Genomic DNA, 57,671 nt, shown 5'->3' with positions numbered 1-57,671 from the left:
ATTCGGAGTTTGACTGAATTCGGTAACCCGGTAGGGGCCCCTAGTCCAATCAGTGCTCTACCTCCAAGACTCTTACCTTGAGGCTAGCCCTAAAGCTATTTCGGAGAGAACCAGCTATCTCCAGGTTCGATTGGCATTTCACCCCTACCCACACCTCATCCCCGCACTTTTCAACGTGCGTGGGTTCGGGCCTCCATTCAGTGTTACCTGAACTTCACCCTGGACATGGGTAGATCACCTGGTTTCGGGTCTACGACCACGTACTCATGCGCCCTATTCAGACTCGCTTTCGCTGCGGCTCCGCATCTTCTGCTTAACCTTGCACGGGATCGTAACTCGCCGGTTCATTCTACAAAAGGCACGCCATCACCCGTTAACGGGCTCTGACTACTTGTAGGCACACGGTTTCAGGATCTCTTTCACTCCCCTTCCGGGGTGCTTTTCACCTTTCCCTCACGGTACTGGTTCACTATCGGTCACTAGGGAGTATTTAGCCTTGGGAGATGGTCCTCCCGGATTCCGACGGAATTTCACGTGTTCCGCCGTACTCAGGATCCACTCAGGAGAGAACGAAGTTTTGACTACAGGGCTGTTACCTCCTATGGCGGGCCTTTCCAGACCTCTTCATCTACCTCGTTCTTTTGTAACTCCGTACAGAGTGTCCTACAACCCCAAGAGGCAAGCCTCTTGGTTTGGGCTAATCCCGTTTCGCTCGCCGCTACTCAGGGAATCGCATTTGCTTTCTCTTCCTCCGGGTACTTAGATGTTTCAGTTCCCCGGGTCTGCCTTCTCATATCCTATGAATTCAGATATGGATACCACTCCATTACGAGTGGTGGGTTTCCCCATTCGGAAATCTCCGGATCAAAGCTTGCTTACAGCTCCCCGAAGCATATCGGTGTTCGTCCCGTCCTTCATCGGCTCCTAGTGCCAAGGCATCCACCGTGCGCCCTTTCTAACTTAACCGTTAAAAAGAATCACTATGTGATATCTTGTGTTACTAATTGAATGTGATGTCTACTGTTATCTAGTTTTCAAAGAACACGTTTCGAAGGAATGATCCTTCAAAACTAAACAAGACAGGGAACGTTCTGTTTATAAGACCCAAGGTCTTATATTCCGTATAATATCCTTAGAAAGGAGGTGATCCAGCCGCACCTTCCGATACGGCTACCTTGTTACGACTTCACCCCAATCATCTGTCCCACCTTCGGCGGCTGGCTCCTAAAAGGTTACCTCACCGACTTCGGGTGTTACAAACTCTCGTGGTGTGACGGGCGGTGTGTACAAGGCCCGGGAACGTATTCACCGCGGCATGCTGATCCGCGATTACTAGCGATTCCAGCTTCACGCAGTCGAGTTGCAGACTGCGATCCGAACTGAGAACAGATTTGTGGGATTGGCTTAACCTCGCGGTTTCGCTGCCCTTTGTTCTGTCCATTGTAGCACGTGTGTAGCCCAGGTCATAAGGGGCATGATGATTTGACGTCATCCCCACCTTCCTCCGGTTTGTCACCGGCAGTCACCTTAGAGTGCCCAACTGAATGCTGGCAACTAAGATCAAGGGTTGCGCTCGTTGCGGGACTTAACCCAACATCTCACGACACGAGCTGACGACAACCATGCACCACCTGTCACTCTGCCCCCGAAGGGGACGTCCTATCTCTAGGATTGTCAGAGGATGTCAAGACCTGGTAAGGTTCTTCGCGTTGCTTCGAATTAAACCACATGCTCCACCGCTTGTGCGGGCCCCCGTCAATTCCTTTGAGTTTCAGTCTTGCGACCGTACTCCCCAGGCGGAGTGCTTAATGCGTTAGCTGCAGCACTAAGGGGCGGAAACCCCCTAACACTTAGCACTCATCGTTTACGGCGTGGACTACCAGGGTATCTAATCCTGTTCGCTCCCCACGCTTTCGCTCCTCAGCGTCAGTTACAGACCAGAGAGTCGCCTTCGCCACTGGTGTTCCTCCACATCTCTACGCATTTCACCGCTACACGTGGAATTCCACTCTCCTCTTCTGCACTCAAGTTCCCCAGTTTCCAATGACCCTCCCCGGTTGAGCCGGGGGCTTTCACATCAGACTTAAGAAACCGCCTGCGAGCCCTTTACGCCCAATAATTCCGGACAACGCTTGCCACCTACGTATTACCGCGGCTGCTGGCACGTAGTTAGCCGTGGCTTTCTGGTTAGGTACCGTCAAGGTACCGCCCTATTCGAACGGTACTTGTTCTTCCCTAACAACAGAGCTTTACGATCCGAAAACCTTCATCACTCACGCGGCGTTGCTCCGTCAGACTTTCGTCCATTGCGGAAGATTCCCTACTGCTGCCTCCCGTAGGAGTCTGGGCCGTGTCTCAGTCCCAGTGTGGCCGATCACCCTCTCAGGTCGGCTACGCATCGTTGCCTTGGTGAGCCATTACCTCACCAACTAGCTAATGCGCCGCGGGTCCATCTGTAAGTGGTAGCCGAAGCCACCTTTTATGTTTGAACCATGCGGTTCAAACAACCATCCGGTATTAGCCCCGGTTTCCCGGAGTTATCCCAGTCTTACAGGCAGGTTACCCACGTGTTACTCACCCGTCCGCCGCTGACATCAGGGAGCAAGCTCCCATCTGTCCGCTCGACTTGCATGTATTAGGCACGCCGCCAGCGTTCGTCCTGAGCCAGGATCAAACTCTCCGATAAAGTAGTTTGACTGACTACGCACATCGCTGTGCGATTTTTAAAAACTGAATTAACAGGTACGTTTTGTCTTGTTTAGTTTTCAAAGATCATTCTGTCCACTTCGTTCAAGCGACTTTATTATTATAACTCGTTGACTCAGTGAAGTCAATAACTTTTTTTAAGTTATTTTTTCGTTATCGCCTTGTTTAGCGGCAACGAATAATAATATACCACCTAGTAAATAATAGTGCAATAGTTTTTTTGAAGAAATACTAAGGAATTTAAAAAGAGCGGCATCCTTTCTCTATGGAGGATACCGCTCTTCTTTATTAGCGTTGTCTCATTTGCGGGAATAACAGCACATCGCGAATAGAAGGGGCATTCGTCAGCAGCATAACCAGACGGTCGATACCGATGCCTAAACCTCCTGTTGGCGGCATACCGTATTCCAGAGCTTCAACAAAGTCTTCATCCATTAGATGAGCTTCATCATTACCGGCTTCACGCTCTTTTAATTGCGCTTCAAAGCGTTCTCTTTGATCAATAGGATCATTCAGCTCTGTAAACGCGTTGGCATGTTCACGGCCAACGATAAACAGCTCAAAACGGTCTGTAAAACGCGGGTCCTCAGGGTTTTTCTTAGCAAGAGGAGAAATTTCTACAGGATGCCCGTAAATAAACGTTGGCTGAATAAGCGTTTCTTCAATTTTTTGTTCGAAGAATTCGTTGATGATATGCCCTACTGTCATAGAATCTTTAATTTCTACACCATGTTCTTTTGCATATTCACGCGCCTGCTCAACAGTAACCTCTTCCCAGAAATCAACGCCGGTCGCTTCTTTGACTGCGTCAACCATATGGATTCTTTTCCACTCCGGTTTAAGGTCGATTTGCTCTTCCCCGTATTGAATCGTAGTTGTGCCAAGCACTTCTTGGGCGATATGAGCGACAAGGTTTTCAGTTAAGCTCATGATATCTTTATAGTCCGCATATGCTTCATATAACTCAATCATTGTAAATTCAGGGTTATGGCGTGTAGAGACTCCTTCGTTACGGAAAACACGGCCGATTTCATATACTTTTTCTAAACCGCCGACAATTAGACGTTTTAGGTGCAGTTCGATAGCAATACGCATATAGAGTGGAATGTCTAACGCGTTGTGGTGAGTGATAAACGGACGTGCAGAAGCTCCCCCAGGAATGCTGTGCATTGTAGGTGTTTCTACTTCTAAGTATCCATGATCATCAAGGTATCTTCTCATAGCTTGAATGATCTTGCTTCGTGTAATGAATGTATGTTTGCTGTCTGGGTTTACGATAAGATCCAGGTAACGCTGACGGTAGCGCTGCTCAACGTCTTTTAAACCATGGTATTTGTCAGGAAGCGGACGAAGCGCTTTTGTCAGCAATTCAAAGGAAGTTGCTTTAACAGACAATTCGCCTACATTTGTTTTGAAGACTTTTCCGGTTACACCGATAAGATCACCGAGGTCAGAAGACTTGAAGATTTCATATTGGTCGTCACCGACACTGTCTTTTCTTACGTAGATTTGGATTTGGCCTTCTAAATCCTGAAGATGGGCAAAGCCGGCTTTTCCTTTGCCGCGTTTTGTCATCATGCGGCCTGCGATTGTAACTTCAATCGCTTTTTCTTCTAACTCTTCTTTGGTTAGATCTTGATATGCCGAAATAACTTCTTGAGACTGATGAGTTCTTTCAAAACGTGCGCCGAATGGATCGATGCCGTTATCTCTCAGCTGATTCATTTTATCGCGTCTGACTTGCAGCTGATCATTCAATTCTTCATGGTTATGCTCTTCTTGACTCATTGTTATCACTCCATTACAGATATTGTTTCATGAAAAAAGCAGAAAAACTGCCAGCGTAAAACTAGCAGTGAGCAGCAAATAGAGGTAAGTATTATCCTACTTTTGCATTTTGAAGCTCTTTTGCCTCAACTTCAACCGTAAATGCATCTAAAAGCTGTACAAACTCTTCTCTCGTCTCGCAATGATTGATTTCATTACGAACGTTCGCATTGCCTTTTACGCCTTTCAGATACCATGCAGCGTGCTTTCTCATTTCTCTTACCGCTACGTTTTCACCTTTTAAGTCAATCAGACGGTCAAGATGCAGTTTGCATACGGCCATTTTTTCGCGTACTTGCGGCTCTTCTTTTAATTCACCTGTTTCAAGATACTGAACCGTACGGTAAATCATCCACGGGTTGCCCAATGCAGCGCGTCCGATCATCACCCCGTCTACTCCTGTCTCATCGAGCATACGCTTAGCATCCTGCGGTGTCTTAACATCGCCGTTTCCGATAACCGGAATCGATACTGATTGTTTTACTTCTTTGATGATATCCCAGTTTGCCGTTCCTTCGTACATCTGCACTCTCGTACGGCCGTGAAGTGCCACTGCTTTACCGCCCGCACGTTCTACAGCCTGTGCATTTTTCACTGCGAAAATGTGGTCTTCATCCCAGCCCATTCTCATTTTCACTGTAACTGGTTTATTAACAGCATCCACTACTGCAGAAACCATTTCGTAAATCTTATCAGGGTCGAGAAGCCATTTGGCTCCCGCATCGCATTTTGTAATCTTCGGCACGGGACATCCCATGTTAATATCAATGATATCAGCAGTTGTGTTTTGGTCTACAAACTTCGCCGCTTCCACAAGGGTTTCCTTTTTTCCTCCGAAAATTTGAAGGCTGAGTGGTTTCTCACGTTCATCGATATAAAGCATACCCATTGTTCTTGCATTGTTGTAAAGGATCGCTTTGTCACTGACCATTTCAGCGCATACCAATCCGGCTCCGAATTCCTTTACAGTCAATCTGAACGCAGAGTTGCAGACACCAGCCATAGGTGCGAGCACAACCCGGTTTTTCAATTGAATATCTCCGATTTTGAACAATTTTTCTCCTCCTTTCATTTGTTCTATTTTTCTGGCGGCGCCAATTCGTCCGCACTTATATTTAAAACATCTGCTGCATCTTGAATGATGGCAGCTGACGGCAATCGGTTTCCGCGTTCAATTTCGCCGAGAATAGAAACTGATATACCTAATGCTTTTGCAAATCCTTCTTGAGTATAACCTTTCAGCTTTCTGAATGCACGAATTCGTCTACCCCAGATTTCTGCTTCCATACTCTTACACCTTCTTGGTCTGTTTCGGCGTTTGTAGCCTCTTTTTCAACCTGCTGGCAAATTTCCGCAAGAGGCGCAAGGACAAACAAACGCTCATACATTCTCGGATGCGGAACAATTAGTTGCTCTGTTTCAATATTTTCACGATTAAATAACAAAATGTCAAGGTCTGCCGTCCGCGGCCCCCATCTTACTTCCCTTGTTCTGCCTAATTCATTTTCTATCTGCTGCGTCAGTTCAAGGAGTTCAAAAGGGTTCAGTGATGTCTTGATTTCAACAGCCATATTCAAAAATTCAGCTTGGTCTTCGTATCCGACCGGGTCAGTTTCGTAAATAGACGACACTTTAGTGACTGTCACCGCAGCATGCTGAAGCAGTAAAGCCACTGCTTGCCTTAAATACGTTTCTCTATCTCCAATATTAGATCCAAGTGCAATATAAGCTATGTTGTTCATGACTTTTTTCTCGTAATTTCAATTGCTACTGATTTATAGTGTCCGGGAATTGGCGGGTCTGGCTTAATCACTTTCACCGTACATTGCTGAACAGGCTGAAATTTTTCGAGAACAGTGCCAGCAATACGTTCCGCCAGCGTTTCTACCAATTTTACAGGCTCCCCTTCCACGATATCTTTACATACGTGATAGAGCTCAGCATAGTTGATCGTTTGCTCAAGGTCGTCTGTTTGTCCAGCTTTGCTCAAATCCAGCTCAGCAGTTAAATCGACTTTAAACCGCTGGCCAAGCTTGTTTTCTTCTTTGAACACACCGTGATATCCGTAAAACTCCATACCTTCTACATAAACTTTATCCATGGTGCACCCCTCCCTTATTCAGCATCGCGTCCATCATTTTCGCCATTCTGGCAATTTGCTTTACATCATGGACCCTGACAATGTCACAGCCTTTTTGAATGCCGAGACACACAGTCGCGCCTGTGCCCTCAGCCCGCTCCTCAGGCGGAAGATCCAGAACACGTCCGATGAATCTTTTTCGGGAGGTTGCCAGAAGAACCGGATATCCCAACCCGCTGAAAATCTCTAGTTTGTTCATCACTGCCAGGTTATCGTGATAGGTTTTCGCGAAACCGATACCGGGATCAAGAATAATGTTCTTCTCGTCTACTCCGGCCTCAACAGCAATTTTTACACTCTCCATTAAGTCCGACAGCATATCCGGCAATAAGTCATTGTAGTTTCTTTCAAGGCGGTTATGCATGAGAACAATTGGAACATTATGTTCAGCTGCAACGGAAGCCATCTTCGGATCATGTTTGGCACCCCAAATATCATTGATAATGGATGCGCCGGCTTTCACTGCTTCATCTGCGACAGAAGCCTTGTACGTGTCTACAGAAATAGGAACACCAAGCTCTTTCGCAATCCGCTCAATCACCGGAATGACTCTGGACATCTCCTCATCCTCAGATACGCACTCAGCGCCAGGCCTTGTCGATTCCCCTCCGATATCAATGATATGGGCACCATCATCGATCATCTCTTTCGCGTGCAGCAGCGCCTTGTCCAAGCTGTCATATTTTCCGCCGTCCGAGAAAGAGTCAGGCGTTACGTTTAAAATTCCCATCACCAGCGTCTTCTCTTTATATGATAAAGCACTGGGCTTAGTGTGGATTACTTGTGTTTGATCTATTGTTTGCTGCGCCATGCTCTTCCTCCCTTTTCATGAATCATGTTCTTTATTTCTTTTTTGTATAACAATTGAAGAGCGGAGGTTGCTTCTCCGCTTTTGCTTCCATAGTTTACTTCTTCTATTTTAGTAAACGGGATGATTTCAAGAACCGAGTTCGTCATCCACGCTTCGTCAGCTGTCAAGAGAGCTTCTAGCTCATATCGGCCCGTTTTGAGCTCCAGGCCGATATTCTTTGCATTTTCTATGATAAAACGTCTCGTGACGCCGTCCAGAATACCGGTATCAAGCGATGGCGTATAGATACAGCGACCTTTTCTCCAGAAGACATTAGATATGATACCCTCTGCAACAGCTCCATCCTCCGTTAGGAAAATTCCCTCGACACGCGGATCATTTCCAATTTCCCGTTTCGCATACATATTATTTAAATAATGATGAGATTTTAACCGGAACGACCCCTCAGGAGTGTTTCTCCGTATCGATAAAATCTTCCCTTCTTTTTGCAAAGGAAGACTTTCTGGTTTAAGCTGATTCACAAAGCATAAAACGGTCGGCTTATCGTACGTCTGGGCGACAAAGCCTTTATCGCTGATCCCCGCAGATATGTTCAGTCTGACGCGGACATTGCCATCCTTGATATCATTTAGCTTAAGCAGCTTGTCCAGCATCTCAAGGATCTCATGCTTTGAAACAGTATATTCGATTTGCAGATCCTTAAGTGCGCGTTCAAGCCGTTCTATATGCCAATCAAGCAGAAACGGGCAGCCTTCGTAGAGCCTGAAGGTTTCGAAAACACCGATCCCATATAAAAACCCATGGTCAAAAGGAGAAAGAACTGCATCTTTCTCCTCCATATACCGGCCGTTTACATATATCATCACGCAATAACTTCCTTGCGGTATGTCTCAATAAAATTTCTGAGCATTTCTTTCCCAAAGGAGGTCATAATAGACTCTGGGTGAAATTGCACGCCCTCTATCGGGAGGTCATTGTGGCGAATAGCCATGATTTCTCCTTCTTTCGTTTGTGCTGTTACTGTAAAACAGCTTGGCAGCGTCTCAGGTTTTACGATCAGCGAGTGGTATCGCGTCGCAACAAGGGGATTTTTCAACCCTTCAAAAATGGTCTTGCCGTCATGCTCGATATCCGAGGTTTTCCCGTGCATAAGCCGTTCTGCCCTAACAACATCACCACCGAACACTTGTGCGATGGACTGATGTCCGAGACATACACCGAAAATAGGAATTTTCCCTGCGAAATGTTTAATTGCTTCGAGGCTGATTCCCGCCTCATCAGGGCTGCACGGTCCGGGAGATATCATCAGAAAGTCCGGAGACAGTTCTTCAATTTCTTCGATTGTGATGCTGTCATTGCGTTTCACAACCAGCTCTTCCCCAAGCTCGCCCAAATACTGTACCAAGTTGTACGTGAATGAATCGTAGTTATCAATCATTAAAATCATTTCTCCGCTCACCTCATCTAATTTTTGTCTCTTCTTTGCTCAGCTCTAATGCTCTTTGCATCGCAAAAGCTTTTTTGAATGATTCCTTGTATTCGTGCTTCGGAACAGAATCAATCACAACTCCTGCGCCGGACTGCATAAATGCCTGCCCTCCGGTTGCATAAATGGTTCGAATGACGATATTAAACTGCAGATCGTGATTATATCCAAACCATCCTATAGATCCAGTATAAAGCCCTCGGCGTGTCGGCTCAAGTTCTTCTATAATTTCCATCGTTCTTACTTTCGGTGCACCAGTAATGGTTCCTCCGGGAAACACAGCATGAATAATATCTACAGCATCATACCCATCCTGCAGTTCACCTTGGACATTAGACACAATGTGCATCACATGCGAGTATTTTTCAATTGCCATGAATTCATTTACGCGCACAGACCCGTAACGTGATACTCTTCCCAGGTCATTTCGCTCAAGATCAACCAGCATGACATGTTCCGCGCGTTCTTTTTCATTGTGTATCAATTCGTTTGCAAGCGCCTCGTCTTCTTCATTTGTTTTCCCTCTGGAACGTGTGCCCGCAATCGGTCTCGTCTCTAATAGCTTGCCCTTTTTGCTGACAAGCAGTTCAGGCGATCCGCAAATGATTTGGAAATCAGGTGTTTCTAAATACGCCATATAAGGAGAAGGATTTACTTCTCTCAAGGTTTTGTAAATTTGATATGGGTGGGCAGACAGTGACTGTGACTGCCTTATTGATAGATTGACTTGAAACACATCTCCGCTGGCAATGTATTGTTTGATTTTCTCTACAGCTTGTGAGAACCCATCCTCGGTAAATGGCGCCGCAAAGGAACCATCTGTTTCAGGTTTCATCTCTCGCGAAGAGACAGCGGGAAGCTCAGTCAGCCACATCTGCTCTAACTCAGATAGCTTGACATCTGCTGTTTCCTGATCAGAACCATTAACATGAGTAATCAGCCATAGAGACTCTTCTTGATGGTCATAAACTGCTATATCATCAAAAACAAGAAAATAAATATCTGGTGTTTCTAGATCATCTAACGAGAGCATTTTAAAATTTTCAATGTACCGTGCGTAATCATAGCTGAGAAACCCGATTGCCCCGCCTTGAAAGTCAGGGAACTCATGATTCGTTTCTGTTTCCAGCGTTTTAAACCAGCTGTGGAAGGCCCTTAATGGATCACCTTCTTTAAACAGCATCTCATCACCATGCTTAATTGTAGTTATTCCGTCTTTTCCTTTTACAGTCGCAATTGGATCAAGACCGGCTATACTATATCTGCCGCCTCTTGCACTTTCGAGAAGTACATGATGTTTTCGGGATTGCGCAAGTTTCTCAAATTGTTGTAAGAATGAGTCTTTTTGAAAAGGTACTTTTTTGCCTGCCGGTCTGCGTTGTGCCATTTGTATCATTCCTCTATTTTCTTTTTTACTTGGTTTAATTGTAAAGCAATGTTGTGAGTGAAAAAAGTGAATTTCTCTTCCAAGAATAACATTCGTCGCAGACATGGCATATTTGATGCACGAAATATAAAAAAACTCCCGGCTGACCGGGAGTTTTGGCTTTTTTTAATCGAATTGATACAGCGGCGTGCTTAGATAACGTTCGCCGTTACTTGGAATGATGGCCAATACTTTTTTGCCTTTTCCGAGTTTTTTTGCTACTTGAAGAGCAGCATAAATTGCCGCACCTGATGAGATGCCTCCGAGAATTCCTTCTTCACGTGCAGCTCTGCGGGCATATTCGAATGCTTCTTCATTCTTCACAGGGAAGATTTCATCATATACTTCAGTGTTTAAGATGTCCGGCACGAATCCAGCTCCGATTCCCTGAATTTTGTGGGGGCCTGGTTTTCCTCCTGAAAGCACTGGGGAATCTGACGGTTCAACAGCATAAATCTTGATGGAAGGGTATGCTTCCTTCAGCACTTCACCCGCTCCCGTAATCGTTCCGCCCGTTCCGATTCCGGCTACAAATGCGTCAAGCTGATCATCACCGAATTGCTCAACGATTTCTTTACCCGTTGTTTGGCGGTGAATTTCTGGGTTAGAAGGGTTGTTAAACTGCTGCGGCACAAAGTATCCGTGCTTTTCAGCAAGCTCTTCAGCTTTCTTAATGGCGCCTTTCATGCCTTCCGCACCAGGAGTCAGCACAAGCTCAGCACCGTATGCGCGAAGAAGGTTGCGGCGCTCCATGCTCATTGTATCAGGCATAACCAAAATGGCTTTTAATCCTTTAGCAGCAGCAACCATTGCAAGCCCGATTCCTGTATTTCCGCTTGTCGGTTCAATGATTGTATCACCGGCTTTTAATTTTCCTTCTTTTTCAGCCGCTTCAATCATGGCTAAACCGATACGGTCTTTTACACTGCTTCCAGGGTTCATGTATTCAAGTTTTAGATATACATCCGCACTGTTTTCATCTGCAAGGCGATTTAATTTAACGATTGGCGTATTCCCAATTAATTCAGTAATGGAGTTTGCTACACGTACCATTCTCGACACCTCAATTTCCGACTATTTGTATTGGTATTATGTATATAATCTATCAATTTCAAAATTTTTTGTCAATCACTTAGTACTTTTTTCCCCATAAAACCAAGATACATCGGCTTCTTTCCAAAGTGTCTTAACTGTCGCTTTATCACCTAGCTGATCCATTGCGATTTGCCGTCTGATCTGGCCCTTTACTTCATCAAATGAGAACGTTCTTGCCTTTAGTTTTTCTTTCAGCTGGATAATGGCATATCCGTTGCTGACCTTTATTGGTTCCTGAGACCATTCATCCTCTTTGAGTGTTTTCGCCTCTTCAATGTATGCTGATGGAATGTTGTCTGATGCCTCTGTGACAAAACCTAAATCTCCGCCGTATGGTGATGTATATCTGTCTGTAGATCTTTCGGCAGCGACAGCTTCAAAGCTTGATCCGCCTTTCAGTTCTTTCAGGACTTCTCTCGCTTCTTCTTCATCTTTTACAACAATGTGCCGAATTCGATACGAATCATCAAACTGATATAGTTCCTTATTTTTATTATAGAATGATTCCAATTCTTTGTTTGAGATATCGATATCCCTTGTTAACAAATCCTCAAGGAGGATATTATAACGAATTTGGTCTTTCCACTCTTTCTCCGTCGTATGTTCATCTTCGTAAAAGGAATTATTGACCGCTTTAATCAGCAAAAACTCACGATCAACTTCGCTTTTGGATATTTTAAGTTTGTTCTTTTTAGCCAGCTGCTCAACAACTCGGACATTGATCATATCTTCAAGCGTTGACTTACCATACTGATCTTCCATTTCTTTCAGCCATTCTTCTCTTGTCACACTCTTGCCTCCAATAGTCGCAATAGACTCACCGGATGACGATGCGCCGGCTTGGGATTTCGTCAGCGTATATGCAACAGCAATACAGCAAACCAACAGCGCCCCTAAAATAATGGTCCAGATTGTTCTTGATTTCAAACCTGCTTTCAGCCCCTTTTCTCAAATTAAAAACCCGCTAAAGAGCTTAGCGGGTAGTTTGGTCACGAAGCCCTTCCAGCTCTTCTTTTGTAAATAAGTACTTTTCATTACAAAAATGGCATACTGCTTCGGCTTGTCCATCTTCTTCTATCATATCTTGAATTTCTTTTTTGCCTAGTCCTAAAATGGCTGTTTCGAACCGTTCTTTTGAACAAGGGCAATGGAATCTGACAGGCATCGTTTCCAAAATCTCAGGTTTCTCGCCTAGGACTTCTTCTAAAATTTCTTCTGGTGTCAGCCCTTTTTGGATGAGCTTAGAAATCGGCTCTACTTGAGATAGACGCTGTTCAATTTTTGTGATTGTTTCATCATCTGTTCCCGGCATCAGCTGAATAATAAAGCCCCCTGCCGCAAGAATGGTATTGTCAGGATTTACGAGCACACCTACGCCCACTGATGAAGGAACCTGCTCAGATGATACAAGATAGTAAGTGAAATCATCTCCTAATTCTCCTGAAACAATTTCTACTTGTCCTGTGAAGAACTCGCGCAAACCTAAATCTTTTACGACACTTAACGTTCCGTTTGTTCCAACCGCACGTCTGACATCAAGCTTGCCTTGTTCATTTAAATCAAAATGAACTTGCGGGTTAGAGACATAGGCTCTGACTTCTCCTTTGGCATTGGCATCAGCTACAATAGCTCCGATCGGACCTCCGCCCTCGATTTTCACGGTCAGCTTATCATCGCCCTTCAGCATAGCGCCGAGCATAAGTGAAGCTGTCATTGTGCGGCCCAATGCAGCGGATGCTGTCGGCCACGTACCATGGCGTCTCTGTCCCTCATTTACCATATCAGTCGTTCTCGCAGCATAAGCCCGAACTTTTCCGTCATACGCAAGTGCTTTTACTAAATAATCCATTACTAAACCTCCTATACACTTCCTACGCGGTTTCTTTCATAAATCAATTCCAGCCCTTTTAGGGTTAAGAATGGATCAACGATGTCTATACAATCTGATTCGTTCGCAATGAGCGGCGCCAGGCCTCCTGTCGCAATGACCTTTGGTTCCTGTTTTGCCTGCCATTTCATTCGCTTAACGATTCCTTCCACTTGGCCGACATAGCCAAATAAAATCCCAGATTGCATCGCGCTAACAGTGTTTTTTCCGATAATATTGTCGGGCCGGGTGATTTCGATACGCGGAAGCTTTGCTGCACGCGAGTAAAGCGCCTCTGTCGAAATTGTAATCCCAGGGGCAATCGCCCCGCCCATGTATTGTTTGTTTTCATCAATATAGCAGTACGTTGTGGCGGTTCCGAAATCGACAACAATTAATGGATTGCCGTATAAGTGTATCGCAGCGACAGCATTTACGATTCTGTCTGCCCCTACTTCTTTCGGATTGTCATATTTTATATTTAAACCGGTTTTCATACCTGGACCAACAATTTGCGGCTCGATATGAAAGTATTTTGTGCACATTCTTTCTAACGCAAACATGATTGGCGGCACTACTGACGAAATAATAATGCCATCTATCTGTTCAAACATAAGCCCGGAGTGATCAAATAAGGAGCGCAAAATCATCCCAAACTCATCTTCTGTTTTATGCCTGCTTGTTTCTATACGCCAGTGATATTCTAATTTTCCATCATGATATACACCAAGTACAGTATTGGTGTTCCCCACATCGATAACCAGTAACAACCTCTATCACCACTTTTGAATAGTTTCTCTACTTTACTTTTTACAAACATTCTACAATACCATACACGATCAGCGGCTCATTTGTAAACAAATCGATACCAGAATTGGATGATTGTAAAAGCCGCTGCTGAGCCCATCATTTACATAAAAAAACTGCCAGCGTCAGCCGGCAGTTTTTTTAGAAAGAAAGCGAATTACTCTTTCGTATCGTCTTTCTTTTCTTCTGTTTTTGTCAGAATGTTTACTTTCACATCATCGTTCTTTTCATCATCTGAGAAATTACGCTCAGGTAATGTTCCATGATCGATAAGGTGTTTGATCTGTTCAGCGTCAAGCGTTTCAACTTTCAGAAGCGTTTGCGCAATCAATTCAAGCTTGTCACGATTTTCAGTCAGGATTTGTTTCGCACGCTCATAACATTCTTTGATGATGCGCTGAATTTCCTGATCAATTTCGTAAGCGATTTGATCACTGTAATTCTGTTCGTTGTTGAAATCACGGCCTAAGAATACCTGGCCACCCTGAGACTGTCCAAATTGCAACGGTCCCAGTTTTTCTGACATACCGAATTCCGTAACCATTCGTCTTGCAATGTTCGTCGCACGCTGGAAGTCATTGTGCGCCCCTGTGCTGACTTCACCGAAGATAATCTCTTCAGCAACACGTCCGCCCAAGAGACCGACAATTTTATCAAGCAGCTCCGGCTTTGTTTGGAAATAACGGTCTTCTCTTGGCAGCATAACAGCATAACCGCCAGCCTGGCCCCGAGGAACAATCGTTACTTTATGAACCATATCTGCCTCATCTAAAACGAGACCGATAACGGTGTGTCCGCCTTCGTGATAAGCCACGATATTGCGTTCTTTCTTGGAGATAACGCGGCTCTTCTTAGCAGGTCCGGCAATTACACGGTCCGTCGCTTCGTCAATATCACGCGCATCGATTTTTTTCTTGTTTTGACGAGCCGCTACAAGCGCAGCTTCATTCAAGAGGTTTTCTAAGTCAGCGCCCGAGAAGCCTGGTGTTCTCATGGCAATTGATTTTAGGTTAACCGTTTCATCCAGCGGTTTGTTTCTCGCATGGACTTTCAATACAGCTTCACGGCCAATGACATCTGGGCGGTCCACTGTGATTTGACGGTCAAAACGTCCCGGACGAAGTAAGGCTGGGTCCAAGATGTCCGCACGGTTCGTCGCAGCAATGATGATAATTCCTTCATTAGCGCTGAATCCGTCCATTTCAACAAGCAATTGGTTTAGCGTCTGTTCACGTTCATCGTGTCCACCGCCGAGACCAGCGCCACGCTGGCGTCCGACTGCGTCAATTTCATCAATGAAAATCAAACAAGGCGCATTCTTTTTCGCATTTTCAAACAAGTCACGCACACGGGAAGCACCGACCCCTACAAACATTTCAACGAAATCAGATCCGCTGATGCTGAAGAAAGGTACGCCGGCTTCACCTGCACAAGCCTTGGCAAGCAATGTTTTACCGGTACCCGGAGGTCCGACTAAAAGCACGCCTTTCGGTATTCTGGCGCCAAGCTCGGCAAACTTGCGGGGATCTTTCAGAAACTCAACAACTTCAACAAGTTCTTGCTTTTCTTCGTCAGCCCCTGCAACGTCTTTAAATTTGACGCGTTTCTTTTCCTCTGTATACAGCTTCGCTTTACTCTTGCCAAAGTTCATGACACGGCTGCCGCCGCCTTGAGCCTGATTGAGCAGGAAGAAAAACAGAATAAAGATAATGACAAATGGGATGATGGTCGTCAGGAACGTCACCCATCCGCTTGTTTCTTGAGCGGGCTCAACCTTTACGTCTGTCTTTTTCAAAGCGTTAAATATCTGGTCTGCTCCCTTTCCTTCAGGAACATGAGTCAAAAAGTATTGATCTTTGTCGTAGTTTTTCAGCTGCCCTTTTACCTCATAAACACCTCTGACAGGCTGAACCGATACGCTATCAACTTTCCCGTCATCCAGGTTTTTGATGAACGTACTGTACGACATATTTTCTGTTTTCGGATTTGAGGTCTGGAAGTAGCTCACAACCCCGATTACTACTAATAAAATAAGTAAATAAAAAATGGTATTACGGAAGACCCGATTCATTCCTTACCTCCTCCCACAGTAAGCACAACTATGTTCAATAGTACCATAGAAAATCATTCCAATACAAACAATAACCATCTCGGAAGCAGGCTGCCGATCAGCTTTCATAAACTGCCGGTTTTAACACTCCGATATAAGGCAGATTGCGATAGCGCTCAGCATAATCAAGTCCGTAACCCACTACAAACGCGTCAGGAACTTCAAAACCGACAAAGTCTGCTTTGATGTCCGCTTTTCTTCCGCTCGGTTTATCCAAAAGGGTAACAATCTTAATTGATTTTGCTTTACGGTATCGGAAGAGCTCTACGAGATAACTTAAGGTTAACCCACTGTCGATGATATCTTCAATAATTAAGATGTCCCGGCCCTCTACAGATGTATCCAAATCTTTAATGATTTTTACTTCTCCAGAAGAAACCGTAGAATTTCCGTAGCTTGATACATCCATGAAATCCATTTCCAAATATGTATCAATATGCTTGATAAGATCCGCCATAAAAGGAAGTGCTCCTTTTAACACACCGATTGCCAACGGAAATGTATCTTGATACTCGCTCGTTAATTCTGCACCTAACTCTTTTACTTTCTTTTGTATCTCTTCCTCTGAGATCAGTACTTTCTCGATATCATGTTTCATCATGATTTTGCTTGCCCCCTACACTTTTCATGCTGTCTATATTGTAATACAATGCGGTCGCTGTTTGGAATCACAAGATCTTCAAAAATTGATTTTTTCAAGCCAGGTATCCAGATAATTTCACCGCTTGCGTCCGTCACAATCGGCCAGTTGTCTCTTTCTTGGAGAGGCAGTTTCTTATCAATAAATATATCCTTTACCTTTTTTGAGCCGTTCATCCCTTTTAGTTTGATCCGGTCTCCAGCTTTTCTCGTCCGGATTGTTAAGGGAAACCGCACCTTTTTTTCACTTGTGATAAAAACAGCATTCCCATGTTCTTCAGGCGAGTCCGCATAATGCTTTGCCTCTATCAGATATCCATTGGGGAGCACTGCCGTTTCATCAGCAGCTCCGCTAATTTGGTATTCAAAGGGAACATTTTTGCACTGCCATTGTTCAAATGTAAACAAACATGTCTGATATGATTTGACCACCTTCAGCCCTTTCGGAAAGTCCAATACTCCTGAAGGACTGCCATTTTCCGCCCACTCGAGAAACTGCTGAATGTGATGGGCTGAAAAGGATGATGGAACGTTTTCATAAAGATAGTTTAATATTAGTTGAACTCCTCTTCTTTGTAAAGGCATCGGGAGGGCAAGCAATTGAGAGGAATTGATTTCAACTGATGTATTAGACTGGCTTGTGATTACTTTATTCATTTCATCTTTCGTTAATGACTGTAAGAATTGCTCATCTTCCGTCAGTGCTTCACTCACTTTCTGAAACCTTTTATGCACATCAGGAGATTCCTGCTTCAAAAACGGGAGCACTGTTTTTCTGAATCTGTTTCTTGTGTAGTCATCTTTGGCGTTGCTTTCATCCGTCCGGTAGCTCAAGCCATTTTCACGGCAATAGTGAAGGATCTCTTCTTTTGTAATGGTTAAGAACGGCCTGATGATCCGCCCCGTCCCAAAACGTCTAACCGGCTGCATTCCCGCAAGTCCCGTTCCAAGCGTACCCTTAGCCAGTTTCATAAGCATTGTTTCAACCTGGTCATCACCATGATGCGCAAGCGCCAGATAGTCCGCTTGGTGCTTCGACATGATTTCCTCAAAAAACCGGTAGCGGCAATCGCGTGCTGCAGCCTGCTTATTGAGTCCTTTTTCCTGTGCATATGCGGTTACATTGATTTGAGCCGTTTCGCACACGAGCTGTTCAGCTTTACAATAAGCTTGGACAAAACGCATGTCCTCCTCGGATTCCGCACCTCTGAACCGATGATCAACGTGAGCTGCAATAACATTCGCTGAACGGCCGCATAATGTATGCAACGCGTGAAGAAGAGCCATTGAGTCCGGACCGCCGGAAACGCCTACAATGATTGTCGCCCCTTTTAACGTAAGATTGTGTTTGTTTAAAAAATCTTTGACACTTTTCACAATGTCCTCCTCACAATGAGCAGGTATTTTAAAGATATTCATATCCTAACACTTTCAACCCCTCCAAGCAAAGAAGAAGCATAGGCTCTGCAGTTTGCACCATTCAGATTAAGAAAAAGACAATATAGGCGAAATAAAGCGCTAAAACACTGATCACGATAAGCGTTGTTTCAAATAACCCCCCCGACTTAGCCGGTTTCTGTTTTGGGGTATATCGCGTCTTCGTTATTTTTCCTTGGCGCGGTTTTTGCTGTCTTTGTCGTGTGGCAGGTTGCGGTGATGCTTTTATAGGCTGTTTTCTTTGTGCTGCTTTTTGCCCCGCGTCTAGCATATCCTTCTTCATTTCATCTGCGGATTGATAATCTCCGTTCAAGGCTGAAAAAAGCACTTTTTTATACTTTTGAAGCAGCGGGTTTCCTTCGATGAGAGACCTAAGCTGTTCTTTGGGCTGGTTCGTTTTCTTAAATTCTTTTTTATGCACACTGTTGATCATAATCATGGCAACTGCGAACAGATCATAGGATGGCTCTGCCTTTCTTGTTCCATACCCCCAATAGCCTCTGTCATAAAACTCCGTATACTCTTTTATCGCCCGGCCTTCCTTTGTCGTGCCGCCCACATCAATGCAGCGGATCCTTGCGGGCGGACCAGTTACGATCAGATTATCAGGTTTAAGATCGCCGAATATCCATCCTTGCTGGTGAAGCACCGATAAGCTAGATAACAGCTGAATCATTAATACCGGTATCCACTCTGCTCCTTTATCACTGACATACTTCAAAAGCAGCGGCCCTTTTATGTATTCCATTGCATAAAATGAAACTTTCGTATTGGCACTGGGAATATAGGCATCATCCGTATCAAAAAAAGAAGGCCCCATCGTAACGGACTGGGCCTTTGAGAAAGATTTCAAGACATTCACTTCAGAAGTAATAGACAGGCTGTCATCACTCACCTTTAAGGCAACATGTCCATCTGATGCTTCTGCCAAATACACAATTCCATTGGCCCCTTTACCAAGCTGTTTACGCAATGTATAAGTGTTTCCATTCCACTTGCCTTTGATTGTCGTACCCGGCTTGAGGCTACATGCCAAACTCGTCAAAGCGTCGTTCATCATCTGCCAGCATGCCCCTTCTTGAGCGTATTTTTTCAAACTGCAGTGTCGCTTCACGAATTGCCGGACCTGTCGGCGTGATGCCGCCTGTCGAAAGCTTTGCAAAGAGTGTGGAAAGAGATTGCAGCTTCGGTGTCCAGTTCAGCACAAGCTCGACCTCTTGTTTTTTCCCGGGAAATATACACATCGCAAATTCGTTATTCCCGATTCGGGAATTGAGGCTTACAGACAAATCAATCAGCGCCTCTTTTACTGTTGGAAGCTTTGGCGCCATACTTGCACTTGTATCAACAAGAACCAAAACCTGAAGATGCACCGTTTCTCCAAGCTCGTCGACCACTTCCATGACTTCGCCGCGTTTTTCCGGAGAAAGCTCTTCCATTTCCACATTCTTTCCGAGAATCTGTTTCAGTTCTTGATTGACTACACCTTGTAAGGTTTGCGTCATCGCTTTTTTTGTTACCATTTGAACAGTTTGTGAAAGCTGAGATGCATAAACGACTTGGTGCACGCCTCCTCCGGCAAGCGCAATCCCTTCGACTTCCTTCATTGCCTCAGGGTCAATTTGATTTTCTTCCATTATACCAATGACATTTACCGTAATCCCCTGCTCTTTAGCAAAAGCAGCCATCGCAAGCGGGTCTTCCCCATGGTTTGAGCAGCCATCCGTTATCAGCAAAATTTGATTTAAATGTCCGTTGTTCACATTCATTCCTCCTGGAGAATACGAGGATTCTCAGATTCATATATTCCCATCTTCGCCAGAAGAAATTTGATTTATACGGAAGCGTTATGAAATTTCTTGTTTGTTTTGAAAGATTGCCGGAACAGGAATGGATGCCCACTTCGGTGTATTGTGATCAATCCGGACGACAACAACAGTCATATCGTCCTCAATTTGACCGGATCTTGTGCGGATGACTTCTTCCATAAGCAAATCGGCAATCTCCTGCGGGTCATTTGTTTTCAACCCTTTCATTTTACGCTTCATCCATAAGTCGTGATTTTCCACATGCTTAGGCCCCTCAAAAATGCCATCACTCATCATAATTAAGAGGTCACCCGCTTTCAGCTGTTCACTCACAACCTCCACATCGAATTCATTAATAATACCGATTGGCAGATTGCTCGCTTGAACTTTCATGACCTGGTCACCCCGTTTGATAAAGCTAGGCGTCGATCCAACCTTCAAAAATTTACAGCTAGCATCTTGAAGATCGATAATAGACAGGTCAAGCGTGGAATATATTTCATCAGTTGTCCTTAGAGACAGTATGCTGTTGATCGTTTTAATTGCTATTTTTTCATCAATTCCCGATTCAAGGATTTTTTCAAGAAGCTTGATCGTTTCATTGCTTTCAAAATGCGCTCTTGCGCCATTGCCCATTCCGTCACTGATTGCTGCAGCATATTTTCTGGCTCCAAGCTCCATCATGCTGTAGCTGTCGCCGGAGACAAGGCCGCCGCCCTTCGCAGCGTGAGCAGCTCCCGTGGACACCCTGTATGATTTTGTTGAACCAAAGGCGACATGGCTGTATCCATTCGGATGCGGAGAGTGCTGTTCGGCTTTCACAAGAATTTGTTCTTCCAGAATGTCAGACAGCATAGGGGCAATGATTTTTTCACTTTCTCCATGTCCGCTGAACGGAATGGTCATTTCAATATCGATATTTCCTTGTTCAAGGCTATAGATCTCGACATGCTGAATCTCAATTCCGAAATGTTGGAGTGCCTCTATGATTTGCTCTTCCTGCAGAAAGTGCTGTTCTCGCTCTCTTTTTATTTCCCGAGAAAAGTCGGCCATGACTTCAGAAACGCCTAAAAGCTGTTCAGCAACAAGACGCCTGCTGTCTTGGACTTTTTTCTTGAGTGTCAAATGGGCATGATGATGTGCGAGCTCATCCTCAATCAGCTCTTCAACCTGCTTTGATTTAGAACAATGCTGTTGAAACTCTTTTTTCAGCCTTCGGTTTGATGCATATTCTTTTTCCTCTGTTTCAAGCATAACTTGTTTCATTAAGTCATATGTTTTATCAAAGTTCTGTACCCAGCACCTGTTTTTCTTGTAGCACGTCTGACAGGAATGCTCCGTGATTTTGCTTAAGAACAGATCAACTTCGCTGTCATCTGTCTGTTCGTCTGATGCTTGGTAAAAGGTTGCAAAGCTTTCAGACAGCGCGTGAAATACATTGGAGAACTGGTCTACCTTCTGAGCAGTGACATCTCGGATTTTTCTAGCGTATTGCTGTTGCTCTTGAAGATGCTCGACAGTTCCCGGAATATATCTCGCAACTTTCCTTGTAATAGATTGAGGTGTGAGCAAAAACAGGCCGACTGCGATTAATGACTCATAGAGCGTTGTCATCAGACCGGCAGAGCCTTCACCATATAAAGATATAAGAAGTGATCCAACGATCAGACCGATTGCTGCACCCGCTTTTTTTCCTTCCTTCAGCAAACCGCCTAATAAACCGGAAAAAGCAAGCAGACTCATCTGATAGAGGTTTCCGATATTCGCCAAGCCAAGAATCAGGCCGGTCACAACACCAACCGTACAGCCAATGCTTGCTCCGCCAATAAAGGAAAAACTCAATACAACATAACGAGCCAATATATGTTCTGCCTGCATTCCTTGGTAGGACAAGCCGGCCAGCCCCGTTAAAACAGAAGCAATAAGAATCATAAAGCAGATAATTTCCTCTATTTTTAATGATTGTTTCACTTTTTTCACAGTAAAAATCGGAAGGCTCTGAAGAAAAATCAGTGTTAAGATAAACGAAAGTCCAGCCTCAACGATAGCCATTACATAATCATAGGTTGTAAATACGCCATTTTGGGCATAAACAAACCCGGCTCTTGCTGCAGCCATGGAGAAGAACACGACAATCGGGAGTGCTTTTACACGATCGTCGGTAATGAAGGCAGCCACTTTAGAAAATACAAAGAATGCCAGCAATGCCGCCAGTATGAGCAATGAGTGCTTTGGAGATATGGTCAGCGCACCTGCAAGCACAGCCAAAACCGCATAAAACGCTTTGTCTCTTCTGATGAGAAGCATCGCTCCAAAGAAAGGAAGTGCGAAAGGAAGCACTTCGGATAATATGAAAGCACGTCCAAGCAAAAATCCGATGACAACATAAATGAATCCTTTATAGAAAAACAGTGAATGCAAATGATGAGTCACCAGCTTCGTGCCCCTGTTAAAAAACGATTGGAGTTTTTCCAAAGCTTGTCCCGCCATTGGCCCGTTCACTCTTCTTTCTGCTTTTTCCATTCCTCTCATCTCCCACCTGTTATATTCGTTGCCTGTCATTATAGCGAAAGCACAGATAGGATTTTGTCAAAAGAAGGTAACAATACCAAAGAAATCTTCGACGGTTTCTGCCTTGATATTCGTTTATGAAAAGAATTTCCGGAATGTTGTCTAAAAATGAAAAAAATCGGCTTCTGCAAGAGAAACCGATTTTTTAGGATGACCCGTACGGGATTCGAACCCGTGTTACCGCCGTGAAAGGGCGGTGTCTTAACCGCTTGACCAACGGGCCAAACAAATATGGTAGCGGCGGAGGGGATCGAACCCCCGACCTCACGGGTATGAACCGTACGCTCTAGCCAGCTGAGCTACACCGCCATATTGTTTTGTGCTTCTAAGCACAAGTTATATAATACAAAGGTTTGTCTCTTTCGTCAACAGAAACTTTAATGTTGTAATTTTCTGACTCTTAAAGAGGGTGAGGATAATAAAAAAGCATCCGTCGGGATGAACGGATGCTTCATTTATTTTATAGAAAGCAGCAAGTTATCCTCTTCTTGCTCCGCGCCCTCCACGTTTTGATTCCGTATTGCGTTTTAAAGATGACAAGCGATCTTCGCTGTCTTTTAAAAACTTATTCATTTTCTGTTCAAAAGATTCTTTCGGACGGAAATCATTTCTAGGTCTGGCTTGCGGACGGTCTTTAGCTTTTTTAATAGATAAACCAATTTTCCCGTCTTTTTCAACGTTGATGACTTTCACTTCAACTTGGTCGCCGACTTTTAAGTGGTCGTTAATGTCTTTGACATAATTATCAGCTACCTCACTAATGTGAACGAGACCGGTTGAGCCTCCAGGCAATTCAACAAATGCTCCAAAATTTGTAATACCTGTAATTTTCCCTTGCAACTTGCTGCCAACTTCAATCGACATAAAAAAAGTGCTCCTCCTTAGGCTTATAAAAAGATCGTTTGCTTAATTATACCTAAATAAAAATTTAAGTGTCAACAAGGCTACTTGCTCTTCTTCTCCACATTGAAGATAATTTCTCCGTCTCCAGACATGAATAAGTCCCTTCTGGCAAGCTCTGTGACGTAATCCTCATCCTTCAATTTGGATATTTCTTCTTTTAAATCTGTTTGTTTTGTCTTTAAACTTTTCAGTTCTTTTTCAAGCTGTTCTTTCTTTTCTTCTTTTGCACTAAGGGAAGATGTTTGGGACCATACAGAGCTTGCCAGCACAATTGCCGTCAGGAATACTAGGGCGCCGAATACAGTTAACCGTCTGTACAGCCCTTTGCGTCTTCGTTTCTTCAGCTGATTTTGCCGTTCTACTTGTTCTTTATAGTCGTTTTGTATTTCAGTTATCGTTCGTTCCCTGGAAAAATTCAAACCAGACGGTCCTCCTTTCATTTCTTCAAAAACCGTGTAATGGTCGTTCTTATGGTTATCAATAGTTTCTTCTTCTTTTTGAGAAATCCTGCACCTTTTTCAAAATAACGTCTAAAAGTTAGACGCATTTTCACAGGAAGAAGTTTCAAACATTGTTTCGCGATAAAACGGATCGGAAAACACAGAACCATGACTATTTTATATAGACACAGCAGGAGAAAACCTATCAGGCTGTATGTTTTCTTGAATAAAAATGCCGCCATCCAGATGATCGCTCCGCATGTCCACACAATAGGACGAAATAACACGTGCTGAATGAGTTTTTTGAAGAATTGATAAACAGAAACAACAAGGTAAATGATGAATTTCAGTATTTTTATATAGATTCGTTTGCAAAGGCTCTGATACGTCGCAACGCCCAGCAGAACCGCTAAAAAGATGTAAATCCTGAATTCTCCCTCATTTACATGAAGCAAGACATAAAAGAAAAGCAGCCCTTGCACAATCCAGAAAAGAATATCATGAATAAATAATAGCCATCTGGCTGTTTTGGCACGAATGACAAAGAGCCGGTATGTATCAAGCGAAGCACCAAGCCAGAGACCCATACCGGACATCGCCAGCATTGTATAGAATTGTGTCGTCAGCGTCATTTAAACAACTTGCTAAAAAACCCTTTAGCTTTATCCCCTTGTTGTTCGTCTAAGTACACTAAATCAAATACCCTGCCTTTAATCGAAACAATCCCTTTTTCCACATCAAGATTTTTCATCTGCAGGTTTTGGCCTCTGACGGAGAGCATTCCCATCACCGTTTCCAGCAGGAATTCTTCGTTATCAAAACTCTCCACATGCTTAACCCCAGAAATATCTAAATGCTTCCGGCCTTTCATTGTCACATCATGCTGTTCCGGAACAGACGAAGAACCTTTTTGATCATAATATGAATTCATCTATTCAGCCCCCATATCCTCGATACTTTTAGCATTATTACTGCATTGTATGAGGTGGGGGATTTTTTTAGAACAAGCCTATTCGCCGAGTTTTTCTTCTTTTAGAATCGTGTACATGTTTGCAGCTTCTTCTTTTTTCGTCGTGTCTTTCAATTCATTAACTTGAACCGTTACAAGCTTTTGGCCGAAGCGGACCGTTAGTTCATCTCCCGGTTTTACGTCAGAGCTTGCTTTAGCTTGGTTTCCGTTAATAGAGATTCGTCCTTGGTCAGCTACTTCCTTCGCTAGTGTACGCCGTTTGATCAGCCGTGATACTTTCAAAAATTTATCTAATCTCATATCTATGATCTCCTCTCAGTTTCTTTTGCTTCATTCCACAGTTTGTCCATGTCCTCGAGGGACATATCAGCCAGCTCGACTCCCTTTTCCTTCGCTGTTTCCTCAATGTACGAGAACCGTCTCCGGAATTTGTCATTAGTCATGGCCAGCGCTTCCTCTGGCTCTATTTTGTAAAAGCGGGCTACATTCACCAGCGCGAACAAAATGTCGCCAAACTCGGCTTTAAGATTGTGTTCGTGAGGAGCTTCAGAAACCTCAGAAGAAAATTCTTTCATTTCCTCACTTACCTTTTCCCAAATATCGCTGATGTCTTCCCAGTCAAAACCGACCTTCGCTGCTTTTTTCTGCAATTTAGCAGCTTTCGAAAGAGCTGGAAGGGTTTTCGGCACACTGTCTAGTAACGATGATTCAGATGTATTTTTTTCGGCCTTTTTTATATCTTCCCAATTGGCCAAAACATCGTTTTCATCCTGAACCTTAACATCTTTAAACACATGGGGATGTCTTCGGACCATTTTTTCACTGATTCCTTTTATGACATCATCAATTGTGAAATAACCTTCATCTTCACCAATTTGCGCGTGAAGCAAGACCTGAAGCAAAACGTCGCCAAGCTCTTCGATCATATGGTCTGTGTCTTCTTCGTCAATAGCTTCGAGAAGCTCATAACATTCTTCAATCATGTACTGCTTTAATGACTGATGCGTCTGCTTTTTATCCCACGGACATCCATTAGGTCCGCGAAGCTCTCTGATGATGCTTCGGAACGTGGAGAATTCGTGATAAAGCAGCTTCTCTTCTTTAATCGGCGGAATATACACACTTGTTAAGTTGTTCAAGGCGACATTGCGGTCCAGCTCAAATAATGGCACTGTCCTGATCTCCTCGCCACGGCTGCCTGCTGCAGTCACAATGACGACCTCATAATCATCAGGCAGCTTCTCCATCAATGTCAGCTTGACTTCAGAAGCCGTCATTTGGTCGTAAACCTGACATATGATCAGATGATGTCTGAGCTCAAGCTCATCCGCGGACAATGTGCCGGCATCCACAAATTGAAAACCTTCAATGGGGTCAATTTGCAAGGCATTGAATGTGGCATCAAGGAAACTTTGTCCCCCCGCGACTTTCACTTGAACGTTTTCCTTTTCCTGCCGCTCCGTCAGCAGCTGAACTGTTTTTTCTGCGACAAAAGGGTGTCCCGGCACAGCATAAACCACGTCCTCACGCCGCGCCGCTTCAAAGAGGATATCAGCAATTTCTTCATATACCGCCTCGAACTGATCATGTTTCTCATATATATCATCAAAGAAACGGATGTTCTTCGTTTCTTTTTCAAGCTCCTCAATTAAAGGATGATCCTTGGTTCTGACATACAGCGTATCTGCCTTCGTCAGCAGCTTGTGTATACCAATTGTCAATTGGTCCATGTCTCCGGCACCAAGTCCGACGACAGTAATTTTACCCGCCATTTTGTTCTCTCCTTCTCATGAATTTGCTTAACTTGCTGCCGAATGGCACACTGTTCAGCTCTTCATCTGTAAATATTCCCAATCTCATCATACAATAAATAAACACCGCGCCACCAATGACAACAGCAGAAAGACTCTCAATCACAGCCGCTCCTCTTCCTGTTGCAGGAAACAAGAAAGTCCATAGACGCGTATACGCAAGCAAAACAGCTGACATCAAAAGAGCAGATCCAATAATCGGAATCAAAACGCCTCTAAGCTTATCGAGCCATTCCTTTTGCCGAAGCTGATACAAGTTAAGGCCGGCGACAGCCGCAAAGGAAGCCGCCGTCGCAAGCGATGCGCCTTCAATCCCATAGCGCGGAACCAAAAGTGTGTTTAACACCCATTTCACTGCAACACCCGCTCCCACCGCTATCGCAGGAAAAACTGTGTACCCCGCTCCCTGTAAGACTGCCGCTGCCGTTACCGCCAAGGATGCAAACAAAATGGAGCAGCTAAATACTTGTAACGCACCTGTCCCTTCTCCATTTTGAAACAGCATGATATTCACCGGCTTTAGAATGCAAATCAACCCAGCCGCTGCGCTCGTACCGAGCACAAGGCATAGTTTCAGAGATGACGTGATTTTTTCTTTCATGATCTTCAGCTCATTGTTTTTTACGGCCATAGAAATATACGGGACGAGTGACGTCGCAATGCTCACCGCGAAAATTGAACCGAGCTGCAGCAAGGGTTGTCCCCTATCATAGATCCCCTTTAGGCGTTTTGCTTCTTCGCTTGCCTCACCGCCCGAAAGCAATGCATATAAATTCAAAGCATCAACAAGCTGGATAAACAAAAGCAGCAAACTGCTTACACAAATTGTAACCGAATATAAAAGCAGTTTTTTCGTCAATTCTTTTGTTGTGATGACATTTTCGTTTTGCCTATCCGTTTGGTTGTCTCTTTTCGTTTTAAACCAAAAAAACCCCAGTATCATCAATGCAACCAAACTTCCGGCAAGAGAGCCTGAAGCGGCTGCCGCTCCCGCAGTATAAAGCGAGGCTCCCTTTTTCACGAGCCAAAATGATAAACCCAAGAGCACCGCAACACGCAGAAACTGCTCTGTCATCTGTGATAAGGCTGAAGGGAGCATTTCGTGCCGCCCCTGAAAACCGCCTCTAAGCAACGCGACAAATGGGAACAGCAAAAACGCGTACGCGGTCACTTGAATTAACACGGCTAGATGCGAATCTCCCATAAAGAGTGCAATAGGAACAGCACCCAAATATAAACAAAGAAATAATAAAATACCGATTAAAGACAAAAATAACGCTGATATTTTTAATATGGTGTGATGATTTTTTTCACTATAATCATTCATCAGCTTTGAAATAATGACTGGAAATCCTGATGTGGACAGCATGACCGCAATACCAAGAAAGGGATATACCTGCTGATATATATAAAATCCAACATCGCCGACAATGTTTTGAAACGGGACTCTGTAAACGGCACTTAAAATTTTTGTGATGACGCCTGCCAGAATTAAAACAAAAGCCCCCTGCCAAATCCAATGCCGTTTAACGCCTATTGAATTGTCCATCCAAAAGCTCCTTCCCAACGTCAGGGGCAATACGGTTCACGTATTACCGCGGCACAAATAAAAACGAGGTTATTATACCACATCCCAACCCTTGGATTCCTTTTTCGGCACGCATGAAAAAGAACAGCGTCCCAAGGAGAGCTGTTCTTTACATACCTATTTTCGAAGAAAGGAATAAGACCTACTGTTCCATTTGACGAGCCAAAAATCCAGCTGCTGTTTCAACGGCCTTATGCTCTACTTCGCCCATTGTCTGATCTTTTGAAAAGATCACCACAGCACCTATCGGATCACCGTTCGCCACAATTGGGCCGACAGTATAAGAATTCATGTCCTCATCAATTCCATTCACAAGCTGTACTGATTTCGCATCACTCTCAAGCACGGAGCTGCGCTGATCCATTGTTCTTTCCAGCATCTCGCTGATTGACTTGTTTAAGTAATCTTTTTTGGAGCTGCCGGACACGGCAATATATACATCACGATCACAAATCAGCACTGAATGGCCGAGGCTGTCGTAAAGCGCGTCTGCATACTCCTTTGCAAAGTCTCCAAGCTCACTGATCGGAGAGTACTTTTTCAAAATCACTTCTCCGTCACGATCTACAAAAATCTCAAGCGGATCGCCTTCCCTGATTCTCAGAGTTCTTCGAATTTCTTTAGGAATCACGACCCGACCTAAGTCATCAATACGACGTACGATACCGGTTGCTTTCATCTCTGGTGCCTCTCTTTCATTTGATGGTATATACATGTGGGAAAGACCTAAAGCAGTTACTTTATGTACCTTCCGCCTCGCTTGAAATTAGTATCCGTCACATCAAATGTAATATACACCAGAGAGTAACAAAATTTACGTTGATGAAATGGTTTGCTTTTTCACATCTTTTAAGCCCTTCAGCATGCCCAGCACGGTGTCGAGCCATTCATCAGCACTACGGCCTTTCGTCTGTATGGAGATTTTGAGTTTTTTCCCTTCCATTCCCAGTCCGATTTGTCTGCCATATTGATTGCCAAGCTCAAACAGCTTCTGTCCGTCAATTTCAGCACTTGCTTCTTCAGAAATCGTCAATCTGACAGCATCTTTATCCTGCTTAATCAGCTCGACACGTTCCTGTCTCGCATAGACCTTCATTTCTGCAACAGTAAACAAGTATTCGACTTCTTTTGGATAGTTTCCAAAGCGGTCGATCATTTCATCTTGAAGCTCATTCTTCTCTTCGATTGTCGCCACAGACCTGAAGCGTTTATACATATCAATTTTCTGTTTGCCGTCTTGAATATAAGTTTCCGGAATATACGCATCAAGCTCGACATCAATTTCTGTTTCAAACTGCTCTGTCTTCGCTGTGTCTCCTTTACGCTCCTCAATGGCCTCCTTCAGCATTTGTGAATAGAGGTCAAACCCGACTGAATCGATGAAGCCATGCTGCTGGGCACCAAGAAGATTTCCGGCTCCGCGAATCGTTAAGTCACGCATTGCGATTTTAAAACCGGAACCTAGCTCTGTGAATTCTTTAATAGCCTGCAGCCTTTTTTCAGCCACTTCTGTCAGCACTTTATCACGGCGATACGTGAAGTACGCATACGCCACACGGTTAGAACGGCCGACACGCCCCCGCAGCTGGTAAAGCTGAGAAAGTCCCATCTTGTCGGCGTCAAATACGATCAGCGTATTGACGTTCGGGATGTCCACGCCAGTTTCGATAATGGTTGTGCTGACGAGAACGTCTGATTCTCCTTCAAGAAAACTTAGCATAACGGTTTCTAATTCATTTTCTGTCATTTTCCCATGCGCATATGCTACCTTCGCGTCAGGGACTAGCATTGAAATTTCATCCGCTTTCCGCTCAATGTCCTCTACCCGGTTGTACAAGAAATAGACCTGGCCTCCGCGTGCAAGCTCACGTTCAATCGCCTCTCTGACAAGAGCGCCGTTGTATTCCACAACATACGTCTGTACGGGGAAGCGATTTTCCGGCGGAGTCTCGATGACTGAAAGGTCCCTTACGCCAAGCATCGACATATGCAGCGTACGCGGAATCGGCGTTGCTGTTAACGTTAATACATCAACATTGGCTTTTATTTGCTTGATTTTTTCTTTATGGGTTACACCGAAACGCTGTTCTTCATCAATGATGAGGAGCCCTAAGTCTTTATACACGACATCCTTTGATAGCAGCCGGTGCGTCCCGATGACGATATCAACCGTTCCGTTTTTCAGCCCTTTGATTGTTTCGTTTGCTTCTTTTCTCGTTCTGAACCTGCTGAGAAGGCCGATATTAATCGGATAGTCCTGGAAGCGCTCTTTTATGGTTTCATAGTGCTGCTGTGCCAAAATTGTTGTCGGAACGAGCAGAGCTACCTGCTTTCCGTCACCGATCGCCTTAAATGCGGCACGTATGGCAACCTCTGTTTTACCGTAGCCCACATCTCCGCACAGCAAGCGGTCCATCGGACGTTCTCTTTCCATGTCTTTTTTGATTTCGTGAATAGAACGGAGCTGATCCTCAGTCTCTTGATAAGGGAAAGCCGATTCGAATTCACGCTGCATCTCATGGTCAGGAGAAAACGCATAGCCCTTGCTCGCTTCTCTTTCGGCATACAGCTTAATTAAGTCATCAGCAATATCCTGAACGGATGTCTCTACTTTTTTCTTGACCCGCTTCCATTCACTTCCGCCTAATTTATACAGCTTTGGCTCTTTTCCTTCGGAGCCGACATATTTTTGGACCTGATCAATTTGTTCTACAGGGACGTAAAGCTTGTCACTTCCCTGATAATGTATATTTAAATAGTCTTTATGAATGCCGTTGATTTCAAGAGTCTCAATCCCCAGGTATTTTCCGATCCCGTGATTAATATGAACGACATAATCTCCAATTTGAAGCTCAGAATAGCTTTTGATGCGCTCTGCATTGGTAAGCTTCTGTTTTCGCGGCTTCTTCTTTACACGGTTTTTGAACAGTTCTTCTTCCGTGATAACGGCAAGCTTCATTAACGGCAGCTCAAATCCCGATTGGAGCTCGCCTTCCATGATATAGACCTGTCCCTGAACAAGCGCTTTTTTGCTGTCTGTCACGGCGGCCTCGATATCATAATCAGCCAAAACAGATGACAATTTCTGTGTACGTTCCTTGTTTGCTCCTAAGAACACAACAGTGAAATTTGATTTTTTAAAACGCTCCATTTCGCCCGCAAGCACGTTCATTTGGCCATGGAAACTCTGCATTTGCCGGCCTGACACATTGACGATATTTTGCGGGCTCGTATGGTGTACATGCCGCAAAAATAAAGAGTAGTACAGCAGAGGCCGTTTTTGCTCAGCCACTATTTTTTGGAAGCTGAATGACAAACGAATGTCATGCAAAATCTTCCCTTCCTCAAGAAGATTTGTGATAAACTCCGCTTCTTCTTTTTGAAGCTGTTCTTCCATCTCATGAATCCGACTGACTTCATCCAAAATCAGAAGTGTATTATCAGGTGTATAATCTAGTAAACTAGCAGGCTTTTCATAGAAATATGAGAGATACTTCACGAGCTCCTGATCTGTCTGGCCTTCAGACAAGCGTTCTTTATCGTGAGAAATATTCGCATGAAGTATTTCTTTTTGTTTGTCAGCCTTTAATTTTTTCAGGCTCGCGGCAAGACCACTATCGATTTTCTCCATCGCCCGCGCTTTTTCTTCCGGTCTGATAATTAATTCCTTCGCGGGACCGATATTGATCGAGGTAAGGGTCTCAATTGACCGCTGATCATCTGAATTAAAGCTGCGGATTGAATCCACCTCGGTGTCAAAAAGTTCAATTCTCACCGGATTCTCTGAAGTCAACGGATAAATGTCAATGATTCCACCGCGAATACTGAATTCCCCGGGCGCAGAAACCATATCAGACCGCTCATACCCTACCTCTACCAGCCGTGAGGCAAGCTGGTCAGGTTCGATATCATGGCCTACTTGAATGAGCATCTGGCTGCTTTTCCACACCTCTACAGGCGGCAGCATTCTTCTGATTGCAGCTACCGGAGCAACGACAATTGGCGCTTCTCCATTCGTTAGTCTATTAATGACATCTAATCGCTGTGCCCGCAATTCAGGGCTTGCAACTGCGATTTCTGATGAAATGAGTTCATTGACGGGATACAAAAGGACAGACCGATCCTCTAGAAGTGAAGTCAGATCATCTGTTACTTTCTGGGCTTGATATAAGTTATGGGTGATTAGAAAGATAGGCTTATTCGTTTCATTAGCCAGAGCAGAAGTAAAAACAGAACGCGCGGAACCCGACAGACCCGCGAGCAGCTGTTCCTTCAGGCCCTCGTGTAAACCGTTGATGATGGATTTAAAGTCATCGCTTTCTTTTATAAAGGTTTGAATGTTGTCCATATGGCCCCTCCTCTCTGTTTCCTGTGAGAACAGAAAAACGCTTTGGTCTAGTGTCTACACCAAAGCTTTTTATTGAATAAATGTGTGATTTTCGTGGTAATGCGGATTTCGGTCAAGCGCCTCTTGGCAGTCTTCACATATCGTCAAAACATGGACATCTCCATTTTCTTTATAAGAAATCATATCGTTTCTTTCCTCATTTGTTAAGTGCTGAAATCCAAGTGAGTCTGTCGATACCATTGAAGATTCGAGACTGCCTACTTTCACTCCGCAATGACGACAATAATAATGCAAAGCCATACAAGGGACCTCCTGATGAAAAAGTCATTTTGGTGTAGTATGGACTTTGTTGTTACATTTTATACCTTTGCGTTAAATTCGTTCATGACTTCTAAAAACGGTTTACTCAAAGAAGCCTCACAAGCCTTCACTGATTTATCAACCGCTCCTTCGATCTCAGGTGCCTCCTCCTTGGTAAAGGAGCCTAACACATAATCAACGACCTTCATGCCGTTTACAGGCCGGCCGATTCCGATGCGGATACGGTCAAACTCGGATGTACCAAGATGCTGGATCAGTGATTTGATGCCATTGTGCCCTCCGGCGCTTCCTTTCGTTCTTAAACGGATCTTGCCAGTCGGAAGGTCAAGGTCGTCGTAAATGACTGTCAAATCTTCGTTATCGACATCATAGTAGTCCATTAAAGGCCGCAAACATTCTCCTGATAAATTCATATATGTAAGCGGTTTTACAAGTAGAACCTTTTTGCCGGAAACAAATCCGGTTCCGTATAATCCGTTAAATTTATTTTGATTCAGCTCTATATTCCATTCCTTTGCAAGCTGATCTATCACCATAAATCCGACATTATGCCGTGTATTTTCATAGTTCTTCCCCGGGTTTCCGAGACCGGCAATCACAAGCATGGCGAATCCTCCCTTAGTCACATAACTCCCGTCTTCATAAACGGGCTATAATTCTTCTCATTCTAGCACAAAAGACGTAACCGCGGGAGGGTTACGCCTTAAGCTATTATTGTTCGTTTTCACCTTCTGGCTGAGCATCGGCAGATTCCTCTTCATCGACCTCAGCTGCTTCCTGCTGCTGCGGAGGAAGGATTGAAGCCACAACCTCATCTGATTCATGATTAAAGGAGTAGTCACCGCCAGCAGGCAAATCCGCAATCGTCAGTACTTCATTTACATCGAGGCTTGAAATATCAGCCTCAATCGTTTGCGGAATGGCTTTTGGCTTGGCCTTTACAGTAAGTGCATATAACGGCTGCTGCAGTACGCCTCCGTTTTTCACTCCAATGGCTTCTCCGGTCAGATGAATCGGAACTTCCACTTCAATGTCCTCACTCATATTAACTACTTGAAAATCAGCATGAGTGATTTCATTTTTCAGCGGATCCGTCTGCAGGTCTGTTACCATGACTGAGTGTTTTTCTCCGCTGACCTCAAGCGTAATGACTGCATTTTTGCCTTCGTCCCTCAGCGTTTTGATGAGCTCCACACTGTCTAATGACACAGGTTTGTTGCCCGTATCCTTCCCATATATGATACCTGGAACATGTCCTGAAGTACGGATATTCCGAAGAGACGAACGAGTAAAGTCCGTTCTTTCTTTTGCCGTTAAAGTTGCCATATTCAGCACCATCCTATTGTCGTTTTAGTTGTCCTATTACAAACAATACCCAAAACGATAAAGGTTTAAACCTTTCAAAATCGGTTTAGCTGAAAAGGTAGCTGACAGATTGCTGCTCATGAACGCGAATAATCGCTTCGGCCAGAAGCGGTCCGACTGAAAGCTGCTTAAAGCGTTCAATTTTCTTTTCTTCAGGAAGCTTGATGCTGTTTGTCACAACAAGCTCTTTAATTGTTGAATTATTAATCCGTTCAACCGCAGGGCCTGATAGTACAGGGTGTGTACAGCATGCATATACTTCTTTCGCTCCGTTTTCAACGAGCGCATTAGCAGCAAGTGTAATCGTACCTGCAGTATCAATAATGTCATCGATGAGGATAGCAGTCTTCCCTTCAATGTTACCTACAATATTCATGACTTCCGCCACGTTTGGACGCGGACGGCGTTTATCGATAATCGCAATCGGCGCTTTTAGTCGGTCAGCCAGTTTGCGGGCACGTGTCACACCGCCATGGTCTGGTGAAACAATGACGATATCTTCAAGATTTTTGCCTTCAAAATATTCTCCTAAAATCGGAACACCCATTAAGTGGTCAATCGGTATATCAAAGAATCCTTGAATTTGCGGCGCATGCAGGTCAAGTGCAATCACACGAGTCGCACCGGCTGTTTCAAGCAGGTTAGCGAAAAGTTTAGCTGTGATTGGCTCACGGGATCTTGCTTTTCTGTCTTGACGCGCATAACCGTAATAAGGAATAACAATGTTAATCGTTTTTGCAGAAGCGCGTTTTAACGCATCTACCATAATCAGCAGTTCCATAATATGCTCGTTAACGGGGTCACTTGTAGACTGGATGATGTAACAATCACATCCGCGAATACTTTCTTCGATATTAATTTGGACTTCCCCGTCACTAAATCTTGTGACAGAACATTTCCCTAATTGAACTCCAACTATATCTGCGATTTCTTTTGCAAGCTCTGGATTCGAATTCAAAGAAAAAATCTTTAAATTCTTATCTCCGTATTGATTAGACATGGATAAACCTCCGAATTTAGGATTATTTTTTATGAATATTTTTCACATAATCGTCTTTATTTACTTGTCTCGCTCTGGCAATAGCAAGTGCTTTTCCAGGGACATCTTCCGTAACAGTTGAACCTGCCGCCACATAAGCGCCTTCTCCGACTGTGACAGGGGCAACCAAGTTGGAATTGCAGCCGATAAACGCGCCATCTTCAATTTTTGTCAAATACTTATTCTTTCCATCATAATTGACAGTAATTGAACCGCAGCCCAGGTTTACATCAGTGCCTACCTCAGCATCGCCGACATAGCTTAGATGAGATGCCTTGCTTCGGTCTCCGAATTGAGTCTTTTTAATTTCTACAAAATTCCCGATCTTCACTTCATTCCCGATGACAGAATCAGGTCTGATGTGAGCAAAAGGTCCTATGTTTACATCATTCCCCACTTTACTGTGATTGACTACCGATTGTTTAATCACAGTACGGCTGCCAATGGCACTATTCATAATCTCCGTATGAGGTCCAATAATCGTATCTTCTCCGATTTGCACCTCACCTTTAATCACAGTTCCAGGGTAAATCACAGTATCGCTTCCGATAACAGCGTCAGGAGAAATATACGTATTCATCGGGTCAATCAACGTCACGCCATTTTGCATATGCCGTTTATTAATACGCTCTTTCATAAATTGTTCTGCCTGAGAAAGAGCAACTCTATCATTAACTCCGAGCGTTTCTTGGAAATTACCAGTCTGGTAAGCGGCAACAGTTTCGCCTTCATTTTTAAGAATCTCTATGACATCCGGCAAATAATACTCGCCTTGGGCATTATCATTAGACACCTGATCAATAGCCCGAAATAGCGCTTCATTGTCAAAACAATACGTACCGGTATTGATCTCAGTTACAAGACGTTCCTCTTCAGAGGCGTCCTTATGCTCAACGATTTTTTGAACCGCTCCGTTTTCGCTGCGAATAATGCGGCCGTATCCGGTTGGATCTTCTGCAACCGCAGTTAAAATCGTAGCTTTCGCTTCTCTTTGTGTATGTTCTTTCAGCATCTGTTCCATCGTCTCTGCTGTCAAAAGCGGCGTATCTCCGCAAATGACAATCGTGACGCCTTTTTCGTCAGCAAGAAATGGCTGTGCCTGTTTTACAGCATGAGCAGTGCCAAGCTGTTCTGCTTGAAGCGCGTACTCGCTTTTATCACCAAGCTGCTTTTTCACTTCTTCCGCACCATGTCCGACAATCGTGACAAGCTTCGATAAAGATAATTTTAAGGCTTCGTCCACGACGTGCTCTACCATAGGCTTACCGCAAACTGGATGAAGGACTTTATAAAGCTTCGATTTCATTCTCGTTCCTTGTCCAGCCGCTAAAACAACTGCAAACCGCTTATCCATTTATTGGCCTCCAATATCCCTTTTATCCATAGAAAAATATATCCTAAATATCTTCTGATTTCAAGGAGACTTCATGAAGTGCAAGAATTTTCTATTGAGTGCAACTAAGTTTGAAAAATCAGAATTAAAAAAGGACCGCCGGCAAAAGGCTTATGTCAGCCCTTTCAGCAGTCCTTGCTTTTTGGTTATTTTTTAAGAAGCTCCAGCTTCTTCGAATTCTAATGCTTCAGTGTCACCCAGACGATGATACTCATTTAACACGGCATCTTGAATCTTTCCTCGCGTGCTTGAATTAATAGGATGAGCAATATCGCGGAACTCTCCATCAGGGGTGCGTTTACTCGGCATCGCAACGAAAAGACCATTGTTTCCATCAATCACACGAATATCATGTACAACAAATTCGTGATCCAGCGTGATGGATGCAATCGCTCTCATGCGACCATCGGTATTCACGCGGCGTAATCTTACGTCAGTAACTTCCACAGTAGTTCACCACCTTTTCCCTATATAAAAGCATTAGTGTATCAATTCCACGATTTTTTCTGAAATCCTGCTCGTTTTTAAAATATTTTTTGAAAAAATAGGATATAGTTACACAATTAGGTCATAAAGCTTTCATTTCGGGCATAAGGTAAATAAAAAAGTGATCCCGGGCTCTCCCAGAATCACTTTTCTTATTATTTCACCAGTGCAATAACTTCAATCTCGACTAACGCATCCTTCGGGAGTCTCGCGACTTCAACACAAGATCTCGCCGGTTTGTGAGTGTCAAAGTATTGTCCGTACACTTCGTTTACTTCCGCAAACTGTTCCATATCCGCGATAAATACAGTTGCTTTTACAACTGTTTCAAAAGAAGCACCCGCTTCTTCCAGAACCGCCTTTAAATTGCTGAATACTTGATGAGTCTGCTCCTTAATATCGCCGTTCACCATTTCGCCTGAAGGAGTCAAAGGGATTTGACCTGAGCTGTAAAACATATTGTTGACGATAATCCCTTGTGAGTAAGGCCCGATTGCCGCTGGGGCATGTTTTGTGTGGACTGCTTTTGTCATGATTCTGTCTCTCCATTCTTTAAAAGATTGTCTTTAAAAAAACGCAGAAAATTGCCATTCTGAATTTCAATGGACTTCTCTTTCATGTTGATGGTTGAAAGAGTAAGAAGTGACATATATTCATCAACAAGACGTTCATCTACTCCTTCGGCTTCAACTAAGACGCCGATTCCCGCCACATTTGCGTTAAACTCATCCAACAGGTTAATCATACCATTAATTGTGCCGCCTGCTTTCATAAAGTCATCAATAATGAGTACGTTTGAACCCGTTTTCATGCTTCTTTTCGCAAGTGACATTGTTTGAATGCGGTTTGAGGAGCCTGAAACGTAATTAATGCTGACTGTGGAGCCCTCTGTTACCTTATTGTCTTTACGAACGATCACAACAGGCACATTCAAATAGCTTGCAGCTGCGTACGCAAGAGGGATGCCTTTCGTGGCAACGGTCATGACAACATCAATTTCGCGCTCTGCAAACACGGAAGCAAACAGCTTCCCTACCTTGGAGAGTACAGATGGCTTTCCTAAGATATCCGTTAAATATACATAACCGCCCGGAAGGATACGCTCAGGATTTGCCAGCGACTGTCCAAGTGTCTGCACAAACTCTTCAGCTTCGGCCTGCTTCATTTTCGGAATATATTTAACGCCTCCGGCAGCTCCGGGAACAGTAAGCAAAGTACCGATCCCCTGCTGTTCAAAGGTTTGTTTAATAATTGTTAAATCTTCACTGATCGATGATTTTGCAGATTCATACCGCTCAGAGAAAAAGGTTAGCGGTATTAACTCGTGCGGATGGGTTAACAAATAATTTGTTAAGTCCACCAATCTGCCGCTGCGACGAAACTTCATGAACTTACCCCCAAAATCCGAATATTTTAAGATCAATATAACTTAACATACGGATTTAATCAAGAGCGTTCTGTTCGCCGATCATTCTCACCGCATAAACTTGATCGCAGAAGCCTCTTAACCCGTTATAAATTCTCTGCACCTTCGACTCATACTGAACCAGTCCAAACACTGTCGGGCCGCTCCCGCTCATTAACACGGCATCTGCACCAAAGCGTTTCATCTGGTTTTTGATCATCGCAACTTCAGGATGCATATCGAGCGTAACAGATTCAAGCACATTGCCTAAACGGCTGCACATCTTCTGAAAACTCTTTTCTTCTATCGCCTCGATCATGCCTTGTACATCGGGATGCTCTATACCATCCAGTTTCAGCGCTCTGTACACTTCAGCAGTTGAAACACCGATTGTCGGCTTCGCTAAAATGACCCAGCAGTGCGGAGGCGTGCTGATATGTTTAATTTTCTCGCCGCGCCCTGTTGCTAATGCAGTTCCGCCATAGACACAAAATGAAACGTCAGAGCCAATTTCCGCTCCAAGCTCAGCAAGCGTTTCCGCAGACAGATTTAAATTCCACAGTCTGTTCAGCCCTCTGAGCGTCGCCGCCGCATCACTGCTTCCGCCGGCAAGACCGGCAGCCACCGGAATTACCTTCGTAATCATGATGGAAACTCCCTTTTTCACGTTGTATCTGTCCTTGATCAGCTTGGCAGCCTGATAAGCTAAGTTTCTTTGGTCATCAGGCACAAATCGGTTGTGGGAGGAAACCCTCACTTCATCCTCTGCCAGCTCCGTCAATTCAATTCGATCAGCTAAATCAATTGTCGTCATGATCATTTCGACTTCATGATAGCCATCCGGGCGTTTTCGGGTGACGTCAAGTGACAGATTGATCTTAGCTGGCGCTTTTTCTAAAATACGCATAGCTTTCACCTACTTCTCCATCTAAACATAAGTATGAACATTGTATCACATTTGAAGTACAGGATGAACATATCCATATTCAGCCCATTATGTATTTATATCCAAAATAAAAAACCAGGGAACAGCACGTCCCCCGGGTCACATCCTTATCGGTTATTCTGATTCTGAGCCATTTGCTGTTCGGCGATTTCAATAGCACGCTTCACCATGTTACCGGCATCGCGAGCCCGAATTTCGCCCCAGCCGCCATTTTTTACTGTGTCATAAAAACCAAGGTCTTTAGCCAGCTCATATTTAAACTCATCTGACATAACTCCACGACGTCTGCCCAAACGAAACAACCCCTTTTTTAGAAGTGATAGCCATTCGTGCACGTCACGATAATATGTGACTGTTTTATCTTTTGTTAAATCAGATGGAACTTTCGTTAAAATTATTGGAAACCAAAAAAGGGCAAAACAAAAAGCAGTAAACAAAAGGTTCACTGCCCGTTAAAATGCCACTGAGCTTGCGGCGTCATCATTAAATGTCAGCTCAACAGTCTCAGTCAAAATATCAGCATAACTGTATGAAACTCTTTCAAACGAGTTCTCGTCTTGATCTAGTTGTATCACAAAAACAGAAGGGTACGTCTCAGCTAAAATGCCCGAACGCTCAATCGTTTTTCGGCGGCCACCGTTTGCTTTTAACGTCAGCCTTTTACCTAAATTCCCATCAAGCGATCTTTTAATATCGGACAACGTCTTCGCCATTGCATCCACCTCACTACATTTATTGTACAACACGAGCCCATTTTTGTCAAATAAAATTTAAATTATATCAACGTTAACAAGACGTTGTCAATAAAATTATTTTGACAAAATTCTATGATTCCTCAATTATGTTCCGCAAGTTTCGGTAAATTATGTATCATTATGTAAAATAAAAAACCCGCATAGCTCTCCTATGCAGGTTTTCAACTGTTAATTGGACTTATAAGGCATACCAATTCTCAGAACTCCTCTTGTTTCAATACCTCCAAGCCCTTTCTCTCTTGTCAGCGTATTACGGAGCACTTCCCATACATTAATCCGTTCCATAAACGGCGTAAAGCTGATCTTCGCGACGATATATACCGGATCAAGCGCATGAATATTGACTCTTGACGGTGAACTCGCAAAATTCGCACCCGCTCTGATGAGTGATTCAAAATGGGATTGGCAGGCCCCCGCAAAAATAACAAGCTGATCTAAGTGAGGGATCTTTTTTCGGGCTGTTTGAACTGTTTCAACAAAGTGCTTAGAATGTCTGTACGCATTCAAATCATCAATACCGCCCTTTTGCTTCGAATACGCATCATGCCCTGTGATCACCAGGATATCAGGTCGATATTTGTCGAGCAATTCTTCAATAGAAGCAGACATTTTCTTTTCATGGCAATGGATGCCATAGACCGGCACTCCAATTTTTTTATAGACATTCAGGCATTTTTTCAGATATGCTTCGTCACCATCCAGATGAAGCACTTTGCCCGGCATATGGAAATAATGCTCCTGATGCTGATATTGGCTTGTCGCATAGTACTCCTGCTTTTCTCTGAGCAGTTTATAATCCTGGCGGAGTAATTCGAGCGACTCATTCATTCTGCTCTCATCTTTCTTTTTCCGCATCATCTGCTCATCTTTTTTCACTGCTACCAGATCAGAAAAATCCGAATCAGCAATCAGCCTGACTTCATCTCCATGCAAAATGGCAATTGAATTTCCTTTGCTTGTTTGCTCTATTCTTATAATTCGAAACAAAACATCCATCTGATAGGATTTTCTGGCTACCATATCCCCTATTTGAAATTGCACGTTCCTCACTCCACACATAGACTAAGCCTCATCATGAAAGAAAGAGCCTTGAGAAAGCGCCTTTTTTCGCTGAGTCCAAGTTTTTCTTATCATTGAATGAAAGGTCCTTCTCTAGCCTATGTAGCGGCAGTCCATGTGGTGCGCAAAACAAAAAGCCCTTTTAGAAAAGGGCTTTATACAATCCGTTAGACAGCGCTGCGAATTCCTCAATAGACAGGGATTCACCTCGGCGCTTGCCGTCAATATTTATTTCTTCGAGCACTTGTTCAATCGTTGATTTTTGCGCTTTTCCTTCAGGCAGATTGTTAACTAAGTTATTGAGCAGCGTTTTACGGCGCTGTGCAAAGCTTGCCTTGATGAGCTGAAAGAAAAAGGATTCGTTTTCCACGTCCACTGCCGGGCCGTCTCGGAGAATCAGCCGGATGACTGCGGAATCGACATTAGGCTGAGGAACAAATACGGTTTTCGGTACGATCATCACCGTTTTGGCTTCTGTATAAAACTGCACCGCGATTGAAAGCGAGCCGTACTCCTTAGATGAAGGATCAGCCGCCATGCGCTCAGCCACTTCTTTTTGCAGCATGACCACAATCCCTTTCAGCGGAAGATGTTCTTCAAGCAGTTTCATGATAATCGGTGTTGTTACGTAATAAGGAAGGTTGGCAACTACCATGATCTCATCACAATCTTGAAATTGTTCTTCAATGACTGATTTGACATCAGCCTTTAACACGTCCTGATGAATGACAGTGACATTGTCGTAAGGTGACAGTGTATCCTTCAGAATCGGCAATAATCGCTGATCAATCTCAAATGCCACGACCTTTTTCGCCCGCTTGGCAAGCTGTTCGGTTAAAGCCCCGATTCCCGGGCCGATTTCAATGACACCTGTTTTCTCCGTCACTTCTGCGTGATCGACAATTCTGTTTAAAATGTTCGTATCAATTAAGAAATTCTGTCCTAAGCTCTTTTTAAAAGAAAAACCATATTTCTTCAGTATCTCTTTCGTTCTAATCGGTGTCGCAATATCTTTATTCATTCTGTTCCTCCCGCATAACGGTATCGAGCGCACTCATAAAATCACTTTTTTTAATTTGAAACATTTGCAGCCGTTTTTGAAGTTGTTTGCCATTTGTATAGCCGATTTTCAACAGATCACCCAGTCGTTCCCGGCGGCGTTTGGCCGCAGGTCCGCCTATTAGTCCGGCATGAATCAAATCCTCAGCTGAAATGTCACTCGGCTGCGCTTCCATCTCCTCATGCACATTTTCTAAACATGCCCTAATGCTTTCAACCGATGCATGCTCCACACCAATTCCCCGCTTGTTTTTAGGTTTGGCAAGATGCTTTGGCAAAAATGCATGCTTACAGCCGGGTACAGCCTCTGAGATGGTTTTGCGAATCTTCTCTCCCGGAAAGTCCGGATCCGTTAAAATAATGACGCCTCTGGTCTTCTGGGCCAAACGGATTTGGTCAATCACATGATCATCGATGGCTGAACCATTTGTTTCAATTGTGTCTGCATCAACAGCCAATTTGATGCGGGCCGTATCGTCACGCCCCTCGACCACAATGATCTCTTTTATTTTCATTATTTCCTCCAAGACAAAATAAAAACTTTTGTATATTCATGAAACTTTTTCTTATGTCGAGCGTCTAATAAGCAGAAAATGCACTTTGTCTATTATAACGAAAAAAACAGAGGGCGCAAAACCCTCTGAATACATAAGTATATACTAATTTAAGATTTTAATTTTGACTGTTTTATTTCCCCATCGGTACGCCGATGATTTCTCTGGGAAAAAGACGTCTATCTTGTTCCCTTTAATCGCTGAACCGGTATCTGCAGCAATGGCATATCCATAGCCTTCCACGTGGACTTTGGAGCCTAGCGGAATGACATTTGGATCCACAGCGATGACTTTGGCATTCGGATTATTTTTTAAATTGACGCCTGTCGCTGTATGTCCTGAACAACCGCTGCAGCTTGCCGTATAAGCCGTAGATGATACAGTCATGACTTTGCCTGTTGATTCATTGCTGCGGGACACAACTGTTTTTGAATCGCCTGAAGCACTGACCGTTTCAACTTTTGGACTGGTTTGCTTTGTGCCGACAGCAATCACTTTATCTTTGCTTTGTTCAGCTGTTTCTTCTTTTACAAGCTCTCTGGACACTTCTTTACCGTTTTCTTTAACGACTTCGAAATGTTTTTTTAGCTTGCCTTCTTTTCCTTTTTGGACGACCTTTTCTTTCCCTTTTTCAAGAGAAGCGTCTTCTTGCTTTTTCACATCAAACGCAATCTTCTCTTCAACTACATCGGTGACCTTTTCGATACGAGTAATTGTAATATCAGCCTTTCCTTTCGTCAGCTTTGCATCTAACGCAGGCTTGATTTTATCTTCGTCTTTTATGTTCATCTTTTGCTGTTTTAAAAAGTCAGCGACCGTAGTCGAAGTCGTCCAGATCTTCTTTTGTTTCCCTGCATCATTCACAGTAACCTGAAATGCGGGCTCTATGTTAATCTTCATGTCTTTCGAAATATCTGTATCTATTGCGGGATCAATTTGATCTTGTTCTTTCACATCAACATCTTGTTCGTCCAGTAATGCACCGACCGTTTTTGCTGTTGACCATAACGTCTTTTCTTCCCCGTTTATTGTAAGCTTCACAGGTTTTGCAGCCTCATACACAACGTCCATGTCTGCTGTTATCTTTGTCTGTTTAGCAGGTGTGATCTTGTCTTCGTCTCTTGTCTTTATATCAAGCGTCTCCAAAAGATCACCGACTGTATTTGCATGTGTGCGTATATGTTTCTTTTTGCCATTGATAGAAACTGAGACTGATTGTTTCGTCAGCTCATGAGCCGCGTACGCAGTCCCGCTTCCTGCCAAAAGCAAACAAGCAGCAACCAGAATGACTTTGCTTTTGCTAAGCTTTACGGAAAACAGCTTTTTCATTTTTTGTGTGATGAAAAACGCCTCCTTCTCCTCGGAGAGATTATATAGAGTATCTAAAAGGCTGTCAACCCTCCCTTCTCTTTCTCCCAAAAGCTCAGTGTCCTCTTCATTATCCTGAAATACACTGAGAAACGGAAGAAAGACTTGTCGACAAACCTATCCTATGAGGAGAAGAAAGCATGTAGAACTTTTATAGAAAAACGCTGTAAGGGACAAGCTCTTACAAAACCCGCTAGCGTTTTTTGTCAGTTTATACGGAAAAGTCTTTTTGCATTTTCAGTCGTGATGGAAGCAATCTCTTCAAAGGTCATTTCTTTTAATTCGGCGATTTGTTCTGCCACATATTTCACATAGCTTGGCTCATTTCTTTTCCCGCGGAAAGGATGCGGTGTGAGAAACGGGCAGTCCGTTTCAATCAGCAGCCGGTCATTGGGAATTTCCTTCACTACTTCCTTCGGTTTCTTCGCATTTTTAAATGTCACCGGTCCCCCAAATGATAAATAAAAATTCATTTTCATGCATTCTCTTGCCACTTCCGCACTTCCTGTAAAGCAGTGCATGATTCCGCCCGCAGCTTCTGCGCCTTCCTCTTTCAAAATGGTCACGACATCCTCCGTTGCATCACGGTTATGAATGATAATAGGCAAATTGACCTCTTTCGCTAAGGCGATTTGTTTTCTAAACACCTCTTTTTGAATATCTTTAGGTGATTTATCCCAATAATAATCCAGTCCCATTTCCCCTATCGCTACCACTTTCTCATGAGCAGAAAGCTCTTTAATCCACGCTAAGTCTTCCTCTGTCATGTCAATAGCGTCAACAGGGTGCCAGCCAATGGCTGCATAAATAAAATCATATTCCTCAATCATTTCCATCGCACGGGTAATCGTCGGACGGTCAAAACCAACTACGACAATTCGTTCAACTTTTTCAGCTTTTGCCCGTTCAATAACCTCTTCAAGATCAGTATCATATTGTTCTGCATTTAAATGCGCGTGTGTATCAAACAACATAAGTGAAAAACTCCTTTCTTGTCGAAACACAAAAGGTGTTCGACGAATTGTTACACGTGAAACACCTTTTGTTTTATCATTATTTAATTCTTGTGCCTTTTGGTAACGACTGATCGATAGACACGACCTTTAAAACGCCGTCTGCTTCTCCTGCAAGGATCATACCTTGGGAAAGCTCTCCTCTGAGTTTAACCGGTTTTAGATTTGTTACACAAACGAGTTTTTTTCCAACAAGCTCTTCAGGCGTATAATGCTTCGCAATGCCGGATACCACTTGGCGCTTTTCAAAACCAAGATCAAGCTGCAGCTTCAATAAACGGTCTGCTTTTTTCACTGGCTCTGCCTCAATGACCTCAGCTACGCGAAGCTCTACATCCATGAATTGATCAATCGTAATTTCAGGTAAACGATCGACCTCTTGCGGCTCTTCTTCTTTTGTTTCTTCTTTCGCTGGTGCCGAACCTTGCATTTTCCCTTTGATGTAAGCAATTTCTTCTTCTGCCTCTAAACGAGGGAACAATGGCTCGCCTTTTTGTACTTTTGTATCTTTCAGCTGGCCGAAAGTTGTAATGCTGTCCCAAGCTTTTAAAGATTCATCAGTAATGCCCAGCTGCTCGAACATTTTTTCAGGTGTTTTTGTTAAGAATGGCTGAAGCAGTACCGCTGAAATACGCAATGATTCAGCGAGATGATACATAACTGATCGCAATTCTTCTTCTTTTGCCGGATCTTTCGCAAGCACCCATGGAGCTGTCTCATCAATGTATTTGTTTGTGCGGCTGATGAGCTGCCATAAAGTCGAAAGTGCTACCGAGAACTCCATATTTTCCATTGCTTTCTCATAAGCTTTCACTGTTTCTTCAGCAACCGAAGTAAGCGTTTGGTCAAATTCCGTAACAGCACCTTTGTAAGAACCGATTTGTCCGTCAAAATACTTATTAATCATCGCAACAGTACGATTCAATAGATTTCCTAAATCATTCGCTAAATCATAGTTGATTCGCTCAACAAATCCTTCCGGCGTAAATACACCGTCAGATCCGAACGGCACTTCGCGAAGCAGGTAATAGCGAAGCTCGTCTAAACCATAGCGTTCAATTAATGTAACCGGATCTACAACGTTTCCTTTTGATTTCGACATTTTTCCGTCTTTCATCAAAAGCCAGCCATGCGCGAATACCTGCTTCGGCAGCGGAAGATCCAGCGCCATCAGCATAATTGGCCAGTAAATAGTATGGAACCGTACAATCTCCTTACCGACTAAATGAACATCGGCAGGCCAATATTTTTGATAAAGCTCATCATTTTCTGTATCATAACCGAGTGCTGTTAAATAGTTAAATAGTGCGTCAATCCAAACATATACAACATGCTTTGGATTTTCCGGCACCTTCACGCCCCAATCAAAAGTGGTACGTGATACTGCCAAATCCTCAAGTCCAGGTTTGATAAAGTTATTAATCATTTCGTTTTTGCGTGATTCTGGCTGAATGAATGTCGGGTTTTCTTCATAGTATTTCAGAAGACGATCCGCGTATTTCCCCATGCGGAAGAAATAAGATTCCTCTTTGATCAATTCAACTGGGTGACCGCTGTCAGGGCTTTTTCCGCCGATGACCTCTCCCTTTTCATTCCGCTCAATATCAACGAGCTGAGTTTCCGTGTAGAACGTTTCATCAGGGATGCTGTACCAGCCTTCATACTCATCAAGATAGATGTCCCCGTTATCAAGAAGCTTTTGAAACACCTTTTCAATGACAACTTTATGCCGTTTTTCTGTCGTGCGGATAAAGTCGTCGTTTGAGATTTCAAGCTGCTTCCACAGTTTTTGAATATCTGCCGCTGCGCGATCCACATACTCCTGAGGTGTAATGTTTTCCTGTTCAGCTTTTTGCTGGATCTTTTGTCCATGCTCGTCCGTTCCCGTTAAATAGCGAACATCGAACCCTTTTAATCTTTTGTAACGTGCCATTGCATCTCCCGCGACTGTCGTATATGCATGGCCGATATGTAATTTTCCGCTCGGATAATAAATCGGTGTTGTAATGTAAAATGTATTGTTTTCTTGCGGCATCTTGAAACCTCCTAATCAGAATGTCAAAAAGCTCCCGCCCAAAGGACGAGAGCGGCGATAAGTGCAAATCATATATGAATATTATTTATATTTATCCTTTATCTATGATACCATCTTAGCCTTTAAGATCAAGAATATATACATACACCCTGAAAAAGAATAATTAAAATTAAAAATCTTTAATGAAAATAAAAAAAGTCTGTTCGTGTCGAATTTTGTCGTATATAATCAAATGAAATAAAAAACTTTGGTTCGAAAGTCTTGATTTAAAAGGATTTTTAGTAGGATAATAGCTTTATTAAATATTTATAAAATGCTGTTATTTCGGTAGTTTCTAAGACATTACTGACTATAAGAACTAATTCTTACAATCAATAGTAAACAAAATGATTGACGATTATTGGAAACCTTGTTATGCTATGAAGGTAAGGATTTTGTCGAATAATGACGAAGAAAAATATAATTTAAACAAATAAGTATCTCTTGGGAGGAGAATGTTTATGAAATCTACTGGTATTGTACGTAAAGTTGATGAATTAGGACGTGTAGTTATTCCTATCGAACTGCGTCGTACTCTTGGAATCGCAGAAAAAGATGCTCTTGAAATCTATGTTGATGATGAAAAAATCATCCTTAAAAAATATAAACCAAACATGACTTGCCAAGTAACTGGTGAAGTTTCTGATGATAACCTTAAACTTGCAGGCGGTAAATTGGTTCTTAGTAAAGAAGGCGCTGAGCAAATCATCAGCGAAATCCAAAACCAGCTTCAAAATCTTAAATAATCATTTCTTGTACAAAAAACGTTCTTGTTATGACACAAGAACGTTTTTTTATTGCTTAATATGGTAAGCATCGTACACTTCACGCTTTGGTACATTGCGATCGACTGCTGCTTTTTTAATGGCTTCCTTAGACGTAGCGCCTTTCGAGATGTAATGCTCGACATGTTCTTTCGCAGTGAGGATTTCCCACCATTGTTCTTCCTCATCTGCCTCTTCATTATTACTTCCTTCTACGACAAGACAAAACTCGCCGCGTATCTGATCCTCGTTTGCCCATCCAATGACCTCAGATATCGTTCCTCGGATAAACTCTTCATATTTCTTAGTGAGTTCACGCGTTACAGCAATTTCCCGATCTCCTAATATCTCTGCCATCGCTGACAATGTTTCCTTCAATCTGTGAGGCGCTTCATAAAAAATGATCGTTTCGCGCCGTTTTTTAAGGGCTTCAAGCTCCTTCTTCTTTTCTTTTTTCTGTCTGTTGAGAAAACCGTAAAAGAAAAAAGGCTGCGGTACAATACCTGAAGCAATAAGAGCTGTTAATGCAGCATTTGCCCCCGGCAACGGAACAACATAACCGCCTATATCCGTAAAGTCCTTTACAATTTCCGCCCCGGGATCAGAAATCGTCGGCAGACCGGCATCACTGACAAGAGCAATGTTTTTTCCCGATTTCAGCCATTCAATAATTTTGTGCCCGCTGCTTTCTTTATTGTGTTCGTGATAGCTGACGAGCGGTGTTTCAATTTCATATACATGACAAAGCTTTTTCGTTTGCCTCGTATCTTCCGCAGCAATCGCATCCACTGATTTCAGCGTGTCGATCGCCCGGAATGTCATATCCTCTAGATTTCCGATTGGGGTTGGGACCAAGTAAAGAATCCCCATGTTCGACTTTTCATTAAAGCTCATTTGGCGCCTTAACATATACAGCCTCCTTGCTGTTCCGCTTTTCTTCTATATAAAGTTCTTTTTTCTTCCGAGTTAGTTTTTTGAAATAATATTCCGCCTGCATAGCTTCTCGCTTTGTTGAAAAGCTCTCGGCAAAAATTAATTCAACCGGACGTCTTACTTTTGTGTACTTTGCGCCCTTTCCATCATTGTGTGTTTTCACTCGTTTATGCAGATCGTTGGTATACCCGGCATACCAGCTATTGTCCTTACATTTCACGACGTAGAAGAAATGGTTATTTGTCTCCATATAAAATGGTCCTGATTTCTTTTGTATATTCATTTTGTTCATCATAAACGAATAAAGGAGGAAGAATTTTCAAATCCGGGCGCCCGCCTTTGATGCCTTCAACCAAAATGGTATTGGCTTCTTTCCCTTGCTTCGGATAGACAAATTGTACACGTTTCGGCTCGATTTGATAAGCCTTCATCAGTTCAAAAATCTCCAGAAGCCTTCCCGGCCGGTGAACAAAAGCTGCTTTTCCCCCTTGCTTGAGCAGCTTGCTGCTGACTGAAATGACATCCTCCAGTGTGCAGTGGATTTCATGTCTTGCGATTCGGAGATGCTCGTTCATGTTTTGTTCAGTTTGTTTCGGCGTTTTAAAATATGGCGGATTGCAGGTGACAACATCATATCGATTATGTCCAAGTTTCTCCGGCATGTTTTTCAGGTCATCATGTATGATCTGGATCTGATCGTCCAACTTATTATACTCCACGCTGCGAACAGCCATATCATGCAGCCTTTCTTGAATTTCGACTCCCAGAATGTCTGCTTTTGATCTTGTACTGAGCAGCAGCGGCACAATACCATTGCCGGTGCATAAATCAACAATTTTCCCTTTTTGAATCGGAACGTACGCAAATTTGGACAGAAGCACAGCGTCCAACGAAAAAGCAAACACTGTTGGGCTTTGTATGATTTTCATGTCCTCTGCCAGCAAATAATCTAATCTTTCATCATCATGTAATGAAACCATCTTCTTATCCTTTCAGTACCTTTGAAAAAGGCTCCCGTCTTATGCGGAAGCCTTTTCCCTATTTTTTATTTAAGAATGACAGACAGAAAAGACAATCTTCTTTTCGAACACTACCATAGTGGACATTGCAGATATGAAATCCTTCTTGATACAGACGTGCCAGATTATCATATCCTTCCCCTATATCAGTTTGCTCTGTCTTCTGTGTTTTTGATTCTTTTTTATCAGCTTTGAACTTTTCAATCTGCTGCGTCGTATCGTCCAGCCGTTTGCGCAAATGCTTGTTTTCAAGCTGTAAATGATGATTTTCCTCAATCATCTCACCGATATGCTGCTTCAAATCCCCCAGCTGCCGGTACAGTGAGCCGATTTGTTCTTCTAAGTTAATGACTGTATCAAATAACTCTTTTTTATCCAAGGTTCCACACCTCGTTAATCTGTGGTTTGTGCGGATACGACGCCCTCTTCCAAGAGCTCTTCCCAAGTATATTCTATCACTTTTTCACGGTTTATCAGTTCCACCTGAAGCACCCGTTCCAGAATATTTAGTCCGACGACCTTCGCGGGACCGTTTGCTGTCGTAATCATTTCTCCTATATCCGGAAGCTGTTCTTTTGCCGTCTCATACTCATCGTTCTCATATTTTAGACAGCACATCAATCGTCCGCAAAGACCCGAAATCTTCGTAGGATTTAAAGACAAGTTCTGATCCTTGGCCATTTTAATGGAAACGGGTTCAAAATCTCCAAGGAACGTTGAACAGCAAAGCATTCTTCCGCAAGGACCGATTCCTCCGAGCATTTTTGCCTCATCCCTTACTCCTATTTGGCGCAGCTCAATTCTTGTCTTAAAGATAGATGCCAAATCCTTTACAAGCTCTCTGAAGTCGACTCGGCCGTCAGCAGTGAAGTAAAAAATGACTTTATTGCGATCAAACGTGAATTCAACATCGACCAGCTTCATATCCAAGCCATGCTCAATCACTTTCTTTTGGCAGATATCAAATGCTGATAGTGCTTCCTGTTTATTTTCTTCTACAATGAGAAGATCGCGCTCGTCAGCCACACGTATCACTTTTCGAAGGGGAAGCACCACATCATGCTCATCCACCTGTTTATTTGCAATTACGACCTGGCCGTACTCAACGCCTCTGACAGTTTCTACAATTACGCAGCTGTCATGTTCTATATGAAATCCATTCGGATCAAAATAATATATTTTACCCGCTTTCTTAAAGCGGACACCAATTACATTGTACAAGCTTATCCCTCCTGCAACATTAACACCAAGTGCTCCATTAATCCTTGTACATTCACATTGGAATGAAGCCGTTTCTTTGCTTCTAAAACAGCAAGTATCTGATTCGTAACGCTTTGTTGTGTTGATTGTAGCGCATGCTGTTTTATTGATTGGAATAAGTCTTGATAAATCAATTTATCTTCATTTCCTATTTGGATGGACAACACATCACGATATATCAATAAGAGCATATCAAGACCCATTTCTTGATGGGTTTTTTCTTTGAAAAAGGGCATCCATTGATCTTGAATAAAGAAAAAAGCATGTCCTTTCCGCTGGTGTAGGACTTCATACAATTTTATCACTTTCGCTCTAGACTCTGCAAACTCATCATTTCGACTTAATTCGACTGCTTCTGCTACATTATTAGTCATGTTGGCCAGAAGCCTTGCCATATGAAGCGAGACGTCCTGTTCGATCAGTCTATCTTCAATTGCTTTCGGCTGCAAAGGCTGAAAAGGAAGGGTTTGGCATCTTGAAATGATGGTATCCAATAACCTTTGGGGCTGCTCAGTGATGAGGACGGCCATTGTGTCCTTGTTTGGTTCTTCTAAAAATTTCAGCAGGCTGTTCGCCGCATTTGCTGTCATTTGATCTGCGTGCGAAATAATATACAGCTTTTTATGCGATTCAAGTCCTGTCTTAGAAAACTCTTCTTGGAGCGCTTGAATTTGCGCCTTTTTGATTGATAAGCCATCAGGCTGAACAAGATGGAGATCAGGATGGTTCCCTGACTCTATCCGTTTACAGTTTCGGCAGCTCTCACAAGGCTCCGCGCCATCCTCCAGACAAAAGAAGCTTTTTGCAAGAAGCAGCGCGGCATCAAGCTTGCCTGTTCCTTTTTTTCCCTCAAACAAATAAGCGTGTGATAGTCTGTCCTTCTCAATACTATTATATAAAAGCTTCATCACTCTGGGCTGAAGCTCGTTCATTTCCTTCCAGGATATTGCCATTGTATCACTCTCTATGTGTAAAGGTTAATTAATAAACCTTTTATTTCGCCAATACGCTCCAGCAAATCAATTGCCGGTTTTTCCTGATCCATCATCTCTTCCGTAAGCTGTATCAATTTGTCATCTATTTCTTTCACAAGTCCCAGCGTTCTGCTGTTCCCGTAAAGGTCAAAGCTTTTCGATGTTTCATGTGAAAGGCCGCTGTCCACAGCTTCTTTGACAAAACGTTTCACAAGTCCTTTAAATCTCGCTAAGTCTTTAAAATTCCGAGATTTCGTTAGCCTTTTTCCGAATGCCTCTATATCAGATAACAGCCTGGTAAGCTGATCTAGCTTCATTTTACTGCTTTGGTTTTCCATTGATGTTTTAAACGATGCTGTGATCTCAGATGTTTTCACAGAGGGAAGCTGCTTATTATCTATAAATGTACGTATATCTTTATTAATTTTCACAGTTTCAAATCCTTAAAATTGATGAAATTCATCGACTGGAAGGACAAATACTGTCGCTCCGCCAACTTCAACTTCGACTGGATAAGGGACATAAGAATCAGCATTTCCGCCCATTGGAGATACAGGGGCAATCATTTGATCACGTTTCTGCCCGTTTTCTTTAATGAGACTCAACGCTTTATTGACGCGTATATCCTCGACACCGATCATAAACGTTGTATTGCCTGATTTAAGAAATCCTCCTGTCGTCGCAAGCTTTGTGACTCTGAAGTTGTGATCCGTTAAGGTTTTCAAAAGTCTGTTGCTGTCCTGATCTTGTACAACTGCCACTATCAATTTCATCTGTGAAGGCCTCCTTTAGATTGGAAACAACGTGATCTCGTTTACATTATTATATCAACTATTGGGAAACAGGTCACAATTGAATTTTTTTTAACGCTTCATCGATCACCTTTAGAACATCCTGAACGACGAGGTCTTTGGATTGCCCGGCATCAACTGAATGAAATCTTTCCGGAAATCGCTTCATCAGCTCTTGATAACCTTCTTGTACTTTTGTATGAAAGTCCAGTTTTTCTAAATCGAGCCTGTTTTTCTCCCGTGAGCCATTTGCGTAAATACGCTTCAGTCCTTCTTCCGGATCAATTGAAAAATAAACCGTTACATGGGGCATCATATCTCCAATGGCAAATTCATTAATGGACAGAACCTCATCAATTCCAAGTCCTCTTGCATATCCTTGATAAGCAAGAGAACTGTCTATGAATCTGTCGCAAAGAACGATAAACCCCTGTTCTAAAGCAGGTTTTACTTTTTCAACTAAATGCTGGCGTCTTGCAGCCGCATATAAGAGAGCTTCTGTTTTTGGGTCCATTAATATGTTGTTCTCATTCAGAATAACCTCTCGAATTTGTTCTGCAATATCTATTCCGCCTGGCTCTCGAGTTGCCATAACCTGAAGGCCTTCTGCTGTCAGTATGTTTTTGATTTCCTGCAGAACAGTCGTTTTTCCCGCACCTTCAGGACCTTCGAATGTAATAAATAAACCGCTCATGATTTCTCCTCTTCTATATAAACAAGTAGTTGTTTCTCTTTGATTTTCATATTCCCTTGAACATGCGTTTTCATGCTGATCAAGCGGCTGAGCTTTTGCACACTTTCTTTTGTTATTCTTTCTCCCGCCATAATCATCGGGATACCCGGAGGATAAGGGATGATATCTTCTGCATTCAGCCGGCCAGCTGCTTCCTCAAAGTCCACATATTCTTTCTTAAGCGAATGTAAGACCTTTTTTGGATAAGGCAAGACAGTAACAGGCTGCACTCCCCATTCTGCAGAAACAAACGTCTGATCCGGAGGCGTTTTCTCAATCTCTTCATCAATGCTTCTAATGGTTTCAGCATTTATTCTCCGTTTTCCTCCCAATGGGAGAACGAGCAGTACTTGATTTTCATCAGCAAGCTCAGTGAATATGTTGGCACGCTCTAATATGCTTTGCAGCGTATAGCCAGAATGCCCGCGTTTTGAACGAATTGTGAGCTTTAGCGGATCCGTGATGATCAGTGGATTAGCAGGGTTAACAGCTTCTGCATTTGTAAGTGAATCAAACGTTTGTTTAAGTGTTTGTATCCGCTGCAGAATGTCAGAAAGCTTTTGTTCTTCTATAATATGCTGTACATAAGCGCGGGCAATATCTAACGAAGCCATAATCGGATAAGACGGGCTGCTGCTTTGTAATCGGTTTAAATACTCTGCCACCCGATCCCTGTTAATCCTGCAGCTGCTGTTGAGATGCAAATAAGAACCCATCGTCATGGCAGGCAACGTTTTGTGGGCCGACTGAACAACAATATCTGCCCCCATTTTTAAAGCTGAGACCGGAAAAGGCTCACCTAAAATAAAATGTGCGCCATGCGCTTCATCGACCAAAACAGGTATCCCGTAATGATGGGCTTCAGTAATGATCTCAGTCAAATCAGCACTATGTCCGTAATATGTCGGATTGGTCAGTACCAAGCCTTTCGCATCTGGATATGCTGCCAGGGCCTCTTTAATTGTTCCAAGCGGAACATGCGTAGGCACATGCATCGCTGAATCAACGTCAGGTGCAAGATAAACCGGATCAGCACCGGCCAAATCAACAGCATGGAATACAGATTTATGACAGTTTCTTTGAACCAGAATTGTATCACCAGGTTCACAAACAGATAAAATCATCGCTAAGTTTCCGACAGTCGTACCATTTACCAGAAAAAAACTTTCCGCCGATCCATATAATTGACTGGCAAGCTCCTGAGCTTCCTTAATCACCCCAGAAGGATGATGGAGATCATCCAGTCCTGCCAGTTCAGTTACATCAATGGTGAGAAGCGGATCGAATATTGACTTAGCGTCATCAAAAAAGACATCTCCATTGTGATGTCCCGGAACATGAAATGAATGAGAATTTCTTCTCGCATGTTGAATTAATGCTTTATATAAAGGTGTGTTCATGAAAACAATCCTTTGAATGTGTCTTCTTACACCTTATTATATCGTGCCTCTGACAGAACTTAAAGCCAGACTTACTGGTAACTATCTTTCCTTTATTGTAAGCAGCTTTTGCTTCAGGTCGCCTTCCATCAACATGAGCTCTTCTTCTGCCTGACGGCGTTTGATTCGTCCTTCTTCTTGTATAGTCAGTGTTTCTTCAAGCGTGCTTATTAAGCTTTCCTGCACCTTCTTCAGGGTATCTATATCAACAAGACCTCTTTCATTTGCCCGTGCAGTTTCAATTGTATTGGTTTTTAAAAGCTCCGCATTTTTCAGCAAAAGCTCATTGGTTGTATCAGATACTTTCTGTTGTGCATCCACTGCATTGCGCTGCCTTAAAAGCGTCAGTGCAATGGCAACTTGATTTTTCCATAGCGGAATCGCTGTCACAATGGATGACTGGATCTTTTCAGCTAACGCTTGGTTTGTATTTTGAATCAGCCTGATTTGCGGCGCACTTTGGATTGTAATTTGCCTGCTCAGCAGCAAATCGTGCACCCTTTTATCTAACCGATCAGCAAATTGAATCAAATCATTTACTTCTTGAACGGCCATTTGGTTATGATCACTCGATTCAGCCTGTTGCTTCAGTTCAGGAATCGTTTTTGTTTTTAATTCCTCCAGCTTCAGTTCTCCTGCAGCAATATAAACATTCAGCGCGGCAAAATATTCTTTATTTTTTTCATATAACTGCTCTAACAGCTTGTTGTCACTGATTAAAGCATTTTTAGAGTGCTCCAGCTTCAAGCTGATTCTGTCTATCTGCACACTGGTCTTTTGGTATTTAGACAGCACCTCTTGAAGAGAACTTGATACTCTTCCAAACATGCGTGCCAAAAAACCCTTTTTCTTAGATTGGAGATCATCAGGATTTACTTGCTCCAGCTTTTTCATCAGCTCTCCAAGTATTTCGCCAATCTCCCCGACATCCTTCTTTTGAACATGATTAATCATATCATGAGAAAAGTTCAGCAGTTTAGATTGAGCTTGTGAACCGTATAAGACAATGCTTTGCATATTTTTATGATCAATCTGTCCAGCAAGCTGAATTGCTTTTTCCTTGTTTTCCTCGGGAAGAACATCAACAAGCCGTACTTGCTCTTTCTCTGCTTTTACAGCCTCCGAACCTGGTATCTCTAGGTTACCACCAAAAGGATCTGCCAATAATTCATCTATATGAAGGTCGCTTTGGTCTCGGTTCATCGCTCTTACCCTCTTCCCTTATTTCTTTAATGAATGTTTTGCTGCGTCTAATTCAAACTGCAACTCGTCAATTTCATCACCCATTACTTGAGTTAAATCTTCCTCTAAACGCTTGGTCAATTCAGTAAGAGTAATGCGTGTCTCACTTAACGACATCGACAGTTCTTTGCTTTTTTTTGGGTGAGATGATAGAAAAGCATACTTCTCTGTCAATTCAACAATCGAATCGAGAGTTTGATAAAAAAAACGTTCTGCCTGATAAAACCGCTTTGGCTCTTTTTTGGTGAGGAGATAAATCCTTCTCACAATCCTTAGCATTTCTGCATTTTGCTTAAACATTTGAATGCTTTTAGCCTGAAACAAGGCTTTCCTAAGACGGATCATTTTCTGCCTTGCTTCCTCTAAGTTTTTCTTAATGTAAGCATACTCTCTTCCTGTCAATTCATGCTTTTTAAGAAATAACCGTCTTGCATTCCAGATGCCAGCTATATATACGGCTGCTCCAGAAGCAAGCCCATAAACAAAAGATAAAAAAAGCGACTGGTTTAAAACGAAAAAGCTCAATATTCCTATGAAAACAAAAGTCGCACTGCTAGTTAAACTCCACATCAAAAAGTGAAAAAATCTCTGCATGAGATAATCGACTCCTGTGTCTATACTCTGTTTTAATATTATTATCTACTACGTTCAATCCTTAAACAAGTTTCATCTTCTTTTTATTATTAAGAGTATAAAAAAAGACCTTTTCAGGTCTATGAATATAATGGCGGTGTATGAATGCTCTTTAGTTTTTTTACGTAAAACGCATAGTCAGGATCAGAAGTTGATGTAGAAATTACTTTTCTCTCACAATCTAAGCATATGAATTTCGTATAAAGATGAATGCCTCTATTCTTCTCTTGATCACAAATCACACATGTATGATTAA

At 43.1% G+C, this 57,671-nt stretch carries 59 protein-coding genes, 2 tRNA genes and 2 rRNA genes (2 of these 63 cut by a window edge); 1 reads left to right on the top strand and 62 read right to left on the bottom strand.

The annotated features are described in order from the left end of the window. From AC0OMU_RS11490 to metG, 49 genes are all read right to left on the bottom strand, one after another. Positions 1 to 966: ribosomal RNA gene (locus tag AC0OMU_RS11490) — 23S ribosomal RNA — on the bottom strand; it reaches 1,962 nt to the left of the window's first position. A gap of 170 nt (positions 967 to 1,136) precedes the next feature. Then, positions 1,137 to 2,686 (bottom strand): 16S ribosomal RNA (locus AC0OMU_RS11485). The 16S and 23S rRNA genes sit together here, the layout of an rRNA operon. A gap of 308 nt (positions 2,687 to 2,994) precedes the next feature. After that, positions 2,995 to 4,494: a lysine--tRNA ligase gene (lysS, locus tag AC0OMU_RS11480; protein WP_003226674.1), complete on the bottom strand. Its 1,500-nt coding sequence runs from the start codon at positions 4,492 to 4,494 to the stop codon at positions 2,995 to 2,997. Between the two features lie 91 nt (positions 4,495 to 4,585). Next, a complete protein-coding gene (dusB, locus tag AC0OMU_RS11475; protein ID WP_014475588.1) occupies positions 4,586 to 5,587 on the bottom strand; it encodes a tRNA dihydrouridine synthase DusB in 1,002 nt (333 codons plus the stop codon). Positions 5,588 to 5,610: 23 nt separating this feature from the next. After that, a complete protein-coding gene (locus AC0OMU_RS11470) occupies positions 5,611 to 5,820 on the bottom strand; it encodes a helix-turn-helix domain-containing protein (protein ID WP_003226678.1) in 210 nt (69 codons plus the stop codon). Beyond that, entirely contained in the window at positions 5,772 to 6,275 is a 504-nt protein-coding gene (gene folK, locus AC0OMU_RS11465) for a 2-amino-4-hydroxy-6-hydroxymethyldihydropteridine diphosphokinase (protein ID WP_474241195.1), read from the bottom strand. The genes AC0OMU_RS11470 and folK overlap by 49 nt, the downstream gene beginning before the upstream one ends. Then, positions 6,272 to 6,634 (bottom strand): dihydroneopterin aldolase, encoded by a 363-nt coding sequence (folB, locus tag AC0OMU_RS11460; RefSeq protein WP_014478613.1) that lies wholly within the window; start codon positions 6,632 to 6,634, stop codon positions 6,272 to 6,274. The genes folK and folB overlap by 4 nt, the downstream gene beginning before the upstream one ends. Beyond that, on the bottom strand, positions 6,627 to 7,484 hold the full coding sequence (folP, locus tag AC0OMU_RS11455) for a dihydropteroate synthase (RefSeq protein WP_474241194.1): 858 nt from the start codon (positions 7,482 to 7,484) through the stop codon (positions 6,627 to 6,629). The genes folB and folP overlap by 8 nt, the downstream gene beginning before the upstream one ends. Further along, positions 7,466 to 8,347: an aminodeoxychorismate lyase gene (pabC, locus tag AC0OMU_RS11450; RefSeq protein ID WP_474241570.1), complete on the bottom strand. Its 882-nt coding sequence runs from the start codon at positions 8,345 to 8,347 to the stop codon at positions 7,466 to 7,468. The genes folP and pabC overlap by 19 nt, the downstream gene beginning before the upstream one ends. After that, positions 8,347 to 8,931 carry an aminodeoxychorismate/anthranilate synthase component II gene (pabA, locus tag AC0OMU_RS11445; protein ID WP_014475585.1) on the bottom strand — a complete coding sequence of 195 codons (585 nt, stop codon included), beginning with the start codon at positions 8,929 to 8,931 and terminating at the stop codon, positions 8,347 to 8,349. Before pabA ends, pabC begins: the two co-directional genes overlap by 1 nt. Positions 8,932 to 8,944: 13 nt before the next feature. Next, positions 8,945 to 10,357, bottom strand: coding sequence for an anthranilate synthase component I family protein (locus AC0OMU_RS11440; protein WP_015482698.1), 1,413 nt, complete (start codon positions 10,355 to 10,357; stop codon positions 8,945 to 8,947). Positions 10,358 to 10,522: 165 nt separating this feature from the next. After that, positions 10,523 to 11,449 carry a cysteine synthase A gene (cysK, locus tag AC0OMU_RS11435; RefSeq protein WP_003218399.1) on the bottom strand — a complete coding sequence of 309 codons (927 nt, stop codon included), beginning with the start codon at positions 11,447 to 11,449 and terminating at the stop codon, positions 10,523 to 10,525. 75 nt (positions 11,450 to 11,524) lie between these two features. Next, positions 11,525 to 12,418 carry a peptidyl-prolyl cis-trans isomerase gene (locus tag AC0OMU_RS11430; RefSeq protein ID WP_047181973.1) on the bottom strand — a complete coding sequence of 298 codons (894 nt, stop codon included), beginning with the start codon at positions 12,416 to 12,418 and terminating at the stop codon, positions 11,525 to 11,527. 46 nt (positions 12,419 to 12,464) lie between these two features. Next, complete coding sequence (gene hslO / locus AC0OMU_RS11425; protein ID WP_003226695.1) at positions 12,465 to 13,340, bottom strand: redox-regulated molecular chaperone HslO; 876 nt, start codon at positions 13,338 to 13,340, stop codon at positions 12,465 to 12,467. Positions 13,341 to 13,351: 11 nt separating this feature from the next. Then, on the bottom strand, positions 13,352 to 14,128 hold the full coding sequence (locus AC0OMU_RS11420; RefSeq protein WP_010886388.1) for a type III pantothenate kinase: 777 nt from the start codon (positions 14,126 to 14,128) through the stop codon (positions 13,352 to 13,354). A 194-nt stretch (positions 14,129 to 14,322) separates the two neighbouring features. Further along, positions 14,323 to 16,236 (bottom strand): ATP-dependent zinc metalloprotease FtsH, encoded by a 1,914-nt coding sequence (gene ftsH / locus AC0OMU_RS11415; RefSeq protein ID WP_003243881.1) that lies wholly within the window; start codon positions 16,234 to 16,236, stop codon positions 14,323 to 14,325. A gap of 97 nt (positions 16,237 to 16,333) precedes the next feature. Next, positions 16,334 to 16,876, bottom strand: a complete 543-nt coding sequence (gene hpt, locus AC0OMU_RS11410; protein ID WP_003226700.1) for a hypoxanthine phosphoribosyltransferase — start codon at positions 16,874 to 16,876, stop codon at positions 16,334 to 16,336. Beyond that, entirely contained in the window at positions 16,873 to 18,291 is a 1,419-nt protein-coding gene (gene tilS, locus AC0OMU_RS11405; protein ID WP_322840204.1) for a tRNA lysidine(34) synthetase TilS, read from the bottom strand. Before tilS ends, hpt begins: the two co-directional genes overlap by 4 nt. A gap of 103 nt (positions 18,292 to 18,394) precedes the next feature. Then, positions 18,395 to 19,411 carry a serine/threonine protein kinase PrkT gene (prkT, locus tag AC0OMU_RS11400; RefSeq protein ID WP_015482695.1) on the bottom strand — a complete coding sequence of 339 codons (1,017 nt, stop codon included), beginning with the start codon at positions 19,409 to 19,411 and terminating at the stop codon, positions 18,395 to 18,397. Beyond that, positions 19,377 to 20,114, bottom strand: a complete 738-nt coding sequence (locus AC0OMU_RS11395) for a vWA domain-containing protein (RefSeq protein ID WP_003243782.1) — start codon at positions 20,112 to 20,114, stop codon at positions 19,377 to 19,379. Before AC0OMU_RS11395 ends, prkT begins: the two co-directional genes overlap by 35 nt. 84 nt (positions 20,115 to 20,198) lie before the next feature. After that, positions 20,199 to 22,682 (bottom strand): stage II sporulation protein E, encoded by a 2,484-nt coding sequence (gene spoIIE, locus AC0OMU_RS11390; protein WP_047181970.1) that lies wholly within the window; start codon positions 22,680 to 22,682, stop codon positions 20,199 to 20,201. A gap of 199 nt (positions 22,683 to 22,881) precedes the next feature. Next, a tRNA-Glu gene (locus tag AC0OMU_RS11385) sits at positions 22,882 to 22,953 on the bottom strand. Positions 22,954 to 22,962: 9 nt separating this feature from the next. Further along, a tRNA-Met gene (locus AC0OMU_RS11380) sits at positions 22,963 to 23,039 on the bottom strand. A gap of 168 nt (positions 23,040 to 23,207) precedes the next feature. Beyond that, a complete protein-coding gene (locus AC0OMU_RS11375) occupies positions 23,208 to 23,594 on the bottom strand; it encodes a S1 domain-containing RNA-binding protein (protein ID WP_003218379.1) in 387 nt (128 codons plus the stop codon). Positions 23,595 to 23,674: 80 nt separating this feature from the next. Beyond that, on the bottom strand, positions 23,675 to 24,052 hold the full coding sequence (divIC, locus tag AC0OMU_RS11370; protein WP_003243211.1) for a cell division protein DivIC: 378 nt from the start codon (positions 24,050 to 24,052) through the stop codon (positions 23,675 to 23,677). Between the two features lie 17 nt (positions 24,053 to 24,069). Next, entirely contained in the window at positions 24,070 to 24,705 is a 636-nt protein-coding gene (gene yabQ / locus AC0OMU_RS11365; RefSeq protein ID WP_100506888.1) for a spore cortex biosynthesis protein YabQ, read from the bottom strand. Further along, complete coding sequence (gene yabP, locus AC0OMU_RS11360) at positions 24,702 to 25,004, bottom strand: sporulation protein YabP (RefSeq protein ID WP_003226714.1); 303 nt, start codon at positions 25,002 to 25,004, stop codon at positions 24,702 to 24,704. The genes yabQ and yabP overlap by 4 nt, the downstream gene beginning before the upstream one ends. A gap of 78 nt (positions 25,005 to 25,082) precedes the next feature. Then, a complete protein-coding gene (locus tag AC0OMU_RS11355) occupies positions 25,083 to 25,343 on the bottom strand; it encodes an RNA-binding S4 domain-containing protein (protein WP_003226716.1) in 261 nt (86 codons plus the stop codon). A 2-nt stretch (positions 25,344 to 25,345) separates the two neighbouring features. Continuing rightward, positions 25,346 to 26,815 carry a bifunctional methyltransferase/pyrophosphohydrolase YabN gene (yabN, locus tag AC0OMU_RS11350; protein WP_474241193.1) on the bottom strand — a complete coding sequence of 490 codons (1,470 nt, stop codon included), beginning with the start codon at positions 26,813 to 26,815 and terminating at the stop codon, positions 25,346 to 25,348. Next, on the bottom strand, positions 26,805 to 28,403 hold the full coding sequence (locus AC0OMU_RS11345) for a putative polysaccharide biosynthesis protein (RefSeq protein WP_474241192.1): 1,599 nt from the start codon (positions 28,401 to 28,403) through the stop codon (positions 26,805 to 26,807). The genes yabN and AC0OMU_RS11345 overlap by 11 nt, the downstream gene beginning before the upstream one ends. Positions 28,404 to 28,584: 181 nt before the next feature. Continuing rightward, positions 28,585 to 29,121 carry a stage V sporulation protein T gene (gene spoVT / locus AC0OMU_RS11340; protein WP_003218365.1) on the bottom strand — a complete coding sequence of 179 codons (537 nt, stop codon included), beginning with the start codon at positions 29,119 to 29,121 and terminating at the stop codon, positions 28,585 to 28,587. A gap of 135 nt (positions 29,122 to 29,256) precedes the next feature. Beyond that, positions 29,257 to 32,790: a transcription-repair coupling factor gene (mfd, locus tag AC0OMU_RS11335; protein ID WP_014478601.1), complete on the bottom strand. Its 3,534-nt coding sequence runs from the start codon at positions 32,788 to 32,790 to the stop codon at positions 29,257 to 29,259. Between the two features lie 69 nt (positions 32,791 to 32,859). Continuing rightward, on the bottom strand, positions 32,860 to 33,090 hold the full coding sequence (gene fin, locus AC0OMU_RS11330; protein ID WP_015482693.1) for an anti-sigma-F factor Fin: 231 nt from the start codon (positions 33,088 to 33,090) through the stop codon (positions 32,860 to 32,862). Between the two features lie 59 nt (positions 33,091 to 33,149). Then, positions 33,150 to 33,716 (bottom strand): aminoacyl-tRNA hydrolase, encoded by a 567-nt coding sequence (gene pth / locus AC0OMU_RS11325; protein ID WP_015382565.1) that lies wholly within the window; start codon positions 33,714 to 33,716, stop codon positions 33,150 to 33,152. A 106-nt stretch (positions 33,717 to 33,822) separates the two neighbouring features. Further along, positions 33,823 to 34,437, bottom strand: a complete 615-nt coding sequence (locus tag AC0OMU_RS11320; RefSeq protein WP_003243443.1) for a 50S ribosomal protein L25/general stress protein Ctc — start codon at positions 34,435 to 34,437, stop codon at positions 33,823 to 33,825. Between the two features lie 85 nt (positions 34,438 to 34,522). Further along, positions 34,523 to 35,476, bottom strand: coding sequence for a ribose-phosphate diphosphokinase (locus tag AC0OMU_RS11315; RefSeq protein ID WP_003218353.1), 954 nt, complete (start codon positions 35,474 to 35,476; stop codon positions 34,523 to 34,525). 22 nt (positions 35,477 to 35,498) lie between these two features. Further along, entirely contained in the window at positions 35,499 to 36,869 is a 1,371-nt protein-coding gene (gene glmU, locus AC0OMU_RS11310; RefSeq protein ID WP_015382564.1) for a bifunctional UDP-N-acetylglucosamine diphosphorylase/glucosamine-1-phosphate N-acetyltransferase GlmU, read from the bottom strand. Positions 36,870 to 37,061: 192 nt separating this feature from the next. Further along, positions 37,062 to 37,355 (bottom strand): septation regulator SpoVG, encoded by a 294-nt coding sequence (spoVG, locus tag AC0OMU_RS11305; protein ID WP_003218346.1) that lies wholly within the window; start codon positions 37,353 to 37,355, stop codon positions 37,062 to 37,064. Between the two features lie 194 nt (positions 37,356 to 37,549). Continuing rightward, complete coding sequence (gene ridA / locus AC0OMU_RS11300) at positions 37,550 to 37,927, bottom strand: 2-iminobutanoate/2-iminopropanoate deaminase (RefSeq protein WP_003226738.1); 378 nt, start codon at positions 37,925 to 37,927, stop codon at positions 37,550 to 37,552. Then, positions 37,924 to 38,781 (bottom strand): pur operon repressor, encoded by an 858-nt coding sequence (gene purR / locus AC0OMU_RS11295; protein WP_003218342.1) that lies wholly within the window; start codon positions 38,779 to 38,781, stop codon positions 37,924 to 37,926. Before purR ends, ridA begins: the two co-directional genes overlap by 4 nt. Positions 38,782 to 38,836: 55 nt before the next feature. Beyond that, positions 38,837 to 39,706, bottom strand: a complete 870-nt coding sequence (gene ispE, locus AC0OMU_RS11290; RefSeq protein WP_003226742.1) for a 4-(cytidine 5'-diphospho)-2-C-methyl-D-erythritol kinase — start codon at positions 39,704 to 39,706, stop codon at positions 38,837 to 38,839. A gap of 146 nt (positions 39,707 to 39,852) precedes the next feature. Beyond that, a complete protein-coding gene (locus AC0OMU_RS11285; RefSeq protein WP_003218333.1) occupies positions 39,853 to 40,038 on the bottom strand; it encodes a small, acid-soluble spore protein, alpha/beta type in 186 nt (61 codons plus the stop codon). A 159-nt stretch (positions 40,039 to 40,197) separates the two neighbouring features. Then, a complete protein-coding gene (gene veg / locus AC0OMU_RS11280) occupies positions 40,198 to 40,458 on the bottom strand; it encodes a biofilm formation stimulator Veg (protein ID WP_003218330.1) in 261 nt (86 codons plus the stop codon). 210 nt (positions 40,459 to 40,668) lie between these two features. After that, on the bottom strand, positions 40,669 to 41,541 hold the full coding sequence (gene prtG, locus AC0OMU_RS11275; protein ID WP_015382563.1) for a sporulation-specific protease PrtG: 873 nt from the start codon (positions 41,539 to 41,541) through the stop codon (positions 40,669 to 40,671). A gap of 160 nt (positions 41,542 to 41,701) precedes the next feature. Next, positions 41,702 to 42,580 carry a 16S rRNA (adenine(1518)-N(6)/adenine(1519)-N(6))-dimethyltransferase RsmA gene (rsmA, locus tag AC0OMU_RS11270; protein ID WP_474221807.1) on the bottom strand — a complete coding sequence of 293 codons (879 nt, stop codon included), beginning with the start codon at positions 42,578 to 42,580 and terminating at the stop codon, positions 41,702 to 41,704. Beyond that, positions 42,573 to 43,133 carry a ribonuclease M5 gene (gene rnmV, locus AC0OMU_RS11265; protein ID WP_015253010.1) on the bottom strand — a complete coding sequence of 187 codons (561 nt, stop codon included), beginning with the start codon at positions 43,131 to 43,133 and terminating at the stop codon, positions 42,573 to 42,575. Before rnmV ends, rsmA begins: the two co-directional genes overlap by 8 nt. Before the next feature lie 144 nt (positions 43,134 to 43,277). Continuing rightward, positions 43,278 to 44,591, bottom strand: coding sequence for a ubiquitin-like domain-containing protein (locus AC0OMU_RS11260; RefSeq protein ID WP_015382562.1), 1,314 nt, complete (start codon positions 44,589 to 44,591; stop codon positions 43,278 to 43,280). A gap of 155 nt (positions 44,592 to 44,746) precedes the next feature. Further along, positions 44,747 to 45,514, bottom strand: coding sequence for a TatD family hydrolase (locus tag AC0OMU_RS11255; RefSeq protein WP_322840208.1), 768 nt, complete (start codon positions 45,512 to 45,514; stop codon positions 44,747 to 44,749). Between the two features lie 79 nt (positions 45,515 to 45,593). Further along, positions 45,594 to 47,588, bottom strand: coding sequence for a methionine--tRNA ligase (metG, locus tag AC0OMU_RS11250; RefSeq protein ID WP_015382561.1), 1,995 nt, complete (start codon positions 47,586 to 47,588; stop codon positions 45,594 to 45,596). 494 nt (positions 47,589 to 48,082) lie between these two features. Here metG and abrB point away from each other — a divergent pair, with 494 nt between their 5' ends. Continuing rightward, complete coding sequence (abrB, locus tag AC0OMU_RS11245; RefSeq protein ID WP_003226760.1) at positions 48,083 to 48,373, top strand: transition state genes transcriptional regulator AbrB; 291 nt, start codon at positions 48,083 to 48,085, stop codon at positions 48,371 to 48,373. A gap of 48 nt (positions 48,374 to 48,421) precedes the next feature. Here the strand turns inward: abrB and rsmI are convergent, their stop codons facing one another. The 13 genes from rsmI to csfB all read right to left on the bottom strand — a co-directional run. After that, positions 48,422 to 49,300, bottom strand: a complete 879-nt coding sequence (rsmI, locus tag AC0OMU_RS11240) for a 16S rRNA (cytidine(1402)-2'-O)-methyltransferase (protein ID WP_181218060.1) — start codon at positions 49,298 to 49,300, stop codon at positions 48,422 to 48,424. Next, positions 49,275 to 49,574: a GIY-YIG nuclease family protein gene (locus tag AC0OMU_RS11235; protein ID WP_003242983.1), complete on the bottom strand. Its 300-nt coding sequence runs from the start codon at positions 49,572 to 49,574 to the stop codon at positions 49,275 to 49,277. The genes rsmI and AC0OMU_RS11235 overlap by 26 nt, the downstream gene beginning before the upstream one ends. Continuing rightward, entirely contained in the window at positions 49,561 to 50,304 is a 744-nt protein-coding gene (locus AC0OMU_RS11230; protein WP_327845157.1) for a tRNA1(Val) (adenine(37)-N6)-methyltransferase, read from the bottom strand. The genes AC0OMU_RS11235 and AC0OMU_RS11230 overlap by 14 nt, the downstream gene beginning before the upstream one ends. A 58-nt stretch (positions 50,305 to 50,362) precedes the next feature. After that, entirely contained in the window at positions 50,363 to 50,722 is a 360-nt protein-coding gene (gene yabA / locus AC0OMU_RS11225) for a replication initiation-control protein YabA (RefSeq protein WP_003218308.1), read from the bottom strand. A 14-nt stretch (positions 50,723 to 50,736) separates the two neighbouring features. After that, positions 50,737 to 51,564: a competence/sporulation regulator complex protein RicT gene (gene ricT / locus AC0OMU_RS11220; protein WP_003226767.1), complete on the bottom strand. Its 828-nt coding sequence runs from the start codon at positions 51,562 to 51,564 to the stop codon at positions 50,737 to 50,739. Between the two features lie 2 nt (positions 51,565 to 51,566). Further along, positions 51,567 to 52,556 carry a DNA polymerase III subunit delta' gene (gene holB, locus AC0OMU_RS11215; RefSeq protein WP_015482689.1) on the bottom strand — a complete coding sequence of 330 codons (990 nt, stop codon included), beginning with the start codon at positions 52,554 to 52,556 and terminating at the stop codon, positions 51,567 to 51,569. 11 nt (positions 52,557 to 52,567) lie between these two features. After that, on the bottom strand, positions 52,568 to 53,008 hold the full coding sequence (locus AC0OMU_RS11210; RefSeq protein ID WP_015382556.1) for a YaaR family protein: 441 nt from the start codon (positions 53,006 to 53,008) through the stop codon (positions 52,568 to 52,570). Positions 53,009 to 53,020: 12 nt separating this feature from the next. Continuing rightward, complete coding sequence (darA, locus tag AC0OMU_RS11205) at positions 53,021 to 53,350, bottom strand: cyclic di-AMP receptor DarA (RefSeq protein WP_003242755.1); 330 nt, start codon at positions 53,348 to 53,350, stop codon at positions 53,021 to 53,023. Positions 53,351 to 53,423: 73 nt separating this feature from the next. Further along, the gene (gene tmk / locus AC0OMU_RS11200; RefSeq protein ID WP_003243137.1) at positions 53,424 to 54,062 is read right to left on the bottom strand and encodes a dTMP kinase; all 639 of its coding nucleotides are present in this window, start codon (positions 54,060 to 54,062) and stop codon (positions 53,424 to 53,426) included. Next, a complete protein-coding gene (locus AC0OMU_RS11195; RefSeq protein ID WP_181218057.1) occupies positions 54,059 to 55,501 on the bottom strand; it encodes an aminotransferase class I/II-fold pyridoxal phosphate-dependent enzyme in 1,443 nt (480 codons plus the stop codon). Before AC0OMU_RS11195 ends, tmk begins: the two co-directional genes overlap by 4 nt. Positions 55,502 to 55,582: 81 nt before the next feature. Beyond that, positions 55,583 to 56,743 carry a toxic anion resistance protein gene (locus AC0OMU_RS11190; protein WP_322840210.1) on the bottom strand — a complete coding sequence of 387 codons (1,161 nt, stop codon included), beginning with the start codon at positions 56,741 to 56,743 and terminating at the stop codon, positions 55,583 to 55,585. An 18-nt stretch (positions 56,744 to 56,761) separates the two neighbouring features. After that, a complete protein-coding gene (locus AC0OMU_RS11185) occupies positions 56,762 to 57,376 on the bottom strand; it encodes a 5-bromo-4-chloroindolyl phosphate hydrolysis family protein (RefSeq protein WP_181218054.1) in 615 nt (204 codons plus the stop codon). Positions 57,377 to 57,495: 119 nt separating this feature from the next. Continuing rightward, positions 57,496 to 57,671, bottom strand: the 3' portion of a protein-coding gene (csfB, locus tag AC0OMU_RS11180) for an anti-sigma-G factor (RefSeq protein WP_015482686.1). It continues 19 nt past the right edge of the window; 176 of the gene's 195 nt are visible here — the last part of the coding sequence; its start codon lies beyond the right edge, outside the window; its stop codon occupies positions 57,496 to 57,498.

The organism is Bacillus sp. FAU18 (assembly GCF_056033885.1).
The sequence above is the reverse complement of the archived record's forward strand: the minus strand, read 5'-3'. Positions and strand labels throughout refer to the sequence as shown.

What these genes read in the sequence shown, in the direction of transcription:
- cysK (WP_003218399.1), bottom strand. Translation starts at nt 11,449, where the DNA reads ATGGTACGTGTAGCAAACTCCATTACTGAATTAATTGGGAATACGCCA.
- AC0OMU_RS11345 (WP_474241192.1), bottom strand. Translation starts at nt 28,403, where the DNA reads ATGGACAATTCAATAGGCGTTAAACGGCATTGGATTTGGCAGGGGGCT.
- mfd (WP_014478601.1), bottom strand. Translation starts at nt 32,790, where the DNA reads ATGGACAACATTCAAACCTTTATAAAAGAAAGCGATGACTTTAAATCC.
- hpt (WP_003226700.1), bottom strand. Translation starts at nt 16,876, where the DNA reads ATGATGAAACATGATATCGAGAAAGTACTGATCTCAGAGGAAGAGATA.
- abrB (WP_003226760.1), top strand. Translation starts at nt 48,083, where the DNA reads ATGTTTATGAAATCTACTGGTATTGTACGTAAAGTTGATGAATTAGGA.
- pabC (WP_474241570.1), bottom strand. Translation starts at nt 8,347, where the DNA reads ATGATATATGTAAACGGCCGGTATATGGAGGAGAAAGATGCAGTTCTT.
- spoIIE (WP_047181970.1), bottom strand. Translation starts at nt 22,682, where the DNA reads ATGGAAAAAGCAGAAAGAAGAGTGAACGGGCCAATGGCGGGACAAGCT.
- rsmI (WP_181218060.1), bottom strand. Translation starts at nt 49,300, where the DNA reads ATGTTAAGGCGCCAAATGAGCTTTAATGAAAAGTCGAACATGGGGATT.
- AC0OMU_RS11440 (WP_015482698.1), bottom strand. Translation starts at nt 10,357, where the DNA reads ATGGCACAACGCAGACCGGCAGGCAAAAAAGTACCTTTTCAAAAAGAC.
- rsmA (WP_474221807.1), bottom strand. Translation starts at nt 42,580, where the DNA reads ATGAATAAAGATATTGCGACACCGATTAGAACGAAAGAGATACTGAAG.
- AC0OMU_RS11255 (WP_322840208.1), bottom strand. Translation starts at nt 45,514, where the DNA reads ATGTTGTTTGATACACACGCGCATTTAAATGCAGAACAATATGATACT.
- folP (WP_474241194.1), bottom strand. Translation starts at nt 7,484, where the DNA reads ATGGCGCAGCAAACAATAGATCAAACACAAGTAATCCACACTAAGCCC.
- fin (WP_015482693.1), bottom strand. Translation starts at nt 33,090, where the DNA reads ATGGCTTTGCATTATTATTGTCGTCATTGCGGAGTGAAAGTAGGCAGT.
- AC0OMU_RS11320 (WP_003243443.1), bottom strand. Translation starts at nt 34,437, where the DNA reads ATGGCAACTTTAACGGCAAAAGAAAGAACGGACTTTACTCGTTCGTCT.
- purR (WP_003218342.1), bottom strand. Translation starts at nt 38,781, where the DNA reads ATGAAGTTTCGTCGCAGCGGCAGATTGGTGGACTTAACAAATTATTTG.
- AC0OMU_RS11470 (WP_003226678.1), bottom strand. Translation starts at nt 5,820, where the DNA reads ATGGAAGCAGAAATCTGGGGTAGACGAATTCGTGCATTCAGAAAGCTG.
- metG (WP_015382561.1), bottom strand. Translation starts at nt 47,588, where the DNA reads ATGCCGCAAGAAAACAATACATTTTACATTACAACACCGATTTATTAT.
- hslO (WP_003226695.1), bottom strand. Translation starts at nt 13,340, where the DNA reads ATGGATTATTTAGTAAAAGCACTTGCGTATGACGGAAAAGTTCGGGCT.
- prkT (WP_015482695.1), bottom strand. Translation starts at nt 19,411, where the DNA reads ATGATGAACGACGCTTTGACGAGTTTGGCATGTAGCCTCAAGCCGGGT.
- glmU (WP_015382564.1), bottom strand. Translation starts at nt 36,869, where the DNA reads ATGGATAAGCGGTTTGCAGTTGTTTTAGCGGCTGGACAAGGAACGAGA.
- rnmV (WP_015253010.1), bottom strand. Translation starts at nt 43,133, where the DNA reads ATGAAAATAAAAGAGATCATTGTGGTCGAGGGGCGTGACGATACGGCC.
- AC0OMU_RS11190 (WP_322840210.1), bottom strand. Translation starts at nt 56,743, where the DNA reads ATGAACCGAGACCAAAGCGACCTTCATATAGATGAATTATTGGCAGAT.
- darA (WP_003242755.1), bottom strand. Translation starts at nt 53,350, where the DNA reads ATGAAATTGATAGTGGCAGTTGTACAAGATCAGGACAGCAACAGACTT.
- ftsH (WP_003243881.1), bottom strand. Translation starts at nt 16,236, where the DNA reads ATGAATCGGGTCTTCCGTAATACCATTTTTTATTTACTTATTTTATTA.
- yabN (WP_474241193.1), bottom strand. Translation starts at nt 26,815, where the DNA reads ATGGCGGGTAAAATTACTGTCGTCGGACTTGGTGCCGGAGACATGGAC.
- AC0OMU_RS11230 (WP_327845157.1), bottom strand. Translation starts at nt 50,304, where the DNA reads ATGGTTTCATTACATGATGATGAAAGATTAGATTATTTGCTGGCAGAG.
- AC0OMU_RS11355 (WP_003226716.1), bottom strand. Translation starts at nt 25,343, where the DNA reads ATGAGATTAGATAAATTTTTGAAAGTATCACGGCTGATCAAACGGCGT.
- ispE (WP_003226742.1), bottom strand. Translation starts at nt 39,706, where the DNA reads ATGCGTATTTTAGAAAAAGCGCCAGCTAAGATCAATCTGTCACTTGAC.
- yabP (WP_003226714.1), bottom strand. Translation starts at nt 25,004, where the DNA reads ATGAATTCATATTATGATCAAAAAGGTTCTTCGTCTGTTCCGGAACAG.
- ridA (WP_003226738.1), bottom strand. Translation starts at nt 37,927, where the DNA reads ATGACAAAAGCAGTCCACACAAAACATGCCCCAGCGGCAATCGGGCCT.
- veg (WP_003218330.1), bottom strand. Translation starts at nt 40,458, where the DNA reads ATGGCGAAGACGTTGTCCGATATTAAAAGATCGCTTGATGGGAATTTA.
- tmk (WP_003243137.1), bottom strand. Translation starts at nt 54,062, where the DNA reads ATGAGCGGTTTATTTATTACATTCGAAGGTCCTGAAGGTGCGGGAAAA.
- AC0OMU_RS11235 (WP_003242983.1), bottom strand. Translation starts at nt 49,574, where the DNA reads ATGGAGACAAATAACCATTTCTTCTACGTCGTGAAATGTAAGGACAAT.
- AC0OMU_RS11195 (WP_181218057.1), bottom strand. Translation starts at nt 55,501, where the DNA reads ATGAACACACCTTTATATAAAGCATTAATTCAACATGCGAGAAGAAAT.
- lysS (WP_003226674.1), bottom strand. Translation starts at nt 4,494, where the DNA reads ATGAGTCAAGAAGAGCATAACCATGAAGAATTGAATGATCAGCTGCAA.
- pth (WP_015382565.1), bottom strand. Translation starts at nt 33,716, where the DNA reads ATGCTTGTGATTGCCGGTCTCGGAAACCCGGGGAAGAACTATGAAAAT.
- pabA (WP_014475585.1), bottom strand. Translation starts at nt 8,931, where the DNA reads ATGATTTTAATGATTGATAACTACGATTCATTCACGTACAACTTGGTA.
- folB (WP_014478613.1), bottom strand. Translation starts at nt 6,634, where the DNA reads ATGGATAAAGTTTATGTAGAAGGTATGGAGTTTTACGGATATCACGGT.
- AC0OMU_RS11185 (WP_181218054.1), bottom strand. Translation starts at nt 57,376, where the DNA reads ATGCAGAGATTTTTTCACTTTTTGATGTGGAGTTTAACTAGCAGTGCG.
- holB (WP_015482689.1), bottom strand. Translation starts at nt 52,556, where the DNA reads ATGGCAATATCCTGGAAGGAAATGAACGAGCTTCAGCCCAGAGTGATG.
- AC0OMU_RS11315 (WP_003218353.1), bottom strand. Translation starts at nt 35,476, where the DNA reads ATGTCTAATCAATACGGAGATAAGAATTTAAAGATTTTTTCTTTGAAT.
- AC0OMU_RS11375 (WP_003218379.1), bottom strand. Translation starts at nt 23,594, where the DNA reads ATGTCGATTGAAGTTGGCAGCAAGTTGCAAGGGAAAATTACAGGTATT.
- yabQ (WP_100506888.1), bottom strand. Translation starts at nt 24,705, where the DNA reads ATGACGCTGACGACACAATTCTATACAATGCTGGCGATGTCCGGTATG.
- folK (WP_474241195.1), bottom strand. Translation starts at nt 6,275, where the DNA reads ATGAACAACATAGCTTATATTGCACTTGGATCTAATATTGGAGATAGA.
- spoVT (WP_003218365.1), bottom strand. Translation starts at nt 29,121, where the DNA reads ATGAAAGCAACCGGTATCGTACGTCGTATTGATGACTTAGGTCGGGTC.